General features: G+C 69.1%; 52 protein-coding genes and 1 tRNA gene (2 of these 53 cut by a window edge). 11 read left to right on the plus strand and 42 right to left on the minus strand.

What is annotated here, in order from left to right:
• The 17 genes from Q5923_RS01080 to rpsP form a co-directional block, all read right to left on the minus strand.
• Positions 1 to 686, minus strand: the beginning of a protein-coding gene (locus Q5923_RS01080; protein ID WP_040656768.1) for a YifB family Mg chelatase-like AAA ATPase. The gene continues 811 nt to the left of window position 1, outside the view; the window shows 686 of its 1,497 coding nt (coding positions 1-686); the start codon lies at positions 684 to 686; its stop codon lies off the left edge, out of view.
• On the minus strand, positions 686 to 1,177 hold the full coding sequence (locus Q5923_RS01085; protein WP_303131562.1) for a YraN family protein: 492 nt from the start codon (positions 1,175 to 1,177) through the stop codon (positions 686 to 688). The genes Q5923_RS01080 and Q5923_RS01085 overlap by 1 nt, the downstream gene beginning before the upstream one ends.
• 181 nt (positions 1,178 to 1,358) lie before the next feature.
• Positions 1,359 to 2,147: a ribonuclease HII gene (locus Q5923_RS01090; protein ID WP_009279188.1), complete on the minus strand. Its 789-nt coding sequence runs from the start codon at positions 2,145 to 2,147 to the stop codon at positions 1,359 to 1,361.
• A gap of 86 nt (positions 2,148 to 2,233) precedes the next feature.
• Positions 2,234 to 2,575 (minus strand): 50S ribosomal protein L19, encoded by a 342-nt coding sequence (gene rplS, locus Q5923_RS01095; RefSeq protein ID WP_009279187.1) that lies wholly within the window; start codon positions 2,573 to 2,575, stop codon positions 2,234 to 2,236.
• A 152-nt stretch (positions 2,576 to 2,727) separates the two neighbouring features.
• Positions 2,728 to 4,467 (minus strand): ABC transporter ATP-binding protein, encoded by a 1,740-nt coding sequence (locus Q5923_RS01100; protein WP_009279186.1) that lies wholly within the window; start codon positions 4,465 to 4,467, stop codon positions 2,728 to 2,730.
• 4 nt (positions 4,468 to 4,471) lie between these two features.
• Positions 4,472 to 6,283, minus strand: coding sequence for an ABC transporter ATP-binding protein (locus Q5923_RS01105; protein WP_303131566.1), 1,812 nt, complete (start codon positions 6,281 to 6,283; stop codon positions 4,472 to 4,474).
• A gap of 107 nt (positions 6,284 to 6,390) precedes the next feature.
• Positions 6,391 to 7,026, minus strand: coding sequence for a TetR/AcrR family transcriptional regulator (locus Q5923_RS01110; protein ID WP_009279184.1), 636 nt, complete (start codon positions 7,024 to 7,026; stop codon positions 6,391 to 6,393).
• 54 nt (positions 7,027 to 7,080) lie between these two features.
• Positions 7,081 to 8,148 carry a deoxyguanosinetriphosphate triphosphohydrolase gene (locus Q5923_RS01115; protein WP_009279183.1) on the minus strand — a complete coding sequence of 356 codons (1,068 nt, stop codon included), beginning with the start codon at positions 8,146 to 8,148 and terminating at the stop codon, positions 7,081 to 7,083.
• A gap of 95 nt (positions 8,149 to 8,243) precedes the next feature.
• Positions 8,244 to 11,006, minus strand: coding sequence for a pyruvate, phosphate dikinase (gene ppdK / locus Q5923_RS01120; RefSeq protein WP_009279182.1), 2,763 nt, complete (start codon positions 11,004 to 11,006; stop codon positions 8,244 to 8,246).
• A 217-nt stretch (positions 11,007 to 11,223) separates the two neighbouring features.
• Positions 11,224 to 11,628 (minus strand): kinase/pyrophosphorylase, encoded by a 405-nt coding sequence (locus tag Q5923_RS01125; protein ID WP_009279181.1) that lies wholly within the window; start codon positions 11,626 to 11,628, stop codon positions 11,224 to 11,226.
• 68 nt (positions 11,629 to 11,696) lie between these two features.
• Positions 11,697 to 13,793, minus strand: a complete 2,097-nt coding sequence (gene glyS / locus Q5923_RS01130; RefSeq protein ID WP_303131570.1) for a glycine--tRNA ligase subunit beta — start codon at positions 13,791 to 13,793, stop codon at positions 11,697 to 11,699.
• Complete coding sequence (locus Q5923_RS01135; RefSeq protein WP_009279179.1) at positions 13,794 to 14,702, minus strand: glycine--tRNA ligase subunit alpha; 909 nt, start codon at positions 14,700 to 14,702, stop codon at positions 13,794 to 13,796. It abuts the gene before it with no gap.
• Between the two features lie 39 nt (positions 14,703 to 14,741).
• A complete protein-coding gene (gene lepB, locus Q5923_RS01140; protein WP_009279178.1) occupies positions 14,742 to 15,302 on the minus strand; it encodes a signal peptidase I in 561 nt (186 codons plus the stop codon).
• Positions 15,299 to 16,048 (minus strand): tRNA (guanosine(37)-N1)-methyltransferase TrmD, encoded by a 750-nt coding sequence (gene trmD, locus Q5923_RS01145; protein ID WP_009279177.1) that lies wholly within the window; start codon positions 16,046 to 16,048, stop codon positions 15,299 to 15,301. The genes lepB and trmD overlap by 4 nt, the downstream gene beginning before the upstream one ends.
• Positions 16,045 to 16,539 (minus strand): ribosome maturation factor RimM, encoded by a 495-nt coding sequence (locus Q5923_RS01150; protein ID WP_303131758.1) that lies wholly within the window; start codon positions 16,537 to 16,539, stop codon positions 16,045 to 16,047. The genes trmD and Q5923_RS01150 overlap by 4 nt, the downstream gene beginning before the upstream one ends.
• A gap of 33 nt (positions 16,540 to 16,572) precedes the next feature.
• Positions 16,573 to 16,869, minus strand: coding sequence for a KH domain-containing protein (locus tag Q5923_RS01155; RefSeq protein WP_009279175.1), 297 nt, complete (start codon positions 16,867 to 16,869; stop codon positions 16,573 to 16,575).
• A 5-nt stretch (positions 16,870 to 16,874) separates the two neighbouring features.
• Complete coding sequence (gene rpsP / locus Q5923_RS01160; protein WP_009279174.1) at positions 16,875 to 17,195, minus strand: 30S ribosomal protein S16; 321 nt, start codon at positions 17,193 to 17,195, stop codon at positions 16,875 to 16,877.
• Positions 17,196 to 17,452: 257 nt separating this feature from the next.
• Between rpsP and Q5923_RS01165 the strand changes: the two genes are divergently transcribed.
• From Q5923_RS01165 to dinB, 3 genes are read left to right on the plus strand one after another with little or no spacing between them, the layout of a single operon-like run.
• The gene (locus tag Q5923_RS01165; protein ID WP_009279173.1) at positions 17,453 to 18,139 is read left to right on the plus strand and encodes a response regulator transcription factor; all 687 of its coding nucleotides are present in this window, start codon (positions 17,453 to 17,455) and stop codon (positions 18,137 to 18,139) included.
• A gap of 9 nt (positions 18,140 to 18,148) precedes the next feature.
• Positions 18,149 to 19,378, plus strand: a complete 1,230-nt coding sequence (locus Q5923_RS01170) for a cell wall metabolism sensor histidine kinase WalK (RefSeq protein ID WP_009279172.1) — start codon at positions 18,149 to 18,151, stop codon at positions 19,376 to 19,378.
• A gap of 13 nt (positions 19,379 to 19,391) precedes the next feature.
• Positions 19,392 to 20,663: a DNA polymerase IV gene (gene dinB, locus Q5923_RS01175; RefSeq protein WP_009279171.1), complete on the plus strand. Its 1,272-nt coding sequence runs from the start codon at positions 19,392 to 19,394 to the stop codon at positions 20,661 to 20,663.
• A gap of 8 nt (positions 20,664 to 20,671) precedes the next feature.
• Here dinB and rsfS read toward each other — a convergent pair whose 3' ends face one another.
• The 25 genes from rsfS to Q5923_RS01300 all read right to left on the minus strand — a co-directional run bounded on the left by rsfS (position 20,672) and on the right by Q5923_RS01300 (position 48,133).
• The gene (gene rsfS, locus Q5923_RS01180) at positions 20,672 to 21,076 is read right to left on the minus strand and encodes a ribosome silencing factor (RefSeq protein ID WP_009279170.1); all 405 of its coding nucleotides are present in this window, start codon (positions 21,074 to 21,076) and stop codon (positions 20,672 to 20,674) included.
• Between the two features lie 21 nt (positions 21,077 to 21,097).
• Positions 21,098 to 21,745 (minus strand): bis(5'-nucleosyl)-tetraphosphatase (symmetrical) YqeK, encoded by a 648-nt coding sequence (gene yqeK / locus Q5923_RS01185; protein WP_009279169.1) that lies wholly within the window; start codon positions 21,743 to 21,745, stop codon positions 21,098 to 21,100.
• Positions 21,735 to 22,520, minus strand: coding sequence for a nicotinate-nucleotide adenylyltransferase (gene nadD / locus Q5923_RS01190; RefSeq protein ID WP_009279168.1), 786 nt, complete (start codon positions 22,518 to 22,520; stop codon positions 21,735 to 21,737). The genes yqeK and nadD overlap by 11 nt, the downstream gene beginning before the upstream one ends.
• 9 nt (positions 22,521 to 22,529) lie before the next feature.
• On the minus strand, positions 22,530 to 23,642 hold the full coding sequence (gene proB / locus Q5923_RS01195; protein WP_303131578.1) for a glutamate 5-kinase: 1,113 nt from the start codon (positions 23,640 to 23,642) through the stop codon (positions 22,530 to 22,532).
• Between the two features lie 2 nt (positions 23,643 to 23,644).
• Entirely contained in the window at positions 23,645 to 25,033 is a 1,389-nt protein-coding gene (obgE, locus tag Q5923_RS01200; RefSeq protein WP_303131580.1) for a GTPase ObgE, read from the minus strand.
• 53 nt (positions 25,034 to 25,086) lie between these two features.
• Positions 25,087 to 25,833 carry an energy-coupling factor transporter transmembrane protein EcfT gene (locus tag Q5923_RS01205; protein WP_303131582.1) on the minus strand — a complete coding sequence of 249 codons (747 nt, stop codon included), beginning with the start codon at positions 25,831 to 25,833 and terminating at the stop codon, positions 25,087 to 25,089.
• Positions 25,834 to 27,615 carry an ABC transporter ATP-binding protein gene (locus Q5923_RS01210; RefSeq protein ID WP_303131583.1) on the minus strand — a complete coding sequence of 594 codons (1,782 nt, stop codon included), beginning with the start codon at positions 27,613 to 27,615 and terminating at the stop codon, positions 25,834 to 25,836.
• Positions 27,616 to 27,695: 80 nt separating this feature from the next.
• On the minus strand, positions 27,696 to 28,259 hold the full coding sequence (locus Q5923_RS01215; protein ID WP_062531213.1) for a hypothetical protein: 564 nt from the start codon (positions 28,257 to 28,259) through the stop codon (positions 27,696 to 27,698).
• A 46-nt stretch (positions 28,260 to 28,305) separates the two neighbouring features.
• Positions 28,306 to 28,857, minus strand: coding sequence for a hypothetical protein (locus Q5923_RS01220; RefSeq protein WP_303131584.1), 552 nt, complete (start codon positions 28,855 to 28,857; stop codon positions 28,306 to 28,308).
• A 313-nt stretch (positions 28,858 to 29,170) separates the two neighbouring features.
• Positions 29,171 to 29,419: a 50S ribosomal protein L27 gene (rpmA, locus tag Q5923_RS01225; RefSeq protein WP_009279161.1), complete on the minus strand. Its 249-nt coding sequence runs from the start codon at positions 29,417 to 29,419 to the stop codon at positions 29,171 to 29,173.
• A 50-nt stretch (positions 29,420 to 29,469) separates the two neighbouring features.
• Positions 29,470 to 29,817, minus strand: coding sequence for a 50S ribosomal protein L21 (gene rplU / locus Q5923_RS01230; RefSeq protein ID WP_072499561.1), 348 nt, complete (start codon positions 29,815 to 29,817; stop codon positions 29,470 to 29,472).
• A gap of 371 nt (positions 29,818 to 30,188) precedes the next feature.
• Positions 30,189 to 30,887: a TIGR03936 family radical SAM-associated protein gene (locus Q5923_RS01235; protein WP_303131586.1), complete on the minus strand. Its 699-nt coding sequence runs from the start codon at positions 30,885 to 30,887 to the stop codon at positions 30,189 to 30,191.
• Positions 30,877 to 32,760 (minus strand): TIGR03960 family B12-binding radical SAM protein, encoded by a 1,884-nt coding sequence (locus tag Q5923_RS01240; protein ID WP_303131588.1) that lies wholly within the window; start codon positions 32,758 to 32,760, stop codon positions 30,877 to 30,879. The genes Q5923_RS01235 and Q5923_RS01240 overlap by 11 nt, the downstream gene beginning before the upstream one ends.
• Entirely contained in the window at positions 32,757 to 33,725 is a 969-nt protein-coding gene (locus tag Q5923_RS01245) for a hypothetical protein (RefSeq protein ID WP_303131590.1), read from the minus strand. Before Q5923_RS01245 ends, Q5923_RS01240 begins: the two co-directional genes overlap by 4 nt.
• Before the next feature lie 68 nt (positions 33,726 to 33,793).
• Positions 33,794 to 34,993, minus strand: a complete 1,200-nt coding sequence (locus tag Q5923_RS01250; RefSeq protein WP_009279156.1) for an FtsW/RodA/SpoVE family cell cycle protein — start codon at positions 34,991 to 34,993, stop codon at positions 33,794 to 33,796.
• A gap of 12 nt (positions 34,994 to 35,005) precedes the next feature.
• Positions 35,006 to 37,039 (minus strand): penicillin-binding protein 2, encoded by a 2,034-nt coding sequence (gene mrdA, locus Q5923_RS01255; RefSeq protein WP_303131592.1) that lies wholly within the window; start codon positions 37,037 to 37,039, stop codon positions 35,006 to 35,008.
• An 8-nt stretch (positions 37,040 to 37,047) separates the two neighbouring features.
• Entirely contained in the window at positions 37,048 to 37,626 is a 579-nt protein-coding gene (gene mreD, locus Q5923_RS01260) for a rod shape-determining protein MreD (RefSeq protein WP_303131594.1), read from the minus strand.
• A 10-nt stretch (positions 37,627 to 37,636) separates the two neighbouring features.
• Positions 37,637 to 38,650, minus strand: a complete 1,014-nt coding sequence (gene mreC / locus Q5923_RS01265) for a rod shape-determining protein MreC (protein ID WP_082719560.1) — start codon at positions 38,648 to 38,650, stop codon at positions 37,637 to 37,639.
• Positions 38,651 to 38,656: 6 nt separating this feature from the next.
• Complete coding sequence (locus Q5923_RS01270) at positions 38,657 to 39,703, minus strand: rod shape-determining protein (protein WP_009279152.1); 1,047 nt, start codon at positions 39,701 to 39,703, stop codon at positions 38,657 to 38,659.
• Between the two features lie 49 nt (positions 39,704 to 39,752).
• Positions 39,753 to 41,153 (minus strand): tetratricopeptide repeat protein, encoded by a 1,401-nt coding sequence (locus tag Q5923_RS01275; RefSeq protein WP_062531226.1) that lies wholly within the window; start codon positions 41,151 to 41,153, stop codon positions 39,753 to 39,755.
• A 31-nt stretch (positions 41,154 to 41,184) separates the two neighbouring features.
• Positions 41,185 to 41,733, minus strand: coding sequence for a peptidylprolyl isomerase (locus Q5923_RS01280; RefSeq protein ID WP_009279150.1), 549 nt, complete (start codon positions 41,731 to 41,733; stop codon positions 41,185 to 41,187).
• Positions 41,734 to 41,853: 120 nt separating this feature from the next.
• Positions 41,854 to 42,858, minus strand: coding sequence for a zinc ribbon domain-containing protein (locus Q5923_RS01285; protein ID WP_062531229.1), 1,005 nt, complete (start codon positions 42,856 to 42,858; stop codon positions 41,854 to 41,856).
• Positions 42,859 to 42,892: 34 nt separating this feature from the next.
• Positions 42,893 to 45,577, minus strand: a complete 2,685-nt coding sequence (gene acnA / locus Q5923_RS01290) for an aconitate hydratase AcnA (protein WP_303131600.1) — start codon at positions 45,575 to 45,577, stop codon at positions 42,893 to 42,895.
• Entirely contained in the window at positions 45,558 to 47,975 is a 2,418-nt protein-coding gene (locus Q5923_RS01295) for an HAD-IC family P-type ATPase (RefSeq protein ID WP_303131602.1), read from the minus strand. Before Q5923_RS01295 ends, acnA begins: the two co-directional genes overlap by 20 nt.
• A gap of 81 nt (positions 47,976 to 48,056) precedes the next feature.
• Positions 48,057 to 48,133, minus strand: a tRNA-Arg gene (locus Q5923_RS01300).
• Between the two features lie 169 nt (positions 48,134 to 48,302).
• On the opposite strand from Q5923_RS01300, the gene aroF reads away from it, so the two are divergent.
• From aroF to Q5923_RS01340, 8 genes are all read left to right on the plus strand, one after another.
• On the plus strand, positions 48,303 to 49,334 hold the full coding sequence (gene aroF / locus Q5923_RS01305; RefSeq protein ID WP_303131604.1) for a 3-deoxy-7-phosphoheptulonate synthase: 1,032 nt from the start codon (positions 48,303 to 48,305) through the stop codon (positions 49,332 to 49,334).
• Positions 49,331 to 50,203, plus strand: a complete 873-nt coding sequence (locus Q5923_RS01310; protein ID WP_303131606.1) for a prephenate dehydrogenase — start codon at positions 49,331 to 49,333, stop codon at positions 50,201 to 50,203. The genes aroF and Q5923_RS01310 overlap by 4 nt, the downstream gene beginning before the upstream one ends.
• On the plus strand, positions 50,200 to 51,288 hold the full coding sequence (gene aroB / locus Q5923_RS01315) for a 3-dehydroquinate synthase (protein ID WP_303131608.1): 1,089 nt from the start codon (positions 50,200 to 50,202) through the stop codon (positions 51,286 to 51,288). The genes Q5923_RS01310 and aroB overlap by 4 nt, the downstream gene beginning before the upstream one ends.
• Positions 51,289 to 51,299: 11 nt before the next feature.
• On the plus strand, positions 51,300 to 52,613 hold the full coding sequence (gene aroA / locus Q5923_RS01320) for a 3-phosphoshikimate 1-carboxyvinyltransferase (protein WP_303131610.1): 1,314 nt from the start codon (positions 51,300 to 51,302) through the stop codon (positions 52,611 to 52,613).
• A gap of 3 nt (positions 52,614 to 52,616) precedes the next feature.
• Positions 52,617 to 53,765, plus strand: coding sequence for a chorismate synthase (gene aroC, locus Q5923_RS01325; RefSeq protein ID WP_062531237.1), 1,149 nt, complete (start codon positions 52,617 to 52,619; stop codon positions 53,763 to 53,765).
• 3 nt (positions 53,766 to 53,768) lie between these two features.
• Positions 53,769 to 54,914, plus strand: coding sequence for a bifunctional chorismate mutase/prephenate dehydratase (locus Q5923_RS01330; RefSeq protein ID WP_303131612.1), 1,146 nt, complete (start codon positions 53,769 to 53,771; stop codon positions 54,912 to 54,914).
• Positions 54,915 to 56,207, plus strand: a complete 1,293-nt coding sequence (locus Q5923_RS01335; RefSeq protein WP_303131614.1) for a shikimate kinase — start codon at positions 54,915 to 54,917, stop codon at positions 56,205 to 56,207.
• A gap of 118 nt (positions 56,208 to 56,325) precedes the next feature.
• Positions 56,326 to 56,962: the 5' portion of a type II 3-dehydroquinate dehydratase gene (locus tag Q5923_RS01340; RefSeq protein ID WP_303131616.1), read on the plus strand. 356 nt of this gene lie beyond the right edge of the window; the window shows 637 of its 993 coding nt (coding positions 1-637); the start codon lies at positions 56,326 to 56,328; the stop codon falls past the right edge of the window.

The raw sequence follows: 56,962 nt of genomic DNA on the forward strand, positions 1-56,962 counted from the left end.
GCGAGCATGGACTTTCCCGCGCCGGGAGGGCCCACCATGAGCATGCCGTGGCCGCCTGCGGCAGAGACGACGATCGCACGCTTGGCCTCCTCCTGGTCGTACACGTCCGCGAAGTCCGGCCCGGGCGCGCCCGGCGCCTCGGGCGCCACCACGGGAGGCGGTGTCGGCGCGGGCGAGAGCCGCGCCACGCCCGACCTCAGCTCGCCCAGGGTCCTAATTCCCCTCATCCCCGCCCTGAGGTCGGCGGGCTCGGGCCCCAAGGAGGAGAAGACGAGCTCCAGCCCGAGCCCCTGGGCGAGCCCCTGGTAGGCCGCGAGCCCCCTCACCGGGCGGACGCAGCCGTCCAGGCCGAGCTCTCCCACGAAGAGGCAGCCCTCGAGCCCGGCACTGGGTATCTGGCGGGTAGCCGCGAGGATCGCCACCGCTATGGGCAGGTCGAGGCCCGTGCCCGTCTTCCTCATCTCCCCCGGGGCGAGGTTCACGGTGATGTGGAGCCGGGGCATGCTGTAGTCGCAGGCCCTGAGCGCACAGCGCACCCTCGAGCGCGAGTCGAGCACCGCCGAGTCGGGCATGCCGACCATCGTGAAGCCCGGGATGCCACCCGAGAGCGACACCTCCACCGTGACGGGCTGCGCCTCGATGCCGCGGATGCAGGCGCTCCTCACCTTGAGCGAGTCCCCGGCCATCATTCGTCCCATGCGTACGCGGCCACGAGGTGTCGCAGGTGGGCGCAGCGCGTGCCCGTCACGTTTATGGCGATCACGTCGAAGCGGATGTAGCGAACGTCGCCATTCTGGAGCATGTAGCTCAGCGCGATGTTGCGGTAGCGCTGGCGCTTCTGGAAGTCCACCGCGAGCTCGGGAATGCCCTCCTCCATGCCGGCGGGGACCTGCCTCGTCTTGACCTCGACGAGCACGGTCTCGTCGTCGATCTGGGCGATGAGGTCCGCCTCGCCGAAGCGGCAGCGGTAGTTCGCCTCGAGGAGCTCGAAGCCCCGCCTCTGCAGGTAGGCCGCCGCCAGGCGCTCGCCCAGCACTCCCAGGTCATGCGGGTCGATTGCCTCGTCCAGGCAGCCGTCGGAATCCGAAAGGTCCGGGCACAGCTCGTCGTCCAGGGGGAACTCGCCGTCCGGCACCCCCGCCCCGAAGACCTGCCTGAAGCCCCTCTGGTCGTCCATGTGCGTCTCCCTCCGCTCGTCCAATGGGAGGGCAAGCATCCCCGAGGAGGCTCGCGGGAAGCTCGTCGGCAGCTTGCGGTCAGCTGCGTGACAGATAGGAAAGTCAACGAGCACGGGCTGGGTGCGCTGATGGCGGCAGGAAGGCCTGCATGGCAGGTGGGCGCCAGAACGACAGGCGGTGTCAGAAGAGAGGGGGCGTCTCCAGGAAGTTTCCACAGAACGAGACGCGGTGTATGGGAGAGAGGCCCTTCTCCCTTATGGCCGCGATGTGCTCCGCAGAGCCGTAGCCCTTGCACCGGGCAAGGTGGTATCCGGGATACACGCGGTCGTAGGCGACCATGATGCCGTCACGCGTGACCTTGGCGACGATGGACGCCGCGGCGATGCAGGCGACGCGCGCGTCCCCCTTGACGAGGGTCTTCTCGCGGGGATGCACGTGGACCGGGTTGCCGTCTATGAGCACGCAGTCGGGCTCGACCCCAGCATCCCCTATGGCCTGCGCCATGGCCATGCGCAGCGCGGCAGACATCCCCACGGCATCGATCGACGCAGGCTCCACGTGGGCGATCCCGATGGCCAGGGCGACCTCCGCGATGCGCGCGGCAAGCACCTCCCGGCGCGCGGGAGAGAGCTGCTTCGAGTCGTTGATGCCCCAGACCATGGGGAACACGGGAAGCGCCACCGCGGCGACGGTGAGGGGGCCGGCGATGGAGCCCCTGCCCACCTCGTCCACGCCCAGGACCATGCCGTCACCCCCCAGCTCGCGCTGGAGGCGGTACATCTCCTCCACGCGCTCGCGCTCCCTGAGGGCCGCGTCCCTGCGCCTGAGGGCCGAGGCGACCGCGTGCCGCACCTGCTTGCGCGGGTCCTCGCCATAGCGCGCGACAAGGGCCTCGAGCTCCGAGGCGTCGGCATCGTTCAGGAGCGCCGTCACCTCCCGGGCGCTGGCTGCATGGCTTGAGGCTGGCATGGTCGTCTCCCCCGGTCGAGGCCTGGTCTAAGAAAAAGGGCCGCCCCGAGGAAACGGAACGGCCCGAAGAGGCAAATCCAGACGGACTAGCGCTTCTCGCGGATGCGCGCTGCCTTGCCCACGCGGTCGCGGAGGTAGTAGAGCTTCGCGCGGTGGACGTCGCCGTGACGGACGACCTCGAGCTTGGCGATCTTGGGGCTGTGGAGGGGGAAGGTGCGCTCGACGCCGATGCCGAAGCTGATCTTGCGAACGGTGAAGGTCTCGCGTGCGCCAGAGCCGCTCAGGCGGATGACGTCACCCTGGAAGACCTGCTCGCGCTCGCGGTCGCCCTCCTTGATGCGGTAGTGCACCTTGACGTTGTCGCCGACCAGCACCTGAGGGATGTCCTCGCGGATCTGCTGGCGCTCGATTGCGCGGATGTAGTCCATGTTCTTCCTCGTCTCTAGAGGTGCCGTGGCCTTAGCGGCGGCACATAGCTTTACACACGATGTGCGATTATATGTCATGCCTCGCAGGGGGGCAAGGACGTCTCGGGGCCCTCGCCCCCCGGGGCATAAACTCACCACAACGCCCGGCATGTCTAGCCCCGTGCTATCTTCCATCCGATGGCACGCTCGCGCATGCCGACGAAGTCGCGGTATATGCCCTCCTCCCGCATGAGGCTCTCGTGCGTGCCCCGCTGCACCACGCGTCCGGCATCCAGGACCACGATCTGGTCGGCGTCGCGCACGGTCTTGAGCCGGTGCGCGATCATGATGACGGTCTTCCCCCTCTTCAGCTCGGCAATGGCGCGCTGGAGCTCGAGCTCGTTCTCGGGATCGACGTTCGCCGTGGCCTCGTCCAGAACCACGATGGGGGCGTCCTTCAGGATGGCCCGGGCGATGGACAGTCGCTGGCGCTCGCCGCCCGACAGGGTCGCGCCGCCCTCCCCTATGCGGGTCCCGTAGCCCTCCGCGAGCCTCCCGACGAAGTCGTCGCAGCAGGCGCGCCGCGCGGCCTCCACGACCTCCTCGTGCGTGGCCTCGGGACGACCGAACTTGATGTTGTTCTCGATGGTGTCGTCGAAGAGGTAGACACCCTGGAAGACCATGGAGAAGTTGGAGAGCAGCGCGTCGACCTCCCAGTCTCGCACGTCGCGCCCGCCCACGAGGACCCTGCCCGACCCGACGTCCCAGAAGCGGGCCATGAGCTGCGAGAGGGTCGTCTTGCCGCTGCCGCTGGGACCCACGATGGCGCAGGACGTCCCCTCCGGTATGGAGAGCGACACGTGGTCGACGACGGTACGCTCCCCGTATGAGAACGAGACGTCGTCGAGCTCGATGCCAAAGCCATCGCCTGAGCTCAGGCCCGCCCCCTCGTCCATCGGCGGAGTGGCGAGCAGGTCCGTGACCTTGTCCATGCTCACGTCGATCTGGCGCAGGAGGCTGGCATAGGAGCCCGCCAGCTCGAGCTTGGCGAACACGATGAACGACGCGACGATCATGGTGAGACAGGCCCCCGTCTCCATGGCGCCAGAGACCCAGAGGCTCACGGAGAGGAGGCACATCAGGATGCTCGCCGCCTTGCACGCAACGGCCTCGAGCACCATGAAGGCGATGAAGCTCAGCTCCAGGGCGAGGTTCGCACGCTCGCAGTCCGCTATCGCGCCGTCAATCCTGCTCTCGGCCCCGTCCAGGAGCGAGAAGGCGCGCACGACCGAGATGCCCTGGACGTACTCGAGGACCGCGCCCACGATGGCGCGCTGGCTCCTCACGCGCCTGTCCGACACGGCTCGCGACGCGCGCTGCATGATGGCGTTGACGGCCAGGACCACGAGGATGGTGGCGATGGCGACCAGCCCGCAGAGGGGGTTCATGACCGCGAGCATGAGGGCCATGACGACGGAGAGGGTCACGCCGGCGATGACGTTGGTGTAGACGAGGCCGCCCACGTTCTGCACGTCGTCGAGGGTGTTCGTCATCGTGCTGGCGATCTCGCCCAGGCTGTTGGCGTTGAAGTAGCCCATGGGCAGGTAGCGCATGTGGTCGCCTATCTCCGCGCGCTTCTCGGCACACATCGAGAAGTTGCCGTCGCAGAAGTTCTCGCTCTTGAAATGGGCGCAGACGGCGCTGCCCGCGATGGAGACGAGCATGACGACGAAGGCCGAGACGGCGACAGACGGTCCGAGGGACTGCGTCGCCGCAGCCGACAGCACCAGGGCGAGGGCCAGTATCTGCAGCGATTCGAAGACGGAGTTGGCGAGAGACCACGCCATGCCCCGCCACAGGCGCCCGGCATGGCTTCCCCCGAAGCGAAAGTACTTGAGAATGGTCGAGATCATGGGACTACTCCCCCCTCGAGCTGGTGACGGCGATGTCACGGGCTCCGATGTGAGCCTGATACATTGAGCGGTAGAGCCCGCAGGACCCCATGAGCCCCTGGTGGGTGCCCGTCGCCTCGATGCGCCCGTCGCTCACGACCACGATCTGGTCGGCGTCGGTGATGGTGGACAGGCGATGCGCGACGACGACGAGCGTGCGCCCCGCGACGAGCCTGGAGACCGCCTCCTCGACCTGGGCCTCGCTCTCGGGATCGGTGTAGGCAGTGGCCTCGTCCAGGATGACCACCGGGCTGTCGTGCAGCATGGCGCGCGCGATGGAGATGCGCTGGCGCTCGCCACCCGACAGGTGGCCTCCCCCGCCGCCCACCATGGTCTGGTAGCCCTGGTCGAGACCCATGATGAAGTCGTGGCAGCCGCAGCTGCGCGCAGCCTCGACGACCTCGTCGTCAGTGGCGTCAGGCCGTCCCATGCGGATGTTGTCCATGACGCTTGCGTCGAAGAGGTAGTTGTCCTGGGACACGTAGGCGACCTCATGGGCAAGCTGGTCTGCGGAGAGCTCGGCGAGCGGCACGCCCCCGAGGCTGACCTGTCCCTCGTCGGCATCCCAGAAGCCTGCCATGAGGCGGGCGATGGTGGACTTGCCCGAGCCGCTGGGTCCCACGAGCGCGCAGACCTGGCCCGCAGGGACCGTGAGGTCGACGCCGTGGAGCACCTCGCTGCGGCCGTACGAGAAGCGCACGCCCCTCAGCTCGATTCCGACGGCCCCCCTCGCGTCGAGCCGTGCGCAGGGGGCCGCGGCCCTCTGTTGGTCGCGCTGGTCGAGGACCTCGGCTATCTGCGAGACCGTGGTGCCCACCTGCGCCAGCGCGTCCATGAAGCTCATGGCAGCATAGAGCGGGGGGAAGATGCCCACGGAGAGGATGGCGGACAGCACGAACGTGGAAGTGCTGACCTGGCCCGACGCAACGAGGAGGCAGCCTGCGGGCAGCACGCCGACGAGGGTCGCGGGCATGATGGCCAGACCCATGTCCGACCAGATCTGGCAGTGCGCCATCCAGTCTATGAAGGAGTGGGCATAGGCCCACACGGCCTTCGAGAACTTCTCGTAGGAGCTCGCGGAACGCCCGAAGGCCTTGATGACCTCGATGCCGTTGACGTACTCCACCGCGGCGGACGACATCTCGTTGCCCGTGGCCACCGTGTTGCCGTACCACTGCTCGTAGTCCCTCATCATCTGGCCGTACACGAAAGCACCAACGGGGATGGTCACAAGGGAGACGAGGGCGAGGCGCCAGTCGAGCGTGAAGAGGTAGACCACTACCACCACGGGGATGAGCAGGTCGCTCGTCATCTCGGGCACGACGTGGGCAAGGGTGGTCTCTATTCCATCGGCCTTCTCGACCATGACGTTCTTGAGCTTCCCAGAGGGGGTGTCCAGGACGTAGCCCATGGGGACGTGCGCGAGCTTCGACGCGAGGCGCCTGCGGATGGACGAGATGGTCTTGAAGGTCGCCACGTGGGATATGGAGGTGGAGGCGTAGTGAAAGACCACGTACGCCGCGTAGCTTGCCGCGGCGAGAGAGCACCAGCCCAGGTAGAAAGACAGGTCGCGCTCCCCCTCCAGAACGCCCACGACCATCTGGCCTGCCGCGAAGTACGGCAGCACGCTGCCCGCCACCCCCACGACGGCGAGCACGACGGAGAGCGCGTAGAGCGCCCTGCCGCCGGGACCCGCCCAATCGAGGAGACGAGCCAGGGGGTTCGCCGACGCGATCGCCGTGGCGGTGTCGGTGTCCCGAGCATCCCTTTCTTCCATGCTTCCTCCCAACTTAAGTTAACCAAGACTATCTCTAGGTTATAACAACGTTATTTCATTGGGAGGCAAGGGGGGAAGCAGGCGAAAAAAGTCCGATTGGGACTAGGTCAGGCCGTCTGGCCAGGTTCCATGAGAGCCTGGAAGCCGTGATGGAAGAAGAGTCCGAACCTCCTTGCGAAGGCCTGTGCGTCCTCGCGGCAGAGCCCACGCAGGAGGGGCTCGAAGAGGCCTTGGACGAGGTAGCGCGCAAGCACCTCGAGCAGCATCCCGTCGATCCCCTCCAGCTGGCCGCCCGCTGTCGCCTCGTACTCCACGGTGCTGGACTTCTCCGCCTCTACGAAGCGATCGAGGTAACCCTCCCAGCGCGTGCCCGCGGATCCCCTGGCGATGATGAGGAAGTCCTCGGGATGGTCGTAGATGAAGTCGACGATGCGGGTACGCGCCTCGAGCTCAAAGTCGAGCATGGCGTCGAAGGAGCGCATCTCGGGAGGAAACGCGAGAAACTCGTCGATGAGAGCCTGGTAGAGGGAGAAGAGGCCGTCGCCGGATGGCGCCACCACGTGGTCGAAGAGGTCTTCCTTGCTGGAGAAGTGGCCATAGATCGCACCGGTCGTGACCTGTGCCAGCGCCGCGATGGAACGCAGGGAGACGCCCAGGAACCCATTGCGCAGGAAGGCGTCCCGCGCGACCGAAAGGAGCCTCGCGCGGGTGGTCTCGAATGTATCCACGCTCGCCTGGACCATGCCCGCCTCCCCCGCAGATTCCGCGTCCAAGGCATCGTACCATGCGCCCGCCGTTTACAGGTCCCTATGGAGCTCAGGCGCCCTCCAGGCATGAGGAACCTTGAGCTCCTCGTATATGCGCACGGCATAGCGGTCGGTCATGCCTGCCACGAAGTCGGCGACCTCGACGTCCGGTCGGTCGGGCTCGAGCCCCCTGTACTCGGCGGGCACCTCGTCCAGGTGAGCGATGAAGTAGTCGAACAGCTCTCCGATCATGCGGTTCGCCTTGGGCTCCTCGTACTTAGCGTCGCCGCGCGTGTAGAGGTTCTCAAAGAGGAACTCGCGAAGACCCATCATGGCCTGCCACACGGGCTCGGACATGAGTATGTCGTCTGCACCGGCACTGGTCGTCACGGCGTCGCGCACCATGGTCTCGATCCTCTCGGAGGAGCAGTGTCCCAGGCAGTCGCGGTACCGCACGGGGAGCATGTCCTCCGAGAGCAGTCCCGCGCGCTCGGCGTCGTCTATGTCATGGCACACGTAGGCGATGCGGTCTGCACGGGCGACCACCCGCCCCTCGAGCGTCGCGGCGCGAAGGCCGCCCTTGTGGCAGCGGATGCCGTCAAGGACCTCCCTCGAGAGATTGAGTCCCCTGCCTCCCTTCTCGAGCCTCTCCAATATTCGAACGCTCTGCGCGTTGTGCTCGAAGAGCGCCCTTCCCTCCGCGCTCTCGGGATCGATGCCGCGATGGAGTGCCATGGCACGAGAGAGGGCGCGTTCGCCCGTGTGTCCGAAGGGGGTGTGGCCGAGGTCGTGTCCCAGGGCGATGGCCTCGGTGAGGTCCTCGTTCAGTCCGAGTGGCCGGGCTATGTCGCGCGCTATCTGGGCGACCTCGAGAGTGTGCGTGAGGCGCGTGCGGTAGTGGTCGCCCTCGGGCGCCAGGAACGCCTGCGTCTTGTTGGCCAGGCGCCTGAAGCTCTTGCTGTGCAGGACCCTGTCGCGGTCGCATTGGTAGCAGGTCCTGAGGGGGTCCGCCTCTTCGGGACGCGCCCTGCCGAGGCTCTCGTCGCTGAAGCTCGCATGGGGACTCAGCAACTCGTGCTCGCGGGCCTCCAGGTCCCTGCGACGTATGACAGCTCCCATGGGAAAGCCTCCTTGCTCTGCCCGCCCGCAAACGACGAGGGAGGGGGCACGTCGGCCCCCTCCCTCACGTCAGGACTGTGATGCCACGCTTGCTCCTAGGCAAGCTTGGCGGGACCGCCGTTCGACTTGATCTTGGCCTGGGCACCGGCAAGGCGTGCGATGGGCACGCGGTAGGGCGAGCAGGACACGTAGTCGAGGCCGAGGTCGTAGTACATCTGGATGGACTCGGGGTCGCCACCGGTCTCGCCGCAGACGCCGCAGATGATGGTCTCGTTGGCCTTGTGGCCGCCCTTGACGCCCATCTCGACCAGCTTCGCGACGCCCGTGTCGAGGGTCTCGAAGGGGTTGGAGCGCAGGATCTTCTTGTTGAGGTACTGGGGGATGAAGGCGCTCTCGACGTCGTCGCGCGAGAAGCCGAAGGTGGTCTGCGTGAGGTCGTTGGTGCCGAAGCTGAAGAAGTCGGCGTACTGGCCGATCTCGTCGGCGGTGACGGCGGCGCGCGGGAGCTCGATCATGCAGCCGATGGGGATGCTGAGCTCGACGCCCTCGGCCTCGGAGACCGCCTTGACGACGGACTCGATCTGGCCGCGGACGAGCTTGAGCTCCTCGACGCTGGAGATCAGGGGAACCATGATCTCGGGCTTGGGGTTCAGGCCCTGCTTCTTGAGCTTGGCGGCGGCGCCGGCGATGGCACGGACCTGCATGTCGTTGAGCTCGGGGTACACGATGCCGAGGCGGCAGCCGCGCAGTCCGAGCATGGGGTTGGCCTCCTGGAAGGAGTCCAGGCGGGAGAGGCGGGCGCGCATGGCCTTGAGCTGGACCTCGTTCTCGCCGCGGCCCTCGGAGTGCGCGATCTCGACGGCGAGCTCGCGGGGGTCGTCGAGGAACTCGTGCAGGGGCGGGTCGAGCAGGCGGACGATGACGGCCTTGCCGTCCATGGCCTTGAACATGCCCTCGAAGTCGCCGGTCTGGGCCTTGAGGAGCTGGCCGAGGGCCTGCTGCTTCTGGCCGTCCGTGTCAGCGAGGATGAAGGACTGGATGATCTGCTTGCGATCGCCCAGGAACATGTGCTCGGTGCGGTCGAGGCCGATGCCCTCGGCGCCGAAGTCGACGGAGAGCTGGGCGTCCTCGGGGTTGTCGGCGTTGGTGCGCACGCCGAAGATGCGGCCGCGAGACGCGTCGCGACGGACCTCGTCGGCCCACTCGAGGATGGTCTCGAGGTCGCCGGTGAGCTCGGGACGGGTCAGGGGCACGGCGCCGACGATGATGTCGCCCGTGGTGCCGTTGATGGAGATGATGTCGCCCTCGTGCAGCACGATGTCGGTGCCGGAGATCGCGACCTCCTTGGCCTTGGCGTCGATCTTCAGCGCCTCGGCGCCGCAGACGCAGGGAGCGCCCATGCCACGGGCGATGACGGCCGCGTGGGAGGTCTTTCCGCCATGCGAGGTGAGGATGCCCTCGGCGGCGACCATGCCCTTGAGGTCGTCGGGAGTGGTCTCCCAGCGCACCAGGATGCAGGGCTTCTCAATGTTGGCATAGTGGACGGCGGCGTCAGAGGAGAAGACGACTGCACCCACAGCGGCACCGGGGCTGGCGTTCATGCCCTTGGCGACGACGTCGACCTTCGCCTTGGGGTCGAACTGGGGGTGCAGGAGCTGGTCGAGCTGGTCGGGCGCGACGCGCAGGAGCGCCTGCTCCTTGGTGATGCGGCCCTCGTCGACCATCTGCATGGCGACCTTGAGGGCAGAGAGCGCAGTGCGCTTGCCGACGCGGGTCTGGAGCATCCAGAGCTTGCCCTGCTCGATGGTGAACTCGATGTCCATCATGTCCGCGTAGTGGTCCTCGAGGATCTCGAACACGTGGAAAAGCTGCTCGCCGGCCTCCTTGAGCGCGGGAATCTTGACCAGGTCGGCGATGGGCTCGGTGTTGCGGATGCCCGCCACGACGTCCTCGCCCTGGGCGTTGACCAGGAAGTCGCCGTAGCGCTCGTTGGTGCCGTCGGCGGGGTTGCGGGTGAAGGCCACGCCGGTGGCAGAGGTCTCGCCCTTGTTGCCGAAGACCATGACCTGGACGTTGACCGCGGTGCCCAGGCTGTCGTCGATCTTGTTCTGCTTGCGGTAGAGGATGGCGCGCTCGGTGTTCCAGGAGCCGAAGACGGCCTGCTCCGCAAGGCGCAGCTGCAGATAGGGGTCCTGGGGGAAGGAGGCGACGCCGTCAGGGGCGACCTCGGGGTGGGCCTGCGAGTCGACGTTCTTGGCGAAGATCGCCTTGAAGGTCTCGGTGAGGTCCTTGAGGTCGGCCGCGTCGAGGTCGGTGTCGAGCTTGACGCCCTTCTCGGCCTTCTTGGCGCTGATGGCGTCCTCGAAGAGCTGGCCGTCGACGCCCATGACGACGTTGGAGAACATCTGGACGAAGCGGCGGTAGGAATCCCACGCGAAGCGCTCGTTCTGGGTCTGCTTGATGAGGCCCTCGACGGAGTCGTCGTTGAGGCCCAGGTTCAGGACGGTGTCCATCATGCCGGGCATGGAGAAGGGCGCGCCGGAGCGGACGGAGACCAGCAGCGGGTCCTCCTTGTCGCCCAGCTTCTTGCCCATGCGCTTCTCGAGGTCGCGACGATACTCGTCGATTTCGTCCAGGACGCCCTCGGGCCAGACGTTGTTCTCAGAGTAGGCGACGCAGGTCTGGCAGGTGATCGAGAATCCCGGAGGGACGGGCAGGCCGATGTTGGCCATCTCGGCGAGGTTGGCGCCCTTGCCGCCCGTGATCCACTTCGCCTCTTCGACGGTGTTGCCGGCGACTTCGGTGACGTTGTTGCCGTTCTCGTCCGTGCCGAAGCGATACACATGCTTCTCAGCCATAGCACTCCTTCAAGGTCTTCCTTGGGCGCGAGAGGTCCCGGCCCCTTCCAAAAGAACACCTGCGCGTGCAAACGGCAGGTGCCCTCACTAACTCTGACTTATTTTATCGACCAAAACAGGCAAGGTACACCTCGTCCAATCATCGGGGCAAATCAGCCTTCCGTAGATTGGACAATTAGACGAGCATGCTTTGCCCTATACTAGGGACCAGTTTTTGCTACGCCTCGTGAACCTCGGTCCTGGAACGACGGCCCGCCTGATAGTGCGGCTCCTCCCCCGTCAGGGTGGAGATGACGGTGATCGCGGGACCCAGGAGGTCGATGGAGGGGATGCCCCTCTTGTCGAGCTCGCGACGGATGTCGCGGCGGAGGTTGCGGTCCACGATCGTGTGGAACACTGCGATGGGCACGTCCTCGTCGAGGTTCCTGTTGAGGTAGTCGCTCACCATCTCTGCGGAGTTCACGTTGCCGAGCGTCTTGATGATGACGGCGTCGTCACCAAACTGGTCTGCCGCCGCCTCGACCACGCCCGCGGCGGTCTTGCCACGCGCGTCCGATATGACGAACACGATGGGCGTGACGTCCTCGAACACCAGCGGGTCGTCGAATCTGTCTTCGGCCATGGGCCTGCCTCCCTGTCTATGGGGCCCTCTAGCACCCCGTCTCGACCTCCGCCGGGGCGGGGCCTTGCCTACTTCCTGCGAGAGAGTGCGCCGACGTTGGCCACGTCGGAGAAGACGCCGGCGAAGCGGTTGAGAAGGCGCAGCCTATTCTCTCTTACCAGAGTGTCCTCGTCCATGACGAGCACGTCATCAAAGAATCGGTCGATTGGCTCCCTTAGCTCGGCGAGAGCCTTGCAGGCGCCCTCGAAGTCCTTCCGCGAGAGGCACTCCTCCACATTTCGCCCACCATCCTCGCAGGCAGAGAGGAGGCGCAGCTCCGCCTCCCCGAGGAGGGAGCGGTCCACCTCGCTCCCGAGGCTGGCGTCGCCGAGGTGGGCGGCGCGGGCGTAGGCGGTGGCGAGGTCGTCGAAGAGCTCGGGCTGCTTGGCGCGGGCGTCCTCGAGGGCATGCGCGCGGGCGAGGAACTCGGCGGGGTCGATGACGCCCACGGACGAGATGGCCTCGATGACGTCGACCGAGACGCCGTCGTCGCGGGCGATGGTGGCAAGGCGACCTGCGAAGAAGTCCGCCACCTTGCCGGCGACCGACGAGGCGTCGAAGTCGAGCCCCTGCGCCAGGTATGCGTCAAGGGAGAGACCGATGAGGCGGCGCAGCGACACCTCGGGGAGCGTGCGGAGGAGCGCGATGACGCCGATGGCGGCGCGCCGCACCGCGAAGGGGTCGGAGGAGCCGGTGGGTGGCTCGTCTATGGCGAAGATGCCGCAGATGGTGTCGAGCTTGTCCGCCACGGCGACGGCCTTGCCGACCTCGCCCGAGGGGAGCTCGTCCCCGGCGAAGCGTGGACGGTAGTGCTCGCGGACGGCGTCCGCCACCTCAGCGTCCTCCCCCGCCGCCTGGGCGTAGTAGCCGCCCATGACACCCTGCTGGCTCGTGAACTCGACCACTGCCTGCGTGACGAGGTCGGCCTTGGCCAGGCGCGCCGCGCGCCCGGCGAGCGCGGCGCGCCTGTCGTCCAGACCGGCCTCGCGGGCGACCTCGGGGGCCAGCGCCTCCATGCGGCCGGCCTTCTGGAGCACGGTTCCCAGCCTCTCCTGGAAGACGACGCTGGAGAGTCGTTCCACGTAGTCCTCGAGCGGGCGCTTCAGGTCCTCCTCGTAGAAGAACTTCGCGTCGTCCAGCCTGGCGCGGACCACGCGCTCGTTGCCGTCCACGACGCGCCCGGAGTTCTCGGGCGCCGTGTTGGAGACGACGACGAACTCGCGGGTGAGCTCGCCCGCGACGTCGTAGATCGGGAAGTAGCGCTGGTTCGTGAGCATGGACTCGCAGATGATCTCGTGGGGGACGCGGAGGAACTCCTCGTCGAAGGTGCCCACGAGCACGGTGGGCCACTCGCAGAGGTTGACGACCTCGTCGAGGACCTTCCTGGGCGTGTCGACGTGGGCCCCGTCGCGCTCCTCCTCGACCCGGCGCACGCCCTCCATGATGACCGCGCGCCTGCGCTCCTCGAGGAGGACGCCGGCGGACTCGAGGACGGACTCGTACTGGGCGGGGTTTGGCACGACGTGCTCGCCGGGACCCAGGACCCTGTGCCCGCGCGTGGTGTTCGAGCTCGTCACGTCGGCGTAGCTCACGGGGACGACGTCCTCTCCAAAGAGGCAGCAGATCCAACGGATGGGCCTTACGAAGCTCGCGTGCTCGCTGCCCCAGCGCTGGCTACGGTAGTTGGGCCACTCGAGGGAGCCGATGACGCGCTCGGAGAGCTCCGAGAGGATGGGCGACGCGGGGCGGGAGGGGATGCTCTTCTCGGCAAAGACGTACTCGCGGCCGTCCGCGTCCACGCGCCGCGCGAGCTGCTCGGCGGCAAGCCCCAGCTTGCGCGCGAAGCCCTGCGCCGCCTTCGTGGGAGCGCCGTCGGAGTCGAAGGCGATGTTGACCGCCGGACCGCGCTTGACCTCGTGGACCTCCTCGGTCTGGGCGACGACGTCGCGGACGATCACACTGAGCCTGCGCGGGGTGGAGCAGGGACGGACCTCGCCATGGGCGAGCCCCGCCTCGTCGAGCCCCTTGCTCACGAGCGCCCCGAGCTGGCGGGTCGCGTTGATGAGGGGCGCGGAGGGCATCTCCTCGCAGCCGATCTCGAGCAGGAAGTCACGCGTCTGTGCCATCTAGGCCACCTCCCCCTTCTGTGCGTTTGCGTCCTTTCCGGCGACCTCTTCGAGGTAGGCCTCGCAGCAGGCCTTGGCGACGGTGCGGACGCGCAGGATGTAGTTTGCGCGCTCGACGGCCGAGAGGGCTCCGCGGCTGTCGAGGAGGTTGAAGGCATGGCTGCACTTCATCACGCAGTCGTATGCGGGAAGCGGGAGCCTCGCCTCGAGGCAGGAGTGGCACTCGGCCTCGTAGTCGTCGAACTTCTGGCGCATCATCTCGACGTTGGCGACCTCGAAGTTGTACGCGCTGAACTCGCGCTCGTTCTCAAGGAAGACGTCGCCGTAGGTCATGGGGGTTCCGTCGGGGAGGTAGCTCCACACCAGGTCGTACACCGAGTTGACGCCCTGGGCGTACATGGCGATGCGCTCGAGGCCATAGGTTATCTCGACCGGGACGGGATCAACCTCGATGCCTCCAACCTGCTGGAAGTAGGTGAACTGGGTCACCTCCATGCCATTGAGCCAGACCTCCCATCCCAAGCCCCAGGCACCTAGGGTCGGGCTCTCCCAGTCGTCCTCGACGAAGCGGACGTCATGCCTGCTGGGGTCGAGGCCAATCGCACTCAGCGATCCCAGGTAGAGCTCCTGGGAATCTGCGGGAGAGGGCTTCATGAGCACCTGGAACTGGTAGTAGTGCTGCAGGCGGTTGGGGTTCTCACCGTAGCGCCCGTCGGCGGGACGGCGGCAGGGCTGGGGGTAGCAGGTCCTCCAGGAGCCGGGGCCCAGCGAGCGCAGCGTGGTCGCGGTGTGGAAGGTGCCCGCGCCAACCTCGCTGTCGTACGGCTGCATGACCGTGCAGCCCTTCTCCGCCCAGTAGTGCTCAAGAGCCAGGATCATGTCCTGGAAGGTCAACGCCTTCTCGCTCATGCCTTTTGCCTCTCCCATCGATGTCGTGCGCTGCCGACCCTAGAGCCAGCGCGCGTCCGTGAGGGGCCAGTAGATGAAGAGGCCCCTCGAGGTGACGCTTTCCACGCTCACCGCGCCGAAGTAGCGCGAGTCGAGCGAGTTGGTGCGGTTGTCCCCCATGACCCATATGCTGCCCTCGGGGACGACGTAGGGGTAGCTGACGTCCGCGTCAAGCAGCCGCGAGTGCTGCTGGAGGGGATAGCTCGGCTTGCCCATCACGTAGGGCTCGTCGAGGGCGCGGCCGTCCACGTAGACGACCCCGTCGCGAAGCTCGACCGTCTGCCCTCCCACGGCCACCACGCGCTTGATGAGGGTCGTGCCCGCATCGTCGGGGTCGTCGAAGGTGACGACGTCGCCCGCCTTGGGCGCGCTCGCGCGCAGGCTCAGCTTCTCTCCCAGGAGGCGGTCCCCCTCGTGGATGGTCTCGAGCATGGAGCCCGAGGGCACCAGGTAGAACTCCGCCACGTAGCTGCGGACGAGGAACGCGATGCCCAGGCCCACGACGACGCAGAGCACTAGCTCGAGGGCGAAGGGCATGCGATGCGGCGTGTCGTCGCTCATTTGGCTCCTCCTTCCCCAGAGGACTCGATGACGGCGCGGGCGAGGGCGCGCTCCTCTTCGGTGAGCTCGGCCCCGTCAAGCAGGTCGGGCCTCCAGAGGGCCGTGCGCTCGACCGCGTTCCTGCGCCTCCATGCAGCGACGGCAGCGTGGTCTCCCGAGAGGAGGACCTCGGGCACCCCCCTGCCCTCATACTCCGACGGGCGGGTGTACTGGGCGTACTCGAGCAGTCCGTCAGAGAAGGACTCGTCCCGGGCGCTCATCTCGTCGCCCAGTGCACCGGGAAGGAGCCTCACGACCGAGTCGATCACGACGAGCGCCGCGAGCTCGCCGCCGGTGAGGACGTAGTCGCCCAGAGAGATGCGCTCGTCCGCGAGCTCGTAGGCCCGCTCGTCCATCCCCTCGTAGCGCCCGCAGACCAGAAGCACCCTCTCCTCGTGCGAGAGGCGCTCGGCGACCGACTCGTCGTAGCGCCTGCCGCAGGGGGTGAAGAAGACCACGTGAGGGCGGGCCGGGTGCCTCTTGCTGATGTCGCGGACCGCCTCGAAGATCGGGGCAGGCTTCATGAGCATGCCCTGGCCGCCACCGAACGGCGCGTCGTCTACCGTGCGATGGCGGTCGTGCGTCCAATCGCGCAGGTCATACGACTCGAACTCGAAGATGCCCCTCGCCTGGGCGCGCCCCATGATGGAGGTCTCGAGGTAGGGGGCGAACAGGTCCGGGAAGACCGAGAGCGTCTCGAACCTCAATTCCCCACCTCCCCCAGCAGGCCTTCGGGCGCGTCGACCAATATCTCCCCCTCGGGCGGGAGCTCGCTGACGACGGAATCCACCACCGGGAGCAGGACCTCCCCATGCGGCCCGCCGTCGATGACCCACACGTCGTTGGCCGGCCCCCTCATGAGCTCGACGACAAAGCCCAGGCGACCCCATCTGACGTCGCGGACGGGCCGCCCGACGAGCACGTCCGCGTCGTGGAGGGCATAGCCCTCGGGGAGGTCCCCCACGCGGGCGAGGAGGAGCTTGCCCACGAGCCTGGAGGCGGAGTCGATGTCCCCCACCCCCTCGAGGGAGACGAGCTGGCCGCTTCGGCCCTCGTCCGCAGAGAGGACGCGCCGCATGCGCGGGCCCTTGAGCGCCGGAGGCACGACGAAGGTCTCGAGCCCCTCGCGCAGCAGAGGAGGAAGGCCGTGAACGGAAACCGTCACGACCTCCCCCCTCTTGCCGTGCGTCTTCTCCACACGGGCTATGGACCTGTAGCGTGGGTGCAAGGCCTATCCCAGGACCTCTACCTCGACGGAGGTGCCCACCCTGGAACCCAGCGCGCGCGCAAGCGTGCGGATGGCCTTGATGGTGCGGCCCCTCCTGCCTATGATGCGGCCGGCGTCCTCCTCGGCACAGCTGACCTCGATGAGGGCCGAGCCCTCGCTGTCGGTCACGTCGAGGGACACCGCGTCCTCGTTGGTCACGAGCCCGCAGACGATGTACTCGACGAGGTCGGCGACCCTGTCGGAAGCGACCTGCCCCGGGACGTCCTCGGACTCGACGACTTCGCTGACTTCCTCGGACACGATGCCTACTCGGCCTCGGTGGCTGCGGCGGCAGCCTTGGCGGCGGCCTTCTTGGAGAGCTTCTGCTTCTTCTCGGGCGCAGGCTCGCCGGAGCGGGCGACGTCGATGAGGTGGGAGACGGCGTTGGTGGGCTGGGCACCCTTGGCAACCCACTCGTCGATCTTCTCGAGGTCGAGGTCGATGGTCTTGGGGGAGGTCAGAGGGTTGTAGCGACCAACGAGCTCGATGTAACGGCCGTCGCGGGGCATGCGGCCGTCGGCGACGACGACGCGATAGAACGGGTGCTTCTTGGCACCGTGACGAGCGAGACGAATCTTGACTGCCAAAGTAGAACTCCTTCAGACGAGCGGCGCCGTGGTAGTTGAATGAATGCACCGCATAGCCACACAAAAGCAGGCAATATGATACGACAGCGCCCAAGGGGCGCAAGGTGCAGTTTTTGTGAACTGCACCCCGCTCCCAGGCGATTGTGTTTCGTTCTGGGCCTGCGTTAAGTGGCCCTTAAGGTCCTTAACGTACCATCGGATGGTATTTGTCCCCCAAAACGAACAATAGCCTCTGTGCCCGAAAGATGGAGAATCCCATGAACATTCTGGTTGTGGAAGACGAGCGCAACCTAGCCGACGCCATCGTCCAGATCCTGAAGGGCGGCGGCTTCAACGCCGAGGCCGCGTACGACGGGAACGTCGGCCTCTCGTCCGCGCTCAGCGGCATGTACGACGCGGTCGTCATGGACGTCATGCTCCCCGGCAAGGATGGGGTCCAGGTCGTCCACGAGCTGCGCCACGAGGGGAACTCCGTGCCCGTCCTCATGCTCACCGCCCGCGCCTCGACCTCCGACAAGGTCGAGGCCCTGGACGCCGGTGCGGACGACTACATGACCAAGCCCTTCGAGGACGCCGAGCTCCTCGCCCGCCTGCGCGCGCTCACCCGTCGCCAGGGCGACGTCGTGATCGACGAGGTCAGCTTCGCGGACCTCACGCTGGACCTCGCGACCCATGACCTCAGCTGCAACGACAGCTCCGTCCACCTCTCGGGCAAGGAGTTCGAGGTCCTGAAGATGCTGATGGGCTCCACCGCCCGCGTCGTCTCGAAGCAGGACCTGCTGGTGCGCGTCTGGGGCACCGACGGAGAGGCGTCGGAGAACTCCGTCGAGGCCTACATCTCGTTCCTGCGCAAGAAGCTGGGCCACATCCACTCGAAGGTCCAGATCACCACCCTGCGCATGCTGGGATATCGACTCGAGGAGTTTGACCTGCCCAGGGAGTAGGTGGCAGCCGTGCTCGAGAGGCTCAAGCGCAAGTTCATGGTGATCGTGATGACGCTCGTGGGGACCGTCCTCGCGAGCGTCCTTGGTCTCATGTACTACTCCTCCTTCACGACCCAGGCCAACCTCGTGAAGGAGTCCCTCAACCGTGGGCTCGAGGGGAGCCTCAGCCCCCTGCCCGTCATAGGCTCGGAGGGTGCGCGCGTGGGCGGCATGCTCACCGTGGTGGTGGAAGTCTCCGAGAAGGGCGTCGTCCTCCAGACGAGCGAGTCGCCGGCATACATCAGCGGCCCCGTCCTCGCCCGCGTCATCGACGACGCCCTGACCCAGGGTGTGACGAGCGAGCGCATCGGGGACCTCCACGTCGTGTGGAAGAGCGCCGTCACCGACCAGGGGAACATCCGCATCGCCATCGTGGACACCACCATCGCCGACCGCGCCCTCACGAGCCTCCTGCTCAACGCCATCGTGGTCATGGCGGCAAGCCTCTCTATCCTCTTCGCCGTGGCGTCCTTCCTCTCGAACTGGGCCATTTCGCCCATAGCGAGGGCATGGGAGCAACAGAGGCGCTTCGTGGCCGACGCGTCGCACGAGCTCAAGACGCCGCTCTCCGTCATTCTGGCCAACTCGCAGATCCTTGCCCGGGACGACCGCATCCCCGAGGACGACGCGCGGTGGGTCGAGAGCACCGTCGACGAGGCGCAGCACATGAAGAACCTCGTGAACGACCTGCTCGAGCTCGCCAAGGCGGAGGAGGGCACGGACGGGCTGGGCTCGGCGCTCTCCTCGGAGGAGGTGGACTTCTCGAACCTCGTGGAGTCCGCGGCGCTCGAGTTCGACCCCGTCGCCTTCGAGCGCGGCTGCTCCATCGAGACCTCGATAGAGCCGGGCCTCAAGGTCAAGGGCGACCCCGAGTGGCTCGAGCGCCTGGCCAAGATCCTGATAGACAACGCCTGCAAGTACGCCCGTACCCAGAGCGTCGTGCGCGTGCGACTGCGACGCAGCTCAAGGCATGTGCAGCTCAGCGTGAACAACCAGGGAGCCCCCATAGCCAGGGAGGACCTCCCCCACATCTTCGACCGCTTCTACCGCAGCGAGCGGGCGCGGAGCAGGACCAACGGGGACGAGGGCGGCTTCGGGCTGGGCCTCGCCATCGCGAAGGGGGTCGCCGAGGCATGCGGCGGCGGCATAGCCGCCGAGAGCGACGAGGCGTCCGGAACCACCTTCACGGTCACCTTCTAGGGGAGGCCGGCGCATGGCGGAGGGAAGCGGGAGGGAGCAGGACCGATCCTTGGGCCTCCCCTGGCAGGGGCCTGCCGTGGGGCTGCTGGACCTCGACGCGTTCTTCGCCTCCGTGGAGCAGCTCGACCATCCCGACTGGAGGGGGCTCCCCGTCATCGTCGGGGGCTCCCCCGAGCGCAGGGGCGTCGTCTCGACGGCATCCTACGAGGCCCGTCGCTTCGGCGTCCACTCGGCCATGCCGTCCTGGCAGGCGCGCCGGCTCTGCCCCGGCGCGATCTGGACCCCGGGCCGCTTCGACCGCTATCGCGAGCTCTCGCGGGCGGTCATGGGAATCGTCCAGGACGAGACCCCCCTCGTGGAGCAGGTGTCGATCGACGAGGCGTTCTTCGACGTGACCCCAGGGCGATGGTCGCGCGAGAGCCCCCTCGACATCTGCCGCCGCATCCAGCTGCGCGTGCGAAAGCTGGGCATCACCTGTTCGATCGGCCTGGGAACGAGCAAGACCGTGGCGAAGATCGCCTCCGAGCGCCAGAAGCCGCGCGGGCTCACCGTCGTGCCGCCCGGCGCGGAGGCCGCCTTCCTCGCACCGCTTCCCGTGAGGGCCATGAGCGGGATAGGCCCCGCGACCGAGCGCAGGCTCCAGGAGCTCGACGTGAGGACGCTCGGCGACCTCGCCCTGCGCGACGAGGCAGAGATGCGGCGCGCCCTGGGAAGCGTAGGCCCCCAGCTCGTGAGAAGGGCGAGGGGGATGGAGGGAAGCCCCGTCAGAGAGACGGCGCGGCCCGAGGAGGCCAAGTCCGTCTCGAACGAGCGGACCTTCTCGCACGACCTTCTCACGAGGGAGGAGGTGGATGCCGCCATAGGCCAGGTCTCTGCCCTCGTGGGAGAGCGGCTGCGCAAGCGGGGGCTCCGCGCCTCGACGGTCACCCTCAAGCTGAAGTTCGACTACCTCCACGCACGAACGGCGCAGAGGGCGCTGCCAAGGCCCACGGACGACGAGAGGAGGCTTGCCGCCTGCGCGCGCGGGCTCCTCTCCGGGCTCTGGTCCCCGGGACTCGGGATAAGGCTCGTCGGCGTCGGCGCGAGCGACTTCGGCGAGGGGGCCGCGGAGCAGCTCTCGCTCTTCACGGACGAGAAGGGCGACGAGCGCGACCTGAGGGGCCTCTCGCTTGCCACCGACGAGGTGCGGAGGCGCTTCGGCAGGGACGCCATCTCCTACGGCAGGGACCTCAGGCTCCGGGACGGAGGCTCGGACACGCTTCCCATGAACGGCGGGGGCCGGTAGCGGCTCCCCTACTCGCCCGTCGCCCCGAGGCCGGCCGAATCCCCTCCGGCCGCCTCGCCCTCGAGCCCCAGCGTGAGGCGGGGGGCGTCTCCCCAGAGGCGCTCCAGGCGGTAGAAGTCGCGGGTCTCGGGCTTGAAGACGTGCACCACGAGGGGACCGAAGTCGAGGAGCACCCAGCTCCCCGCCGCCTTTCCCTCGACCGAGAGCGGCTTTGCGTGGCAGTTCGCCTGGAGCTTCTCCTCGATGTGGTCGACCACGGCATCCACCTGGGGCTTGCTCGAGGCGCTGCAGACGAGGAAGTAGTCGCAGACGTCGGACACGGACGAGAGGTCCAAGAGGACGATGTCGCTGGCCTTCCTCTCGTCCGCGGCGGTGGCGGCGATGCGGGCGAGCTCGAGCGGGGTTGCGGGCATGTGCAGCCTTCCCTTCTTTGTTTATCGGCCCTTGCGAGCGTGCGCGAGGGCAAGCGCGTTGTATACCTCGATGGTACCCGGATACAGGTACCTCCGGGTCCTGACGACGTACTCCACCCCGCCGGCGAAGGCGTTCCAGTAGACCTCGTCGAGCGGGGCGCGGGCGGCGACCATGTCACGCGTGGCCTGGATGCCGGGGGTGGCGGGTCGCAGCGGCTCGATCCCGTCCGCGACGAAGACGATCATGTCGAGGGCCGTCATGTCCGCCGAGCCCAGGGTGTGCAGGCCGATTGCCCGGAACACCTCGGGCGGGAGCTCGGGATAGAGCCCGGGCAGCTCGCGGGCCGCCGTGAGCCCGTGCAGGAGCGGGAGGACGAGGTGCAGGTCGACCCCAAGGTCGATGCCCAGGTCCCTCGCCGCGGAAAGGAGCTCCTCGTCGGTGAGGACCTTGTCCCAGTCGTGCAGGGTCCCCGCGGCGCGCGCCAGGAAGGGGTCCACCCCGTAGGAGAGCGCCAGCGACTCGGCGCAGCGAGCCACCGAGAGCGAGTGCTCCAGGCGGCGGGGCCTTGCCACGGCCATGCGGGCGCGGAGGTCGCCCTCGAGGCGCTCGAGGCAGGACGCCTGTCCCTCGTCGTAGTCCACGCCGGTCCCGGAGGGCTCAGTAGCCAAGGTCGTCCCCTCCCGCCACGGAGCCGTAGCGCGTGGGCCTGACCCCATAGAGCTTGTGCTTGTGGATGTAGCCCGTCACCGGGTCGGGGGTGAGGTAGCGCAGGCTCTGCCCGCCGCGCACCCGCTCGCGCAGGTAGCTGGACGAGATGGCGAGTGCGGGCACCTCCAGGTAGGTCACGTCGAAGTCGAAGTCGGACTCGGCGATCGCCCGCTGGGCGCGGCTGAGGTCGTAGCCGGGGCGGGTGGCGCCCACGAGCTTGGCGAGATGAGCGATCCTCCCCGCGTCGCGCCAGGTCACGATCTCTGCGATGGCGTCCGCACCGGTGATGAAGTGGAGCTCCACGTTGTCCGGGTAGATGGCACGCATGCGCTCGAGTGTGTCGGCCGTGTAGGTGACGCCCTCTCGGTCGACCTCGAAGCGGCTCGCGACGAAGTGGGGGTTGTCGGAGGTGGCGAGGAGGGTCATGGCGTAGCGGTCCTCGCCCGAGGTCACGGCGCGGTCCTGCTTGAAGGCGGGGCGACCGGCGGGCATGAAGACGACCACGTCCAGACCCAGGTCGTCGAAGGCCTGCTCGGCTGCCACGAGGTGGCCGTTGTGGATGGGGTCGAAGGTGCCTCCCATGATGCCGATGCGGTAGGTCCGCGCCGGGTCCTGCCCCAGGATGGGCAGGTCCCCCTTGCGGATGACGTCCTCGGCGATGTGCTCCACCTCCCCAGGCTGCAGGTAGTCGAAGGAGAGGGGCTCGGAGCTGCGGGGAACGGGTGGCTTCGTCATGCTTCCCTCCTAGAGCACGAGGAGCTCGTCGCGGTGGATGGCGGGCTGGCCGTCCTTCTCGGGCATGAAGCGGGCGATCACGTCGAGGCGCAGGCCGTGCACGCGTGCCATCTCGTCCGACGAGTAGCGGGTCACTCCCCTTCCGACGAGCGCCCCGTCCGCGCCGACGACGTTGACCACGTCGCCCGCCTCGAACTCGCCCTCGGCCCTCAGCACGCCGACCGGGAGCACGGACGCCCCCGACTCGACGACCGCCCTGCGTGCGCCGTCGTCGAGGACCAGGGTCCCGCGCACGACCTCCGCAAGTCCAATCCAGAGCTTGCGCGCCCCCTCGTGGCTTCCCTCGCCGGGCTCGAAGCGCGTGCCCACCCCCTCCTCGCAGGCGGCGCGCAGGAGCACCCCCTCCTCGCGGCCCCGGCAGATCACGAGGGGGATGCCGGCCGCCACGGAGGCGCGCGCGGCCCGGAGCTTGGCGGCCATCCCGCCCGTGCCCACGGAGCTCGTGGAGCCGCCCGCCATGGCGGCTATCTCCGGCGTGAGCTCGCGCACCAGGGGGACCAGCCGCGCGTCGGGGTCCTCCTGGGGATTCGCGGTGTAGAGCCCGTCCACGTCAGAGAGGATCACGTAGAGGTCCGCCGAGACGAGCGTGGCCACGATGGCGCCAAGGGTGTCGTTGTCCCCGAAGGCGAACTCGGCCACGGACACTGTGTCGTTCTCGTTCACCACGGGCACCGCCCCCAGCTCGAGCAGGCGCTGGAGGGTGTTGCGCGCGTTGAGGTAGCCGTCGCGGTCGGTCACGTCGCGGCGGGTCAGGAGGACCTGGCCACAGGCGACCCCATGGCGCGCGAGCTCGACGGCGTAGGCCTCCGTGAGTGCCGCCTGGCCGGCCGAGGCGCAGGCCTGGAGCCCGGGGATGTCACGGGGCCGCTCCTTGACGGCGAGTCGCCCCATGCCCGCGGCGACGGCGCCGGATGACACGATGACCACCCCTACGCCGCGCGCGACGAGTTCGGCCACCTGGTCGCAGACGGAGGCGATGAGCCCCAGGTCGGGGCTGCCGTCACCGGCGACCAGGGTAGACGAGCCCAGCTTGAAGACGACGCGCGTGGGAAGGTCCGCCACCCCTACTCGCCCTCCTCGTCCGAGGCCGCGAGCTCCTCTTCGAGCTCGTCGTACGCGTCCTGCGCGCCCTCTCCCTCGTAGTCGAAGGCGAAGCCCAGTATGCGCACCTCGTCCCCGGCCTGGCAGCCCGCCGCCGCGAGCTTGGCGTCGAGGCCCATGCGGTCGAAGCGGTGCTGGAGGTATGCGATGGCCTCGTCGTTGTCCCAGTCGGTTTGGACCACCATGCGCTCGACCAGCCCGCCCGAGACGCGCCAGATGCCGCGGGACTCCATGCGAATCTGGACCGCCCGGTCGCGGCGCTGGCGCTCGCGTTCCACGGCCTCGTTGAAGTCGGGGAGGATGGCCGTGGGCTCGATCCTGCTCCTGAGCTCCGCGACCTGCGCGGCGCAGGCGACGACGAAGTCCTCGAGCCCCTCGCCCGTCACGGCGGAGACGGCGAAGAAGGGATGGCCGTCGGCCTGGGCCGCCTCCCTCAGGCGCCCGAGCGCGTCCTCCGTGCCCGGCATGTCGCACTTGTTGGCGAGAACGATCTGGGGCCTGGAGGCGAGCTCCTGCGCATAGGCGGCGAGCTCGGAGTTGATGGTGCGGTAGTCCTCGAGGGGGTCGCGTCCCTCGTAGCCGCCCGTGAGGTCCACGACGTGCAGGATGAGCGCTGTGCGCTCGATGTGGCGCAGGAACTCGTGGCCGAGGCCACGGCCCTCGGAGGCCCCCTCGATGAGCCCCGGCACGTCGGCGACGACGAAGGAGGCACCGGTCTTCGCCCTCACGACCCCCAGGTTGGGAACCAGCGTGGTGAAGGGGTAGTCGGCGATCTTGGGGCGGGCGGCGGAGAGGCGGGCTATGAGGGAGCTCTTGCCCACCGACGGCATGCCCACGAGGGCGGCGTCCGCCATGAGCTTCATCTCGAGCTCGATCCAGTGGTCGAGCGCGGGCTCGCCCTTCTCGGCGAAGGCGGGCGCCCTGCGCACCGAGGTCACGAAGTGTATGTTGCCCCTGCCGCCCGCGCCGCCGGGAGCGACGACCACGCGCTGGCTGGGCTGGGTGAGGTCGGCGATCTCGTAGGCGGGCTCCATGGTCTGGGGGTCGAGCTCGCGCACGACGGTGCCCAGGGGGACGCGCAGGACGAGGTCCTCGCCCGCGCGGCCGTGGCGCCGGGCGCCCTGGCCGTGCGTGCCCCTCTCGGCCTTGAAGTGGTGCTTGTAGCGATAGTCGATGAGCGAGGAGAGCTGCGGGTCGGTGACGAGGACGACGCTCCCGCCGTCGCCGCCGTCGCCGCCGTCGGGCCCTCCCTTGGGGACGAAGGCCTCGCGGCGGAACGACATGCAGCCGGCACCGCCGTCGCCGCCCTTGACGTTGATGCGGCAGAGGTCCGTGAAGGTGTTGGTGGGCATGGTTCTCTCTTTCGTAAGGTCATGCCATGGTAGAGCATCGGGACGTGGGGACGCTAGAAGAGCGCACCCAACGCCACGAGCGCCACGCCGGGAAGCAGGCAGGCGAGGTCCACGGCCGAGAAGGGATAGCGCTTGTAGGAGGACTCCCTGCCCCTGAGGTAGAAGCCCCTCTCCTCCGCGGCGAGCGCCGTGTCGTCCGCGCGGGCGACCGAGGAGATGAGCAGGGGGGCCGCGAGCGGGAGCATGAGGCGGAGCCTGCGGAGGGGGTTGGGCGTGTCGAAGTCCACGCCGCGCGCGGTCTGGACCTCCACGATCTTGGCCATCTGCTGGGAGAAGATCGGCACGAAGCGCAGGGCCGTGGTGATGGTGAAGGCATAGCGGTAGGGCACGTGCAGAACCTCGACGGTGGCATTGGCGAGGTCGGTAAGCCTCGTGAGCGAGAGCATCATGACCAGCGGGAGGGCGAAGGCGACCAGGCGCAGGGCCACGCGCGCACCGCGGTCGAGGCCCTGGTCGGTGACCCAGAGGAAGAGCGGGGTGCCGGAGCGCACCACCACGGTCTGCACGAGGAGCATGAGCGCGCCGAGCGAGAGGAAGCCGGCGAGGAGCGCGAGGGTGCGCCTCAGGATGCCCGCGTAGGCCCCCAGGGCGACCAGGAAGAGCAGCACCCCGAGGAGCATGCCGTAGCCTTGCGCCAGGAAGGTCGCCACGCAGACGCAGACGGCGAGGACAACCTTGGTCACGGGGTTCGCGCGATGCAGCAGGGTCGTGCCCTCGGAGTAGTCCAGCACGGACGCCATCTAGCCCACCAGCCCTTCCGTCACGGCGACGATGTCATGGACCTCGGTGACGCCCTCGTACCCGCGAGAGACGTCGGCCGAGAGCCTGCGGGCGAGCTGGGTCACCTGCGGGGCCGCGACGCACGCGCGCGCGAGCAGGCCCTCGTCGGCGAAGACCTCGCCCGGGAGGCCGTCGGCGAGCACCCGCCCGTCCGCCATGACCACGACCCGGGTCGCGAAGTCGGAGACGACCTCCATGTCATGGCAGACCATGGCCACCGCGCAGCCCCTCGAGCGGGCCACCTCGACCGCCTCCATGACGGTCATGCACTCGCGGTAGTCGAGCCCGCTCGTGGGTTCGTCCAGGATGAGCACCTCGGGGTTGGTGACCACGACGGAGGCCAGGGCGACGATCTGCCTCTGCCCACGTCCCAGCGAGAACGGGGCGGCCTCGGCGGGAAGCCCGAAGTGCACGACGCAGTCGCGCGCGCGGGAGAGCGCCTCGGCGTCGGACGTCCCGAGGAGCTGGAGGCTGAAGGCGACCTCCTCGACCACCGTCTCCTTGCAGATCTGGCGGTCGGGGTCCTGGAAGAGGGTCGAGACGTGCTGCGCGATCTGGCTGGTGCGGGCACGGGAGGTGTCGAGCCCGGCGATGGTGACGCGTCCGGAGGAGGGCTTGAGGAGGCCGTTCATGAGCTTGGTCACGGTCGTCTTGCCGGCGCCGTTCTGCCCCACCACGGCCACGAGCTCCCCCGGGCGCAGCTCGAGCGAGACGTCCTCGACGGACGCCGTCCCACCCGGGTAGCTGAAGCCGACGTGGTCGAACGTGAGCATGGGGTCGCTCGCGAGCTCGAGGGCCGTGGGCTCGCCGTGCCTGCGACCCCCCTCAAGGCGCAGGGGAGGCCGAGTGGCCGCCCACGCCAGGGAGCCCCTCTCCCCCACCACGCGCGAGACGAGCGCCGCCGCCTCGCCCACCGTGAGGCTCACGTCCCCCTCGCGGGCGAGTCCGCGGCTCCTCAGGAGGTTGGACACGCGCGTGACGCGCGGGCTGTCGACCCCCATGCTCCTGAGCTCCTCGGAGTGGGAGAAGACCTCGCGCGGCGTGCCGAGGAGGGCGAGCCTCCCCTCCCTGAGGACGGCGACGTGACGACAGAACTCGCAGAGCAGGGCCACCTTCTGCTCGACGACCACGACGGTGATGCCCTCGCGCCGGTTGAGCTCGCGCAGAGTCTGGAACACCATGAGGGAGGAGGCGGGGTCAAGGGCCGCGGTGGGCTCGTCGAGCACCATCACCGAGGGACGTATGGCCAGGATGGCTGCGATGGCGAGCTTCTGCTTCTGGCCGCCCGAGAGCGTGGCGACCTCTCGGTGGAGGAGCCCGGAGATGCCGCAGGTGGCGAGCGCTTCGCCTATGCGGCCGGGAATCTGATCGTGGGGCACGCCGAAGTTCTCGAGGCCATAGAGCATCTCGTCCTCGACGCTCGAGGCGACCATCTGGGCGTCGATGTCCTGCAGGACGGAGCCCACCTTGCGCGAGACGTCGGTGAGCCCCACTTCGCAGCTGTCCATCCCGCAGACCGTCGCCACCCCCCTGAACTCGCCGGCGAAGTGATGCGGAACGGCACCGGAGAGGACCGAGCAGAGGGTGGTCTTGCCCGCGCCGGAGGGCCCGATGACGCCCAGGAAGTCGCCCGGGGCGATGTCCAGGCAGAGGTCGTCCACCGCCGGGGAGCCTCCCCCCTCGTAGGTGAACGAGACCCTGTCCAGGCTGACGAGGGGATTTGTGGGACCTTGCTGAGACACGCTACCTCCAGAGCCGGCTTCGCCTGCATGACTGCGCCCGGGCGCTGGCGGGCGCTCGGGCGATGGTGACGGTCGGGCGACTAGCGCTTGGCCGCCTTCTTGAGCGGGAGATACAGTACCTGCACGATGACGCAGTTCGCAAGCGCGGTGCCGAACACGACGGGAAGCATGGCGACGACGGACGAGGGCGCCGCACCCAGCACGACGACGGTTGCGACCGTGGCGAAGATGAGGCCGGAGACCGTGGTGGTCACGAAGGCACCCACGAGGGGAAGGACGCCCGCGGACCCACGTCGCGCCACGGCCTGCGCGAACAGGAACATGATGGCACCGCCAGGGATGTCGCAGAGGTACTCGAGGCCGGGGACGGACGTCGTGAGCTGGATGACGGTGGCCGCCAGGACGCCGATGAGCACCGACTGGGGAAGGCTGGGCCTCAGGATGAGGATGGCGAGGCAGTAGGCGGAGATGACGAACTCCGGCTGGATGCCCGTGATCGCGAGCGCCTTGCCCACGGTGATGTTGAGCACGAAGCCCGCCGCCATGAGGACGGCGAGGAGGACGAGGGACGCCACGTCGAGCTTGCCGGCCTTGTCCTGCGCGCTGCTGACGAAGGTGCGGGGTGCGTTGTTGTTCTCTGGCATGGTCTCGTGAGCCTTTCTCTTGTTGGGATGGCCTGGTTCCGCGCGGCTACCGGCGGTGCGACGCGCGCGTGACGACGGGAGCGAGGAGCTGGACGACGATGGCGTTGAAGGCGGCGGTGCCCACGACGATGGGGAGCTTGACGAGGGTGGTCGCCATGCTCGCCCCCATGACCACGTTGCCCAGCGTAGCAAACAGCAGTCCCGAGACGAGCGTGGCGACGAAGGCTGCGATGAGGGGCATCGCTCTGCCCTTGGAAAGCGCGCTGCCCGCGAGCAAGGACATGGCGAGCGCGCCCATCGACTCCGTCACGAAGTTGAGGCCGGAGATGGAGGTCGTGACCTGGCACACGACGGCCGAGAGCAGCCCGAGCACGACCGCCTGGGGGTGGCTGGGCCTGGTAGCGACGATGGCGAGGCAGTAGGCGGCGATGATGAACTGGGGCTTGATGCCGACGATTGCAAGGGCGTTGCCCAGGGTCATGTTGAGGATGAACGCGGCGGCGAGGAGCGTGGCGAGGAGCATGAGGGAGGAGATGTCGAGACCAGTCCCACTGGCAATGGGGCGTACGGTCCTGACCTCGGGGTTCTGAGTGGACATGGTGTTCTCTCCTTCTGACTTTGCTTCTTTGCTGGAACGGAAAAAGGGACCCCCGGTCAACCCGGGGGTCCCTGCTCGGTTGCTATGCGGCAGTGACGCGACTCAGAGTCGACCGGACGAGACGAGGGCCTGCCACCACCAGTTCCTGCGAACGACGCTCTGCTTGCTGCTGGACATGGCTTCCTCCCATCGCTTGGTCTGGACTGCTGGATGCAACCCTATCGCAGCCCTTGCGCGCGGGGACACACGGCTGCGATGCCGTTTCAATGCCGAAACAAAGAAGGGACCCCGAAGGGTCCCGAGGGATGCGGTGCTAGGCGGTGCGGACGTGCACGTAGTGCTTCGCGCCCTTGGTGAACTCGACGGTGCCGTCGGCGAGCGCGAACAGGGTGTCGTCCTTGCCGCGACCGACGTTCTCGCCGGGGGTGATGTGGGTGCCGCGCTGGCGAACGATGATCTGGCCAGTCTTGATGGCCTGGCCGCCATAGATCTTGGTGCCGAGTCGCTGCGCGTGGGAGTCGCGACCGTTCCTGGAAGAGCCCAGACCCTTCTTGTGAGCCATTGTGATACCTGCCTATCTAGTCAAGGGAGAGAAACTGTGTGCCGGGGTGGCTACTCCTCAGTGGAGGCCGACTTGGCAGCCTCGCCGGCCTCGCCGGGGATGGCGACGACCTGGAGCTTGGTGAGGTTCTGGCGGTGACCCTTGGTGCGGTGGTAGCGCTTGCGCTTGTGGAGCTTGAAGACGATGACCTTCTTGTCCTTGAACTGGTCGACGACCTCGGCGGTGACCTTCTGGCCCTCGAGGGTGACAGCGTCAACGATGGTCTTGGTGCCGTCATTGATCATGAGGACATCCAGCTCGACCTTGTCGCCAGGCTGCGCGTCAAGCTTCTCGACATCGATGATGTCGCCCTTGGCAACCTTATACTGCTTGCCACCAGTGGTAACGATTGCGTACATGTGTTAGCCCTTCATACTGGTCCTAGTGCAACAGTCGTACATCTTACTAGCGAATACCTGCTCGGTCAACAGAAAGTATGGGTTCACACGCCGACCACGACAGCGGCCCCCGCCTGCGCGAAGCTTACTCCCCGGGACCCGGCGCGTCCAGCCTCGAGGCGCCGCCACCCCATCGCGCACGCCGTTTCGCACGCCTTCTCCGGCAGGCACGCTCCAACGCACGGTCGTGCTTGCGTTTGCCCAGTTGGGCAGCGGCCCGCCTGTGCGCAAGAGCGTGCGGGACTCGCGGCGCGTGCGTTGGCGCGTGGGCGCCGGAGAACGCGTTGGCGCGTGGATGGCGGAGCGGGGCGAGAGGGCCACGCCTGCAATGCCTACTCCCAGGGGCCCAGCGCGTCCAGCTTCGAGCCGTCGTCGCCCACGTGCCACTGGGCCTCCCGGGAGACCCTGAGCGAGGGAGGGCGGAGCCCCATGAGGCGGAAGGCGGCGTCGAGCAGGACGGCAGGCCTGAGCGACGCCTCGTTGGTCGCATGCGTGACGATGGCGAGCTCGCGGCCGCACGCGTCAACATCCCAGTCCCTGAGGGCGCTGCCAAGGTCGACGACCTTGCGCCTCTCCCCCCTGAGGTACTCGAGGCTCCCCCTGCACCGCAGCTCGCCAATCGCGTCGCCGAGCTGAGCCGGCACCGCCTCCCCCAGGAGCTCCACCCTCCAGAGCGAGTCGGACAGCCATGCCTCGAGCGCGGGAAGCCGGTGCGGCACGTAGCAGAGCGCCTGCGGGGCGAGGCCGGCGGGGGTCGCGTCGCGCAGCGCCGTGAGCGCCTCCCCCTCCCCCACGCGATCCGTGAGCAAGAGGTCGAAGTACTCGCCCCTTGACGACGCCCCCACCGGCAGCGCCTGCGAGAACTGCAGCCGGATGCGACGCGCGAAGCCGTTGCCCACGGCAAAGGGCAGGCCGGAGCGCCTGACGGAGCGGTTGATCGTCGCCAGGACCTCCAGGTGGCCCAGGTAGGCGAGGCGGCCGTCCTTGCCGTAGCGGACGCGCAGCCTGTGCTGCTCTGCCCTACTTGCCATCGCGGACCCCCTCGATGCGGTTCGAGACCGCCAACGTGGGACAGACCCCGCAACCCGTGCAGCTCTCCATGGTGCAGTCGGCCGTGGTGACGCCCACGGCAGCGCGCCTCCACTCCCTCTTGAGGAAGCCCTTCGAGACGGCAGGAGAGGTGTGGTCCCATGGCAGGCGCTGGTCGAGCGACATCGGGGCCGAGGCGACGCCCTCGAGCGAGACGCCGACCTCCCGACCCGCGTCGAGCCAGCGCTGGAAGTCGAACTGGTCGGTCCACGCGTCGAAGCGGCAGCCATGCCTCCAGGCGGCCATGACCAGGTCGAAGCCGGCGCGCCCCATCTTCGAGAGAACCGCCTCCACGAGGGAGACGTCGGCGTCGTGGTACGAGACCTTGATGTCCCTGTCGTGCGTGGAGGCGAGGAGGAGCCGCTGGCGGCGGATCACCTCGTCACGGCCGAGCTGCGCGGACCATTGGAAAGGCGTGTGCGCCTTGGGGACGAAGACCGCGACCGAGATGGAGACCGAGACTCCGCTCTTGTAGCCCCTGCCCACCACCTCGCGACCGATGTCGAGGACGCGCTGGGCGACGGAGGCTATGCCCACGACGTCCTCGTCGGTCTCGGTGGGAAGCCCCATCATGAAGTAGAGCTTCATCCGCCTCCAGCCGGCCTCGAAGGCGTTGCGGGCGGCGAGCTCGATGTCCTCCTCGCTCACATTCTTGTTGATGACGTCGCGCAGGTGCTGGCTGCCTGCCTCGGGGGCGAAGGTGAGCCCTCCCCTCCGGGCGCCACCCACCTCCGCCGCCATCTCGACGCCGAAGGAGTCGAGTCGCTGCGAGGGAATCGAGACGCGCACGCCGCTGCCGGCGAGGTCTGCGTTCAGCTGGTGAAGGATCGCCGCGCAGCCGGAGTGGTCGGTGGTGGAGAGGGAGGTCAGGGAGACCTCGTCATAGCCCGTGATCGCAAGCCCCCTCTCGGCGGCCTCGACGACCTGCGCCCGGGGCCGCTCGCGCACGGGGCGGTAGGTCATGCCCGCCTGGCAGAAGCGGCAGCCCCGTGCGCAGCCCCTGAGCACCTCGACGGCAAGGCGGTCCTGGACGATGCCCATGTAGGGGACGATGGTCTGCGGAAGGGGGTCGGTCGCCGCGAAGTCGGCGACGCAGCGCTTGGTGACCACCTGGGGCGCACCGCTCCCGGGCTTGGGGACGGCGTAGCCCCAGCGCGTCGAGCGCTCGTCCACGACGACGTCATAGAGCGACGGCACGTACACGCCGGGGATGCGGGAGAGCTCGAGCAGCAGTTCCCTCCTGGCGAGGCCTCGCGCCCGGCAGTCTCGCACGCAGGCGCAGACCTCGACGATGGCGTCCTCGCCGTCGCCCAGGATGATCGCGTCGAACATGGGCGAGACGGGCTCGCAGTTCCAGACCGAGGGCCCGCCGGCGATGACGACGGGGTCGTCCTCGTCCCGCTCCGCTGCCCTGACCGCCACGCCCGCGAGGTCGAGCGCCTCGACGATGTTGGTGCAGGCCATCTCGTGGGCGAGCGTGAAGCCCACCACGTCAAAGGAGACGACGGGCGCGGAGGACTCCAGGGAGAGCAGGGGAACTCCCGACTCGCGCATGAGGGCGGACATGTCGACCCAGGGGAGGTAGGACCTCTCGCACGACATGCCCTCCTGGGCGTTGAGGCGACGATAGAGGATCGCGAGCCCCAGGTTGGGCTGCCCCACCTCGTACACGTCCGGATAGATCAGACAGGCGTGGAAGGGGCCCTCCTGGTCCTCGCAGGCGCCCCACTCGTGATCGAGGTAGCGGGTCGGCTTCTCCACGCGTGCGAGCAGGGGCTCGATGCGGTGGTAGAGGTCCTGTCTGGGAAGTCTCATGCGCGCCCCTGTCGGAGGGTCAGGTAACGGTCTTCGGCATCGCCGTCGACGACGCCGGCCCGCGCGGGACGTGAGAGGCGCTCGCGCGCGATGTCGCGGAGCCCCTCCAACGCCTGGCCGACGCGAGCGCGGGCGGAGGAGGGAGGGAGCTCCCGGGCGCCCAGGCGAAGCTCCATCGCCCGTGCCGTGGCGACGGTGCCCGCGTACCCCACGCCGGCCTTGAGGGCCCAGCCCATGCCGGGGACGAGCCCCACGAGGGCTCGCGCGATGGCGCGGTAGAGGAAGCCCGCCCCCAGGACGCCCGCGAGGTCGGCCACACGCTCGAGGCGCAGGGGACGGCCGCAGGCGGCGGCGATGTCCAGGGCGAGCTTGGCCTGGCTCGCCGTCATCACCGGGAGGTCGGCGCCGGGGAGGATCCCCACCGCCCCGACGGCGGCGTTGCCCAGGGCGCAGGCGCGCACGAGCTCCCTCACCTTGGCGGCGCGGCAGAAGGGGAAGTTGGCGGCGAGGGCGATGCCCTTCTCCCCGCAGGCCCCGACGGCCCACGCGGCGATGGCGTCGCCCAGGGCGTCGTCGTTGGCGCCCGCTACGTAGCTCACGAGGTCCGTCAGCTCCATGGCCTCCTCGGCCCGGTCGAGCACCGACTCCACGGCGATCGCGACGGGCACGCCGCGCCCCGCGATGCGCCTGGCGGCGGCGAGCGCCGCAGGGGCGTCCGCGCCGGCGAGCACGAGGGCGCAGTCGGTCCCGGGGGCAGGCTCCTCCCTCAGGGGAAGGACCTCCACGTGGCCGCCGGGAAGCTCCGGGACGAAGCGGCTGCGCACGCAGGAGACCACGGACGGCGGGGCGTCGCGGGCGACCACGACGCCGACGCGCACGCCCTCCGAGCGCTTGCGCTCGCTCTGCCTGCCCGCCCCCAGGATGTCGGCGACGTCGCCGACGCTGACCCGCTTCTTGCCCGCCATGCCCACGCTCCCGTGCTCGGAATTTGACGTACTGCCAAGTGCCCCGACGAGTCGACCCCTCCGGAAGGCTAGCTCACCTTGGTCCGATGGTGCCACACGGACTGCACCATGCCCACCGAGACGAGCTGGGAGACCATGGAGGACGAGCCAAAGCTGATGAAGGGCAGGGGGATGCCCGTGATGGGCATGATGCCGATGCACATGCCCACGTTCTGCAGCAGCTGGAACGACCACATGGTGGCCACGCCCGCCAGGATGAGCTTGCCGAAGGGGTTCTCGACCTTCTGGGCGAGGAGGATGGTGGAGAGAATCGTGACGCCGAAGAGGGCCAGGAGGGCGACCGACCCCACGAAGCCGAACTCCTCGGCGAGGAGGGCGAAGACGAAGTCCGTGTGGGCCTCGGGGAGGAAGCCCCCAGCGGCCTGGCTGGCGTTGCCGACGCCCTTGCCCAGGAGGCCCCCCGACCCGACGGCGATCTTCGCCTGTTGGAGGTTGTAGCCGTTGCCGGAGGGGTCGACCGACGAGTCCACGAACACTATGAGTCTGTTGAGCTGGTAGTCCTTCAGGACGTGCGGGAGTCCTGGCGTCATCGAGGTGGCGACCACGAGCGACGCCATGGCCACGATGCCCGCGATGGTGGCGATGACCCAAGTGCGGCGGGCACCGGAGCAGATGATCACCGACGCGCCCGTGACCAGGATGATGAGGCCCGTCCCGAGATCGGGCTGGGTGAGGATGAGCACGAAGGGGATGGTCAGTATCCCGCAGAGCTTGAGGTAGTCTCGCAGGGACTCGATCTTGCCGTTGTACTCCGCGCCAAGGGAGGCCATGAGGAAGATGGTGACCAGCTTCGCCGGCTCGGAGGGCTGAAAACGCAGGGGGATGAGGGGGACCTTGACCCATCCCGTCATGCCCAGGGCGGACACGCCGAGGCCGGGGACGCTGGGCATGAGCATGAGGATGACGTCGGCGACGAGCAGGGCCTTCGACATGTTTGCGAGGGCGCGGTAGTCATAGCGGTACATGCCGTAGGCCCCCAAGAGGCCGATGGCGATGCCGACGAGGTGCCGCGCGAACGACGCGTTGGCGATGGTGAGGGACGCCGACCAGATCACCACCGCACCGAAGGCCACCAGGGCGAGGGCCGAGAGGAGCTGCGGCAGGTAGAACCGACCTCCCCTCACCGGCTGGCGCATGCCACGGGGTATGAGGGCCTGGAGCTGGGCCAAGAGGCCCTGGGGCTGCTGTGCGGAAAGCGGCTGGGGCATCCTTCCTCCTCCCTAGCGCACGCCGGACGAGTCGACGGCGGTCGAGGAGTCGGGCTCCCCGTAGATCTGGCCCAGGATGTCGCGGACCACGTACATGGCGCCCTCCGAGCCGTAGCCTCCGTACTCGATGAGCGAGGCGACGACGTACTTGGGGTCGTCGGCCGGCGCGTAGGCGACGAACCAGCCGGTGGGGTTGGAGCGCGAGGTCTCGGCCGTCCCCGTCTTGCCGGCCACCTTGTGCGAGAGGTTGGTGAAGTGCGAGGCCTGGGCCTCGGACTCCTCGTAGATGACCCCCACGAGGCCGGCATGCACGAGGTCCATGTAGGAGGGGTCCTCCTGCACCTCGCGCAGCACGCTGGGCTTGTAGTCGACCACCGAGCCAGTGCCCACCGAGGACTTGACCGCCTTGAGAACGTGCGGCTGCCAGACCTTGCCGCGTGTGGAAACGCCGGCATAGGCGCAGAGCATCTGCAGCGGGGTCACCAGGAGGTCGCCCTGGCCGATGACGAGGTTGGTGTTGTCTCCGCCCTGCCAGGAGCGCGCATCGTCGTCGGCGTAGCTATAGTACTCCCACTTCCAGTCGGCGTCGGGAACGCGCCCCGCCGTCTCACCAGGCAGGTCTATGCCCTCGTTCGAGCCTAGGCCCCACTTCCTGAACGTGTCTTGGAGCCCGTTCTTGTCGTTGGAGTAGAAGAAGCCCTTGCCGATCTCGTAGAACACGACGTCACAGGAATAGGTGATGCCCGTCTGGAGCGTCATGTCGCCGTGGCCGTCGTGGTTCCAGCAGTACTGGCCGTAGTCTTTGCCGAACCCCGTCCAGTAGCCCTCGCAGTTGAAGTGCGAGCCCATGGTGGCGATGCCGTAGTCGAGCGCGGCGAAGGTCGAGAGGGGCTTGATGGTCGAGGCGGAGGGGTACTGCCCCGCGATGGCGCGGTTGACGAGCGGGTTGTAGGAGGTCTCGGACGAGAGCTTGTCCCAGTCGTCGGTCGAGATGCCGCCCACGAAGACGTTGGGCGAGAAGGTCGGCTCGCTGGCCAGGGCGATGATCTCTCCGTTGGTGACGTCCATGGCGATGGCGCAGCCGCCGTAGCACTCGGAGCACCCCGCGTCACGCCGCGCCTTGATGTTGCGCGCGAGGGACTCCTCGGCGACCTGCTGGACGCCCGCGTCCAGGGTGAGGATGACGTCCGAGCCACTCCGCGCCTCGACGGCGCTCGAGTACGAGAGGACTTTGCCGTCCGCGTCGACGTAGACCTTCTGCTCGCCCTTGACGCCCTGGAGCACCGACTCATACTGATACTCCACGCCCGCCTGCCCCACCGTGTCGCCAAGCTCGTAGTCTATCGAGCCCTCGGTGGCGTTGGAGTCGAGCTGCTCCGCCTGCTCGGCGGTGATGGAGCCCGTGTAGCCCAGGACGTGGGCGGCGAGGCTCCCCTTGGGATAGAGGCGCTGGGTGCGCTGCTCGACGCTCACGCCCCCGAAGAGGTAGGGATGCTCGTCGATGTAGGCGACCACGCGGCGCGAGACGTCCACCGCGACCGTCCTGAGGTTCTGGGCGCCGGCGGAGCTGTTCTGGATCTTGCGCCTCACCGCCATGGCGGGCATGCCGATGAGGTTGGCGAGCAGCCGGACCTCAATGTCGTCGTCCGCCACGTCGCCCTTCGCGACCACGGTGAGGCTCGCCCGGTTGGTGACGAGCTCCTCGCCGTTGCGGTCGAGGATGCGCCCGCGCGAGGCGGCGACCGAGATGGTGCGCGTGCGGTTCGACTCCGCCTGGGAGGCGTAGTCGTCGCTCGATATGAGCTGCATCGACCAGAGCCGGGCGAGGAGGACCGCGATGATGGACCCCGAGAAGACGCTGAGCCCGAAGAAGCGGGTCTTGAAGCCCGTCTCGGAGGAGGTGTCCGAGCCGCCCGAGGCCTTGGGCGAGGCTCCGCCGATGTCGAAGGTGAAGCGCGCCTCTCCCCTGCCCACGAGGAAGAAGCTGACGAGGAGGGCCACCAGGACCAGAGACAGGATGACTATGACGACGAGGATGGGACTCAAGGTGGCGCCTACAGGCTTCCGAGGTCGAAGCGGCCGCCGCCCTTGCCCTTGCGGCCGTGGAGGCCGCGCGAGCCGCCACCGAGCGAGAGGGGCGAGCCGCCGGAGCGCGAGCCCACGTAGGCGAAGGGCAGGAAGGCGATGGCGCTCAGGAGGAGCGTGGGAAGGGTCCTCAGGAACAGCACGTCGAAGAGCGAGCTCGCCTGCCCGACGAGGAACATGGCCAGGTGGTAGGCGAGGGTGGTGGCCGCGGCGGCGAGCAGGAAGAGGACGACCGAACCCGAGGGGTCCTCCGCGAGGCGGTTCCGCTCCTCCATGCCCATGGCGAAGGAGGCCACGGTGAGCAGGAGGGACATGAGCCCCACGGGTCCGGTGGTGCAGAGGTCGAAGGCGAGGCCCGCGAGGAAGCCGCAGGCGACGCCGGTGCGCCCCCCGATCGTCAGTGCCATGTAGGCCGCGAACACGAGGGCGAAGTTGATGCGCCCGTTGCCGAGGGCGAGGTTGGGTGCCAGCGCGAGCTGGAGGACGAGGCACCCCAGCGCGAGCAGGGCGATGCTCCTGCGGTTCCTGTTGCTGTCGTTTACCTGCATGCTCGCCCCCTCACTCCCCGTCGCTCGACGCCGCGTCCGAGCCATCGGCCGAGGTGCCGGCGTCACCGTCCTTGGCCGAGCCGGCCTTCTCGGCCGCCACAGCCGTGGCCGAGCTGTCCTGCTCGTCCGCGGCCTTGATGTCCTCCGCCGTCGCCTCCTGGTCCTCGGTGAGCGAGGTGACGACGAGGACCTCCTCGAAGCCCTCCGCGGCACCGGTCCCCTCCACCGCGATCTCGTAGTAGAGGGCTCCCTCCGTCTTGTTGACGCTTATGACCTTCCCCAGGGGGAGCCCCTTGGGAAACACGCCGCCGAGGCCGCTCGTGACGACGGTGTCCCCCACGGCGACGGTCTGGTCGGTAGCGATGAGGGTGAGGCGGAGGGACCCGTCGGGAGAGCCCCTGAGTATGCCCTGGGCCCTGCTCGACTGAACCATGGCCGAGACGGACGAGTTCTCGTCGCTGACGAGGCGGACCGTCGAGGAGGTCGCCCCGCACTCGATGATCTGCCCTATGGCGCCGGAGGAGTTGGTCACGGGCATGCCCACGGCGAGCCCGGACGCGCTGCCCTTGTCGATGGTCACCGTGCGGCTCCAGGAGTCCGTGGACCCCGCGATGATGCGGGCCGCCGTCGACTGCAGCTTGTAGCTGCTCTTGAGGGCGAGGAGGTCCTGGAGGCGCGTCGCGGTCTTCTCCGCCTCCTCGAGCTCGGCGTTGCGGGTGGTGAGCTGCTCGTTCTGCTCGCGGAGCTCCTGGAGGGTCGCCTGGTCCGCGGTGAGGTTGGCGAACACGTTGCCCAGGCCCTGGAAGGGCACGGTGACGGCGGAGCCGAGGTAGCGGATGGGCATGGCGATGGTCGAGAAGCCGCCGCGCAGGGTGGTGAAGAAGCCGCCGCCCGACTCGCGCGCGCTCACCGTGAACATGACCAGCGAGAGGGCGACGAGCGCCACCATGAGACGCATGCCGGACTCGGGCTCGTTTCGCCGTATGCCGGGCGCGCCCTTCAGGCCGCCCCCCTTGAGCTGCATGGTCGCCTACAGCCCCGCGCTCTGGACGAAGCCGCCCGAGAGCGCATTGGCCTCGAGGACCTTCGCGCAACCGTTGACGACGTTCTCGAGCGCAGTCGGGCTCACGTTGACGGGCACGCCCGTCTCGTCGCGCAGGCGCTGGTCGAGCCCACGGAGCAGGCCGCCGCCGCCCGTGAGGAGGACGCCGTAGTACATGAGGTCGCTGGCGAGGTCGGGCGGGGTGACGTCGAGGGCGTCCTTGACGGCCTTGGTCACCTCGTCGAGGGGCTTGTCCAGGGCGCGGCGGATCTCCTCGGACTCGATGCGCACGGTCTTGGGCAGGCCGCTCATGACGTCCCGTCCGTTGACCTCGACGTCAAGCTCCTCCGCCAGGGGCGCGGCGGAGCCGACCTTGATCTTGATGTCCTCCGCAGTGCGCTCGCCGATCGAGAGGTTGTAGGCGTCGCGGACGTGCTCGAGGATCGTCTGGTCGAACTCGTCACCGGCGGTGCGGATGGACTGCGAGACGACGATGCCGCCCATGGCGATCACGGCGACCTCCGTGGTGCCGCCGCCGATGTCCACGACCATGGAGCCCGTCGGGTCCTCGATGGGGAGGTCCGCGCCGATCGCGGCAGCCATGGGCTCCTCGATGAGGTAGGCCTGGCGCGCGCCGGCAGAGATCGTGGCCTCGAAGACGGCGCGCTTCTCCACGGACGTGACGCCGGAGGGGACGCAGACGACCACGCGGGGCCTGGGCGACCAGGGATAGCGACGCGTGCCGCGCGCCTTCTCGATGAAGTAGCGCAGCATGACCTCGGTGACGTCGAAGTCGGCGATGACGCCGTCCTTGAGGGGGCGCTCGGCGATGATGGAGCCGGGGGTGCGGCCGATCATGCGCTTCGCGTCGGCGCCCACGGCCAGGACGCGGTCGGCGCTCTGGTCGATGGCGACGACGGAGGGCTCGTTCAGGACGATGCCCTGCCCGCGTGCCGCCACCAGGGTGTTGGCCGTGCCGAGGTCGATGGCGAGGTCGCCGTCATATTCGCCGAAGAGTGAGTCGAGAATCGGCATTGTCTTCCTGTTCCTATCGAATGGTTACCGTGACGGTCCCAAGGTGACGCTAGTCGGTCGCGATGCTGCCGGTGGAGGTCCCCGCAGCGTCACCGCTCGTCGCAGGCTCGCCCGCAGAACCTGCAGCCGTGGCCGCGGCGTCGCTCGAGGCGCTGGTGGTGGCAGCCGTCCCCCGCTGGGAGGCGTAGGACGCGCTCACGCCGCTCACCTTCCAGCCGATGCCGTCGCGCACGAGCTCGACGGTGTAGCTCTGCTGGCCGCCCGCGGGGAGCGTGGCGGTGGCGAGGACCTTGGAGGCGGCCATGGACTGGTCCACCCCGTCTATGCTGAGCGAGCTCACGGAACCCGGCAGCACGGCCTTGATCTGGGCACGTGCCTCGTCCGAGACCGAGCCGGAGAGGTACGACGCCACGTCGCCGCCCGTCACGCCCGTGGAGAAGAGCTCCTTCACCACGGACTCCTGGGTGGGCCAGCCGTAGCCGCGCCAGTACGCGTAGCCACCGCCGGCGCAGAGGATGAGGGCGACGACGAGGAGGGCGAGCAGGAAGCGGAGGAAGGGGTGCCTGCGCTTGCGGCGCACCTTGCGCTCCTGCTGCACCAGGTCCTCTTCGCTGACCGAGAAGAAGCCGGTGTCCTCGGGCGAGGGCATGAACTCGCCGCTGGAGCCCGTCGGGTCGAGGGGGTCGTAGCCGGCGCTGCCATAGCCCGCGGCCGCGAGGAAGGCGTCCGTCTCGGAGGGGCCGCTGCCGGCGATGGCCGCGACGGCGCGCTTCGCGGCCTCGAAGGCGGCGTTGGCCTCGGGGCTCAGGGTGTGGGAGCCGTCTGCCGTGGCATGCCCGAAGGCGTCGACCGCCTCCGCCATGCGGTTGGCCGCCACGTAGGCAAGACCCAGGTCGCCGTAGATGGCGCTCTGGCTCGCGAGCGGGGTCGAGAAGTCAAGCGCGGTGCGATAGGCCTCGACCGCGTCGACCGCACGGCCCATCTGCATGAAGCAGCCGCCCAGCTCGCGCAGGCTCGAGGAGGGGTCGGGGTTGGCCTCGTCAATGGCGGCGCTGCGGTACGCGACGCCGGCCTCGCGGACGTTGCCCAGGCGCTTGTAGGCGTTGCCCAGGGCCACGTAGGCCTTGTAGGGGGTCGAGTACTGCTCGTCCTGGGTTGCCAGGGTGAGGGAGGCCACGGCCTCCTGGGGGCGGTTCGCGGCGAGGAGGGCGCGGCCCCTGTTGCAGGCGAGTGCGCCGGCATGGCCGTACGAGGCGTCGCCCAGGGCGTCCGCGTAGGCCTGGGCCGCCTCCGCATAGCGCCCGAGGCGCATGAGGCAGTTGCCCCTGAGGTGGTCGATGGTCCCGGAGACCTCGCCTGGTCCCTTGGCCGAAGAGAGTTGGGCGAGGGCCTCCACGAGGTTGCCCTGCTTGTAGGCGCTCTTCCCTGCCTCGAAAGCCTGCTGGTTCACGTTTCGCTCCTTATCGCCGCGCGCAAGGCGCCTAGTTGTCCTCGACCTCGATGCGCACCGACTCGATCACGTCACCCGCTCGGAGGGCCGAGATGACGTCCATGCCCTCCAGAGTCGTGCCGAACACAGTGTATCCCGAGTCGAGCATGTGCTGCGCGCCCAGGCAGAAGTAGAACTGCGAGCCTGCGGAGTCGGGGTCCTGGGAACGCGCCATGGCGAGGGCGCCGTCGACGTGGCTGTTGCGGGGGTTGGTGCTGTACTCCTGGCGGATGCGGTAGCCGGGTCCGCCGGTCCCGGGCATGCCGGAGGGGCCGGGCATGCCCGAGGCGACCTGCTCGGGGGTCATGTCGCGGGTGTTGGGGCAGCCGCCCTGAATCACGAAGCCCGGCACGTAGCGATGGAACTTGAGGCCATCGTAGAAGCCCGAGCTGGCGAGCTCGCAGAAGTTGGCGACGTGGACGGGCGCCCCCTCGCCGTCGAGGGCGACGCGAATCGTGCCCTTGCTGGTGGTGAGGACGGCGACCTCGCCCCCCTCGAGCTCGTAGCTGGGCGTATAGAGCGGGTCAGAGAAGAATCCCATGGCTTCAACCTCCTGGGACGCAGATGATTCGGGCTTTGGTCGGGCTCGACGGAGCGTGCGGACCATCTGCTGATTCTACCAGCAGGGGGTCCCTTTCACACATTCGGCAGAGAAGCGCGGTCAGGGGCGCGACGGGCGTTCCTTGGGCTCCCACTGGGCATAGCCCTGGTCGAAGAGTGCCTTGAAGGACTCGGCCGGCGAGCCCCCGTCGGCGCTCACGGTCGAGAGGATCTCGTCCGCGTGCTGGGAGGGGTCCTGGAACGAGACGGCCTTCGCCCAGCCGGACGACACTGCGTCCATGCGGTTGCGAAGCCAGTTGCCCAAGGTGGTGAGGTTCTGCTTGTCCTCGGCGTAGGTCCCCGAGGTCACGTCTATCTCGGACAGGGACGATATGAGGTTGCTGATGTCGATGGAGAGCTGGTCGGCGCGGGCCTTTCCGGCCAGGAGCTCGTCCGATGACGAGCTCGCGTAGCCCGAGACGAGCTCGTCCTGGCTCTGGTCGAGCCTCTCCGAGAGCTCCCCGAGCTGCCCCCAGGCGTCACCAAGCAGCCTCAGGGTGCGCTCGTCCCCGCTCTCTATGGAGCCGCTAGCCGAGCCACTCCCCGCGTCCTGCCCCTGGAGCTGCTTGACCAGGCCGGGGAAGCCGGCCATGGAGGTGTCTGCGTCCTCCTTGGCGCGGATGTCGTTGGCAGCGGGGTCCCAGGGATGCGTTATCAGCACCACTCCCCCGCCCACCACGACTAGGGCGCATGCCACGGCGAGCACGAGCACGCGCAGCCTGGGGAGTCGGTCCATCTGGGCGGAGGGCAGGGCGAGCTCCTCCTCCGAGGGGATGGCGCTCTCTATGCGGGGTATGGAGTGGGTCTCGCCCAGAGGGGACTCCTCGCCGCGGGCCTCACGGGGGGCGAGCCCGTCCACCGCCCTCGCGCCGTCGCCACACGCCGGCTCCTGCGGCATCCCGCAGGAGGGGCAGACCTCGTCCCCCTCGCCCACGAGCGCCCCGCAGTTGGGACACCAGCGGCCCTCCTGGCGCGGCATCGAGACCGTCATGCCGAGGTCGGCCCTGCAGGCGGGACAGACCGCCGAGCCGTCAGGCACGTTGGACCCGCAGTTGGGACAGATCATGGCGGAACTCCTTGGCTCTTCCGGGCGAGGCGGCCTACGAGAGGCTGTCGAGGACGTAGGGCAGTATGCCACCGGCAGTCATGAAGCGCGCCTCGAGCGGGGTGTCGACCCTCGCGACGCAGGAGAAGCGCAGCTCGCTGCCGTCCGCCCGACGCGCCACCACCTCGCAGTCGCGCTCGTTGGGGAGCCCCCGGGAGAAGTCGATCGCCTCGACGTCGAACGACTCGCTGCCGTCCAGGCCGAGCTCCGCGACGCCCTCCCCCTCATGGAACTGGAGGGGCAGCACGCCCATCTGCACCAGGTTGGAGCGGTGGATGCGCTCGAAGCTCTGCGCCAGCACCGCACGCACGCCCAGGAGGGCCGGACCCTTGCCCGCCCAGTCGCGGCTGGAGCCGGAGCCATAGAGCTTGCCTGCGAGGACGACCAGGGGCACGCCCTGGGCCCTGTAGTGGCAGGAGGCGTCGTATATGCTCTTGACCTCGCCGTCGAGCAGGTCGCGAGTCCAGCCTCCGCTCCTCCCGCCCGCGAGGGCGTTCCTCAGCCTGACGTTGGCGAAGGTCCCGCGCATCATGACCTCATGGTTGCCCCGACGGCTCCCGTAGCTGTTGAAGTCCTCGGGGGCCACGCCCCTCTCGCCCAGATAGCGGGCGGCGGGAGAATCCGGCGCGATGGAGCCGGCGGGAGAGATGTGGTCGGTGGTCACGAAGTCGCCGAGCAGGGCGAGGCAGCGCGCGCCCCTGATGGCGGGCGTGCCGCCGCGCTGGTCCGCGTCGAAGTAGGGGGCCCTCCGGACGTAGGTGGAGTCCGGGTCCCAGGGGAAGGTGTCGGACGAGCCGGAGTCGATGCGCGCCCAGGAGGCGTCGCCCTCGAAGAGGCGGCGGCCCCCCTCCGCGAAGAGGCTCCCGTCGAGGGCGGAGGCCAGGGCGTTGTCTATCTCGGCCTGGGTGGGAAGGAGCTCGGAGAGCATGACCGGCCCGTCGGGGCCGACGGCCACGGGCTCGCGCGAGAGGTCGACGTCCACGCTGCCCACGAGCGCGTAGGCGACGACGAGGGCGGGCTGGCAGAGGTAGTTCTGGGCGACGTCGGGAGAGATGCGCCCCTCGAAGTTACGGTTGCCCGAGAGCACGCTCGCGAGCTCCAGCTCGTCCGCGACGGCATGCAGCCCGGGCAGGATGTCGCCCGAGTTGCCGATGCAGCTCATGCAGCCGTACCCGCAGGTGGCGAAGCCGAGCTCGGCAAGAGGGGTGAGGAGCTGCGCGCGCTCGAGCAAAAGCGTCGTGGCGTGGCTGCCCGGCGCCAGGATCCGCTTGACCCAGGGCTTGGCGGAGAGCCCCCTCCCCCTCGCCTTGCGCGCAAGTATGCCCGCGGCGACCATCATCGCCGGGTCGGTCGCGGTGGTGCAGCTGGTGATGGCGGCGATCGCCATGGTCCCGTGCCCGAGCTCGAACTCGCGGTCGCCCACGGTCACCTTCCTGGCCAGGCCCGGTTCGCGGCCGTGCTCCGCCAGCGAGGCACGGAAGCGCGTGCGCAGCTCGGAGGGCACCAGACGGTCGTGCGGGCGGGAGGGACCGGCAAGGCTCAGCTCGACCTCAGTCAGGTCGAGCTCGACGCTGCGGGAGTAGCGCCTGCCCTCGGAGCCGCCGAAGACGCCCTCCCGCTCCAGGAAGGCCCGTGCGAAGGCGAGCTCGCCCTCGTCGCGGCCGGTGAGGACGAGGTAGTCCATGGCCGCCTCGTCCACGGGGAAGAGGGTCGTCGTGGCGCCGTACTCGGGGGTCATGTTGGCCACGCAGGCACGCTGCGTGGCGCTGAGGGTCGCCGCGCCCTCCCCCGTCACCTCCACGAGGCAGCCCACGACGCCCTCGGCGCGCAGGCGCTGCGCCACGGTGAGGGCGAGGTCCATGCCGCTCACCCCGTCCGGGAGGTGGCCCCGCAGCCTGAGCTCGACCACGGGAGGGACCAGCATCGAGATGGGCTGGCCGAGCGCGGCGGCCTCCGCCTCGATGCCACCCACCCCCCAACCGAGAACGCCGAGCCCGTTCGCGGTCGTGGTGTGCGAGTCCGTGCCGACGAGCGTGTCGAAGCAGGCCATCTGCGACCCCGCCGGCGCCTGGGCGTCGCGCGAGACGACCTCGCAGAAGCGTTCGATGTTGAGCTGGTGGCAGATGCCGCGTCCGGGCGGGACGATGCGGACGTTGTCGAAGGAGCCGGCGGCCCACTTGAGGAAGGAGAAGCGCTCGTGGTTGCGCCGTGCCTCGAGTTCCTGGTTCTGGGCGACGCACCCCTCCGCGCCCGTGTGGTCGGCGATGACGGAGTGGTCCACGACCAGGGTGCAGGGAATCTGCGGGCTCACGGCGGCGGGGTCTCCCCCGCGCTCGGCCATGGCGTCGCGCATGGCGGCGAAGTCGACGAAGACCGGCACGCCGGTGAAGTCCTGGAAGAGCACGCGGGAGGGCATGAAGTCGATCTCCTCGCCCTGGGTGCCGGCAAGGCCCGCCTCGACCACGCGACGCGCGAGCCTCACGGCGTCCTCGTCGCTCGCGGCCCTCCTCACGCAGTTCTCGAGGAGGACGACCAGGGCGCGGGGAATCTGGCGCGCGCCGGGGATCCCCGAGACGTCGATGTAGCTGCGCTCCACGCCACCAGCCGCCAGCGCCTTCGGCACGCGAGCCTCCGCCACCGCCGCCTCGAACGCGGCTGCGTCAATCTTCTGCAAACCCATGAGAGCTGCCTCCAGTCATCCTGTCCATCAGGCGCACGACCGCCCCCGCCACGCGGCCGTCCGAGCACGAGCGCTCGAAGAGCCGGCCGAAGAGCCTCCATGACGCCAGCGAAATCGCGCCCAACACTATAAGCATGGCAGGACTTGGCGGAGAAAGCCTGTAAAAGTCCGGAAACGCGAGGCTTCCGCCCGCGACCACGACGACGACCAACGCGAGGAGCGCGACCCTCAGCCCGTTGAGCGGATGGCAGATGCGCCAGACCAGCGCGAAGCCCACCACGCTGACGATGGCCATGCACATGGCCGAGGACTCGGAGAAGCTCATCTGGTCTATGCCGCGCGAGAGGAGCGCGACGAGGAGGCCCAGCGAGATGACCGCCGCGGCGGGCAGCGACCTCCTGAGCACGTTGTCGAGGAAGCGGCCCGAGACGCGGTCGTGGTTGGACTCGAGGGCGAGCACGAAGGAGGGGATGCCGATGACCGCCGTGGAGACGAGCGACATCTGCACGGGTATGAAGGGGTACGGCGGGAGCACCACGCAGAGCGCCGCCACGACGGTGGAGAAGACCGTCTTCACGAGGAAGAGCGACGCGGAGCGCTGGAGGTTGTTGATGGAGCGCCTGCCCTCGGCCACCACCTCGGGCATGTGAGAGAAGTCGTCATCCGCGAGGACGAGGTCAGAGACGTTTCGGGCGGCGTCGGAGGCGCAGGCGAAGGAAACGGAGCAGTCCGCCGCGCGCAGGGCGAGGATGTCGTTGACGCCGTCGCCCGTCATCGCGACGGTCCCGCCCTCCGCCTGGAGGGCGCGCACCAGCGTGCGCTTCTGCTCCGGCGTGACGCGGCCGAAGACCCGCCCCGACCGCACGCTGCGCGCGAGCGCCTCGTCATCAAGGCCAGAGGCGTCCACGGCGGCCCCCGCCCGGGGCACCCCCGCCCTCGCAGCGATGGCGGAGGCGGTCGCCGCATCGTCTCCCGAGATGACGATCAGCTCGACCCCCTGCGCGGCGAAGTAGGACATGGTGTCGGCCGCGGAGGGCCTGAGCTCGTCGCGCAGGACGACCTGACCCAGGAGGCGCGGCTCGCCGACGGGAAGCCCCCGCACGTCGAAGCCGTCGCAAGAGCACACGACGAGCACGCGCTCCATGGGGTCGGCCCGCACGTCATCGAGCGCGGCAGCGCGCTCCCGGCCGAGCACGAAGGGGGCCGCGCCCAACACGAAGGCCTCGCCGCCCTCGAGGACGCAGCCCGAGAGCTTGCGGGACGAGTCGAAGGGGACCGAGCGCGCGACTTGCTCCTCCGCGACCCTCTCGGCGTCCGTCCAGGCGCAGACGGCAGCGCTGGTCGCGTTCTGGTCGCCAGAGTTCGAGCGGGCGACCGCAGCGGCGGCGCGCCTTGCGAGCCCCTCCGGGACGCCTGGCGCGCCGGCGACGCGCGCCAGCTCCATCGAGCCGGTGGTGAGCGTCCCCGTCTTGTCGAGGCAGAGGGTGTCCACGCGCGCGAGGGTCTCAACACAGCGGGAGCGCTGGACGAGCACCTCGCGCCGGGCGAGCCGCGTCGCCGCGATGGCCATGACGCTCGAGACGAGCAGGACGAGCCCTTGGGGGATCATGCCGTTGACCGCCGCGATGGTGGAGAGGATGGCCTCGTCGAGGCTCGATTCGCCGAGGAGGTACATCCGCGCGAAGAGCAGGATTCCCATGGGCACGAGCACGGTCGTCGCGCAGCGCACGATGAGGTCGATCGAGTCTACTATCTCGGAGCGGGCGGGGCCCGCGTGGCATGCCTCGCGGGCGAGCCGCGCGGCGAAGCCCTCCGCCCCCACGACGCGCACGCGCGCCCCGAGGGAGCCCGAGACGACGAAGCTGCCGCCGACGAGCTCGTCGCCCGCCGCCTTGGGAACGAGGCGGCTCTCGCCCGTGAGCAGCGACTCGTCGACGCTCGCCGCGCCCCAGAGCACGGTCGAGTCCGCGGGGACCTGGTCCCCGTGCGAGACGAGGATGACGTCGCCGAGCACGATTCCCTCCCTGGGAACCCTGGCCTCCTCGCCGTCACGCAGGATCCTTGCGGGCTGGTCGGTGAGGATCGAGAGGCGGTCGACCATGCGCTTCGCCCTGAGCTCCTGCAGGATGCCGATGGCGAGGTTGGACAGCACGACGCCCATGAAGAGCAGGTTGCGCCATTCACCCGTGACGGCGACGAGCAGGGCCATGATTAGGTTGATGCAGTTGAAGGTGGTGAGGAGGTGCTCCGTCACGATCTGCCGCACGGACCTCGTGCGGACGGTGGTGCCGGCGTTGGACTTGCCTTGCGCCTCGAGCCGACGGGCCTCCTCCCAGCTCAGCCCCCGCTCCGCACCGGCGCCCGCGCGGGGCACCCCGTTGCTCTGGTTCGTCGTCACTCGACCTCCCGGACGGCTTGTCCCAAGGCTCTGGGCATGAAAAAGGCCGCCGGCTTGCGCCATCGGCCCTTCGAGCTTACTTGGTGACCCCGGTGGGGCTCGAACCCACGGCCTTTCGCTCCGGAGGCGAACGCTCTGATCCACTGAGCTACGGGGCCATGGCACGGAAGTATAGACCAAGCAGGCGGATGCGCGCGCAAGACCAAAAGCTCCACAGGCCCGCCTCCCCCGCCGGTGTAACGCTTTGGATAAGGCGCCGGGGCCATCGGCCCGCTGTAGTAGCATCGATGAAAAACTCGCTGGGCCCTGGCCCGGAAAGGCCCGCACATGATTGTAATCGTCAAGGAAAGCGCCACCCCCGAGCAGCTCGACCACTTCGTGAGCTGGATAGAGGACCGCGGCTTCAGGACCAACGTCTCGCACGGAGAGAACAAGACGATCGTGGGGATCATCGGCGACACGACGCGGATCGACCCCTTCCTCCTCGAGTCGATGGACATCATCGATCAGGTCAGGCGCGTGTCCGAGCCCTTCAAGAAGGCGAACCGCAAGTTCCACCCCGCCGACACGGTCGTCGACTGCGGCCACGGGGTGCTCCTGGGCGGGGGCAACTTCCAGGTCATCGCCGGCCCCTGCTCAGTCGAGGGCGCGAACCTCATGGACATCGCCCGCGCCGTCAAGTCGGCCGGCGCGGGGCTCCTGCGCGGCGGCGCCTACAAGCCCCGCACCAGCCCCTACTCGTACCAGGGCATGGGCGAGAGGGGCCTCAACCTCCTCATGGAGGCAGGAGGCGAGCTCGACCTCCCCGTCGTGACCGAGGTGATGGACCCCCGCGACGTCCAGCTCTTCCTGGACAAGGGCATCGACGTCATGCAGATCGGCGCCCGCAACTCCCAGAACTTCCCCCTCCTGCGCGAGGTGGGCAAGACCCAGGTGCCCATCCTCCTCAAGCGCGGCATCTCCGGCACCATCGACGAGCTCCTCATGGCCGCGGAGTACGTCATGAGCGAGGGCAACCCCAACGTGATCCTCTGCGAGCGCGGCATCCGCAGCTTCGAGACCCGGACCCGCAACACCTTCGACGTGAACGCCATCCCCGTGCTGCACCGGCTCTCGCACCTCCCGGTGGTGGGAGACCCCAGCCACGCCACGGGCCACACTCGCTACGTGAGGCCCATCGCCTACGCCGCCTGCGCAGCAGGGGCCGACGGCCTCGAGATAGAGGTCCATGACCAGCCCTCGAAGGCCTGGTCGGACGGGGCCCAGGCGCTCACGCCCACGCAGTTCCGCGACGCCATGAGGAGGATCGCCCTCATCCGCGATGCAGTCTGCGCCGACCTCGGCGAGGGGGACGAGTGACGGGCGCGGGCGGGGCGCGCTTCGTCCCCGGGCGCGTGGGGGTCGTGGGGCTCGGCCTCATGGGCGGCTCCTTCGCCAAGGCCATGCACGCCGCGGGGCGCGAGGTGCTCGGCTGGAACCGGACGAGCTCCACCACCGAGCTCGCCCTCATCGAGACCATCGACGCCGTCCTGGACGACGACTCCATCGGAAGCTGCGAGCTCATCGTGCTCGCCGGCTACCCCCAGGCCGCCATCGACTGGCTGCAGGAGAAGGCCGCGCTCGTCTCGCCCGGGGCCATCGTCATAGACACGGTGGGCGTCAAGCGCGTCATCTGCGAGCGCTGCTTCGCCATCGCGGAAGGCCGCCCCTTCACCTTCGTGGGCTGCCACCCCATGGCAGGCACCCAGCACTCGGGCTTCGCCCACAGCAGGGCCAACATGTTCCGCGGCGCCCCCATGGTCGTGGTGCCGCCGCCGATGGACGACTTCGCCCGCCTCGACGTGCTCGAGCGCCTCCAGGACCTCCTCGAGCCCTGCGGCTTCGGCTCCTACACGCTCTCGACGGCCGACCACCACGACGAGGTGATCGCCTTCACCTCCCAGCTGGCGCACGTGGTGTCCAACGCCTACGTGAAGAGCCCCACGGCACAGGACCACAAGGGCTTCTCGGCCGGGTCCTACAAGGACCTGACGCGCGTGGCCCGCCTCAACGCCCCCATGTGGCGGGAGCTCTTCCTCGACGACGCCGACCACCTCTCGGAGGAGATAGGCCGCATCGTCCAGAGCCTGCAGCAGTACAAGGACGCCCTGGACGCCAGGGACGGCGAGCGGCTCGAGGCCCTCCTCGCCGAGGGCGACCGGCTCAAGAGGGAGGCTGAGAGGCGATGAGCGACGCCGTCTCCATAGCGGTGGACACGCCCTCCCGCTCCTACCAGGTCACCGTGGGAAGCGGGGTGCTCGGACGGCTCGGACGGCTCGCCCGCGCCGCCTGCGGCGGCCAGAGGGCCTGCGTCGTCTCGGACTCGAACGTCGCCCCCCTCTATGCCGAGGCGGCGCTCGGGAGCCTGCGCGCTGCTGGCTACGAGGCCGGCCTCCTCACCTTCCCCGCAGGCGAGGCGTCGAAGAACGTCCGCACTCTCTCGGCGCTCCTCGAGGGCATCGCCGGGCTGGGGCTCACCCGCGACGACGTGGTAGTGGCGCTGGGAGGCGGCGTCACGGGCGACATGGCGGGACTCGCAGCCGCCCTCTACCTGCGCGGCTGCCAGGTCGTGCAGGTGCCCACCTCGCTCCTCGCCATGGTCGACTCCTCCGTGGGCGGCAAGACCGCCATCGACCTCGAGGCGGGCAAGAACCTCGCCGGCGCCTTCCTCCAGCCCTCGCTGGTCCTCGCCGACGTGGACTGCCTCAAGAGCCTCTCCGCCGGGCTGCTGCGCGACTCCTGTGGGGAGGTCGTGAAGCATGCCGTCCTGAACGGCCCCCAGATGCTCCGGGACCTGACCGAGCACCCCGCCAACGAGTCGCTGGAGCCCGGGAGGATGACGGCCCTGGTGGCACGCAACGTGAGAATCAAGCGCGACGTGGTCGCCGACGACGAGCGCGAGCGCGGCCTCAGGCAGACGCTCAACCTGGGACACACCATCGGGCACGCCATCGAGGCGGCGAGCGGCTTCGCCCTGGGACATGGCAGCTCCGTCGCCGCAGGCCTCTGCTGCATGGCCCGCGCCTGCGAGCGCAAGGGCTGGAGCGAGCAGGGGCTTGCCGCGCTCGTCGAGGGGGCGGTGCGGGCGCACGGGCTGCCCACGGGCACCGACGTGCCGACGGACGACCTCATGCGCTTCGCGGCGCACGACAAGAAGAGGCACGCCGACTCCGTGAACGTAGTCGTCCCCCTCGCCCCAGGCAAGGTCGAGGTCAGGGCCGTGGGCCTCGACGGGCTGCGCGAGCTCATCGAGCTCGGCTGCGGAAGGGACTAGGTGAGAAGAGCTTGGACGTCACCATAAACCCACGTCCCCTCGAGGGGCGCGTCGACGCCGTGGCGTCGAAGTCCATGGCGCATCGGATGCTCGTCCTCGCCTCGCTCGCCGAGGGTCGAAGCGACATAGACTGCGCCACGAGCTCGCGCGACATCGACGCCACCGTGGCCTGCGCGAGGGCGCTTGGGGCGAGGGTCGCCCGCACCCGATTGGGGTTTCGCGTCTCCCCCCTGGCGAGGGACGCCGTGCGGGCCGCCACAGGGACGGGCTCCCCCACCACCCTCGACTGCGGCGAGTCAGGCTCGACCCTGCGCTTCCTCCTGCCCGTGGCCTGCGCCCTGGGCGGCAGCTACCGGATGGTGGGGGCAGGACGACTGGCCGAGAGGCCCCTCTCCCCCCTCTGGGAGCAACTGGTGGCCCACGGTGCCCGGCTCGAGGGAGGGGGGCGCCTCCCCGCACTCGTGAGCAGCGGCCTGGCGGGCGGAGAGTTCAGGCTCCCGGGCGACGTCTCGTCCCAGTACGTGAGCGGGCTCCTCATGGCGGCCCCCCTCCTCGACGAGGGCGTCTGCGTGCTGGTGGAGGACCCCTTCGAGTCCAGGTCCTACGTGGACATGACCATCCAGGCCCTCTCCGCCTTCGGCGTGCGCGTGCTCTCGCAGCGCGTCGAGGAGGGGGGGCATGCGCTCACGAGCCTCCGCGTCCCCGCCGGCTCGCGCCTGCGCTCCCCCGGGACGCTCGCGGTCGAGGGCGACTGGTCCAACGCCGCCTTCTGGCTCGCCGCCGGGGCGCTTGGGGGCGGCACCTGCGTGAGGGGCCTCGACCTGGGAAGCTGCCAGGGCGACCGCGCGGTGCTCGCGGCGCTGGCGGCCATGGGGGCGAGGATCCGCCGCGCGGGCTCCGAGGCCTGCTGCAGCCACGACGCTCTCCTGGGCAGGACGGTCGGCGTGGCGGACATACCCGACCTCGTCCCGCCGCTCGCCGCCGTCGCGGCCTACGCGACGGGAGAGACGCGCTTCGCGGGCGCGGGCAGGCTCAGGCTCAAGGAGTCCGACCGCCTGGAGAGCGTGGGTGACGCGCTCCGGTCGATGGGCGCACGGGTTCGGACGGAGGGTGACGACCTGGTCGTCGAGGGAGCCCCCGCCCTGCGCGGCGGGGTCGTGGAGAGCCACAACGACCACCGCATCGCCATGATGGCCGCCGTCGCCGCGAGCGCCGCGGAGGGGCCCACCACCATCCGCGGGGCGGAGTGCGTGTCAAAGTCGTACCCGGGCTTCTGGGAGGACTTCGCCGCCCTGGGCGGCGTTGCGGAGAAGAGGGAGGGCTGAGGGATGCCTTCGAGCTTTGGCAGCGCGCTCAGGGTGAGCGTCTTCGGCCAGTCGCATTCCGAGGCCATCGGCTGCGTGGTCGAGGGGCTCCCCTCGGGGCTCTTGGTCGACATGGACGCACTGGGCCGCCTCATGGCCCGCCGCGCGCCTGGCCAGGGGCCCTGGGCGACGCCGCGCAAGGAGGCCGACCTCCCCCGCATCGTGTCCGGCCTCAACGCCGACGGCGCGACCTGCGGGGCGCCCCTCGCCCTCGTCATAGAGAACACCAACACGCGCTCGGGGGACTACGACGAGCTGCGCCGCGTCCCCCGTCCGGGGCATGCCGACCTGCCGGCCCAGCTAAAGTGGCACGGCAACCAGGACGTCCCGGGAGGCGGCCACTTCTCCGGACGCCTCACGGCCCCCCTCTGCGCCGCGGGCGGCATCGCCCTGCAGGCCCTCGCCACGCGCGGGGTGCGCGTACGCGCCCACCTTGCCGAGGTCGCGGGCATCAGGGACGAGCCCTTCGAGGCGCTCGACAACTCCCCCGACGCCCGCGCGAGGCTGCAGCGGCAGATGGACCGCCTCGAGGGCAGGCGCGGGCTGCCCGTGATAGACGACTCGGCCGAGGGGGCCATGCTCGCCGCCATCGATGCAGCGCGGCGCGGCCTCGACTCCGTGGGAGGCGTGGTGGAGTGCGTGGCCACGGGGCTCCCCGCGGGGATGGGCTCGCCCATGTTCGACGGGCTCGAGAACTCCATCGCGCGCGCGGCCTTCGGCATCCCCGCCGTCAAAGGCATAGAGTTCGGCCGGGGCTTCGGCGCCGCCCGCCTGCGCGGGAGCGAGGACAACGACCCGTATCGCCTCGAGGGGGGACGGCCCGTTCCCTCCACCAACAACGCCGGTGGGGCGCTCGGGGGCCTCTCCACCGGGGCGGCCGTGCTCTTCCGCCTCGCCGTCAAGCCCACCTCGAGCATCGGCCGCCCCCAGGACTCCGTCGACCTCGTCTCGGGCGAGCCCGCGCGCCTCGGCGTGAGGGGACGCCACGACCCGTGCATCGCCCCGCGCGCGGTGCCCGTCGCCGAGGCCGTCTGCGCCTTGGCGCTGCTCGACTCATGGCTCGCCTTCCCCCCCGAGGGCGCGCAGTTCTCGCTTGGCGAGGGAAGGGACTAGACCATGGAGGACCTCGCCCGCCTGCGCGAGCGCATCGACGCCATAGACCACCAGATGCTCGCGCTCTTCCAAGAGCGCATGGACTGCGCCGAGGGCGTGGCCGCCTACAAGAGGGAGAGGGGCCTTCCCATCCTCGACCGCTCGCGCGAGCGCAGGGTGGTCGCCTCCGCCGCGGCCGAGGTGCCACCCGAGCTGAAGTCATACGCCGAGGTGCTCATGCAGCTCCTCATGGAGGCGTCGCGCATGCGGCAGGGGGAGCGCAACTACGACACCGGCCCCATCCTGGACCGCTTCGACGCCGCGCTCGCCGAGGCCCCGGGCTACTTCCCCCAGGACGCCTACGTGGCCTGCCAGGGCGTGGAGGGGGCCTTCTCGCAGATAGCCTGCGACCGCCTCTTCAAGCATGCCGACATCAGCTTCTTCGATAGCTTCGACGGCGTCTTCCGCGCCGTCGAGGAGGGCTACTGCGAGTTCGGCGTCCTTCCCGTGGAGAACAGCACCGCGGGGTCGGTCAACCAGATCTACGACCTCATGATGCGCCACGACTTCAAGGTCGTGCGGAGCTGTCGCCTCAAGATCGACCACAACCTCCTGGCCAAGCCCGGCACCGGACTCGAGGACATAGGCGACGTCTACAGCCACGAGCAGGCGCTCAGTCAGTGCAAGGGCTTCCTCTCCTCGCTCCATGGGGTTCGGACGCACGTCGTCGAGAACACCGCCATCGCCTCCCAGATGGTCGCCCAGAGCGAGCGCTCCGACGTCGCCGCCCTGGCATCGAGGTCCTGCGCCGAGCTCTACGGCCTCGACACGCTCGCGCGCAGCGTCCAGGACCGCGACAACAACTACACGCGCTTCGCCTGCATCTCGCGGGACCTGCGCATCTACCCCGGCGCCGACCGCAGCTCCCTCATGCTGGTCGTGAGCCACGAGCCCGGCTCCCTCTACCGCGTGCTCTCGAAGCTCCATGCGCTTGACATCAACATCCTCAAGCTCGAGAGCCGGCCCATCCCCGACCGCGACTTCGAGTTCATGTTCTACTTCGACGTCGAGTGCCCCGTCGGGGCGCCCGAGCTCCGCCGGCTCCTCCTGACCCTGGGCGACGTCTGCGACGAGGTCCGCTACCTGGGAAGCTACTCGGAGGTGGTGTAGGTGGCGGCCGGGTCGGGCGGTCGCTTCGGCCTCCTGGGTAGGAGGCTCGGCCACAGCTGGTCGCCCACGATCCACGCGGCGCTGGGGCTCCCCTCCTACGAGCTCTTCGAGCGGGAGCCCGAGGAGCTCGACGACTTCCTCCTCCTCGGTGGCTGGCAGGGCCTCAACGTGACCATCCCCTACAAGAGACGGGCCTTCGAGCTCGCCGACAAAGCCACGCCCGAGGCGCGACGGCTGGGCGTGGCAAACACCCTCATGAGGAGGGGCAGGCGCATCCTTGCCCACAACACCGACCTCGCCGGCTTCGCCTGGATGCTCCGACGCTTCTGCCTGGAGCGGCTGGGAGGCGAGCCCGAGGGGATCATCGGCGGCCGCGAGGCGCTGGTGCTCGGGTCCGGGGGTGCGAGCCAGGCCGTGCAGGCCGCCCTCGCCGACGCCGGCGCCAAGGCGGTGGTCGTCTCGCGCACGGGAGAGGAGCGCTACGACGGTCTCGCCGGGAGGCACCCAGACGCCGCGCTCGTGGTGAACGCCACGCCCGTCGGAATGTATCCCGACTGCCCCGCAAGCCCGCTGGACGGGAGGGAGCTCGGGCGGATGCCGGGGCTCAGGGGCGTGCTCGACGTCGTCTACAACCCCCTCAGGACGGGCATCTGCCTTGCCGCCGAGCGCCTGGGGCTGCCCTGTGTCACCGGGCTCCCCATGCTCGTGGGCCAGGCGCTGCGTTCCTCCGAGCTCTTCCAGGGAAGGCCGATCGACGAGGGGCTCGCACGCGCCGTGGAGGGCGAGGTCATGCGCGCGAGCGCCAACGTCTGCCTCATCGGCATGCCGGGTGCGGGGAAGACCACGGCCGGCCGGGCGCTCGCGCGCCTCCTCGAACGGCCCTTCGTCGACCTGGACGACGCCCTCAGGATCGAGCTGGGCATGTCCGCCGCGGAGCTCATCTCGCTCAGGGGCGAGGAGGCGTTCCGGGAGGAGGAGACCAAGGTCGCGCGCAGCTATGGAAGGCGCTCCGGCCTGGTCATCGCCTGCGGGGGCGGCATCGTCACGAGGGAGCAAAACTACGGGCTCCTGCACCAGAACGCGAGCATCGTGCTGCTGGAGCGCCCCCTCGACCAGCTCTCGAGCGCGGGCCGTCCCCTCTCGGGCGCGCGGGGGGTCGAGGCGCTCGCCCGGGAGCGCGACCCCCTCTACCGCCAGTGGGCGGACCTCTCCATCCGCTGCACTGGCAGCGCGGCGGGGGACGCGCGCCTCGTCGCCCGCCTGCTGGGGCTGCTTCCGCCCACCGCCCCCTAGCCCCGCTCGCGCGCAAGGTGCCACGGCGCCCTTCCCTTGTGGGCTAAAGTCTGTATGTCGCACCGTCCGACGGCGAGCGCCCTGCCGCCATCGGACGAAGGATCAGGGAGGTTCGCGCATGACCAGCAGGGAGACGGCGTCTGAGGTCCTCGACCTCGTGGGGGGCACCCCCAACGTGACGGCAAACACGCTGTGCATGACGCGCCTGCGCCTCGTCGTGAGGGACCCGTCCCTCGTCGACAAGAACGCGCTCTGCAAGGTCGAGGGCGTCCTAGGCATCGTGGGACGCGGCAGCGACGGCATCGAGGTGGTCTTCGGGCCCAACTCGGTGGGCCAGGTCTTCGAGTCCTTCGCGGAGCTCACCGGGCTGCCCGCGAGCTACGAGACCCCCTTCGCGGACCTCAGCCATGGCGGGAGCCCCCTGCAGGTGAGCTTCACCCCCAGTAGGCGCTCCTCCCACCCCGACGTGGCCACGCCCGCGGCGGACCCCGTCCCCCGTCAGGTCGAGGCCGCCGTCGGCGAGCGTCACTCCCGCCCCAGCTTCAGCGACCCGGCCTTCCGCAGCCACCAGGCCGAGGGCGCCGATGAGATCGAGGCGCTCCTGAGCGGCATGGACGACGCGACCCAGGCGGATGACTTCGACGGCTACGAGGACGAGGACGGCCCCCGCCTCCTGGTCATCAACGGGCCCAACATCAACATGCTGGGCATCAGGGAACCGGGCATCTATGGCCGGGAGGACTTCGCCGCCCTCC

Origin of the sequence: uncultured Olsenella sp., from assembly GCF_959602185.1 — a bacterium.
Taxonomy (GTDB): domain Bacteria; phylum Actinomycetota; class Coriobacteriia; order Coriobacteriales; family Atopobiaceae; genus Olsenella_I; species Olsenella_I phocaeensis.

Bases quoted from the DNA above. Each gene is read 5' to 3' on its own strand.
- Q5923_RS01085 (WP_303131562.1), bottom strand. From the start codon at position 1,177: ATGGACGACCAGAGGGGCTTCAGGCAGGTCTTCGGGGCGGGGGTGCCG.
- Q5923_RS01090 (WP_009279188.1), bottom strand. From the start codon at position 2,147: ATGCCAGCCTCAAGCCATGCAGCCAGCGCCCGGGAGGTGACGGCGCTC.
- rplS (WP_009279187.1), bottom strand. From the start codon at position 2,575: ATGGACTACATCCGCGCAATCGAGCGCCAGCAGATCCGCGAGGACATC.
- Q5923_RS01100 (WP_009279186.1), bottom strand. From the start codon at position 4,467: ATGATCTCGACCATTCTCAAGTACTTTCGCTTCGGGGGAAGCCATGCC.
- Q5923_RS01105 (WP_303131566.1), bottom strand. From the start codon at position 6,283: ATGGAAGAAAGGGATGCTCGGGACACCGACACCGCCACGGCGATCGCG.
- Q5923_RS01110 (WP_009279184.1), bottom strand. From the start codon at position 7,026: ATGGTCCAGGCGAGCGTGGATACATTCGAGACCACCCGCGCGAGGCTC.
- Q5923_RS01115 (WP_009279183.1), bottom strand. From the start codon at position 8,148: ATGGGAGCTGTCATACGTCGCAGGGACCTGGAGGCCCGCGAGCACGAG.
- ppdK (WP_009279182.1), bottom strand. From the start codon at position 11,006: ATGGCTGAGAAGCATGTGTATCGCTTCGGCACGGACGAGAACGGCAAC.
- Q5923_RS01125 (WP_009279181.1), bottom strand. From the start codon at position 11,628: ATGGCCGAAGACAGATTCGACGACCCGCTGGTGTTCGAGGACGTCACG.
- glyS (WP_303131570.1), bottom strand. From the start codon at position 13,793: ATGGCACAGACGCGTGACTTCCTGCTCGAGATCGGCTGCGAGGAGATG.
- Q5923_RS01135 (WP_009279179.1), bottom strand. From the start codon at position 14,702: ATGAGCGAGAAGGCGTTGACCTTCCAGGACATGATCCTGGCTCTTGAG.
- lepB (WP_009279178.1), bottom strand. From the start codon at position 15,302: ATGAGCGACGACACGCCGCATCGCATGCCCTTCGCCCTCGAGCTAGTG.
- Q5923_RS01165 (WP_009279173.1), top strand. From the start codon at position 17,453: ATGAACATTCTGGTTGTGGAAGACGAGCGCAACCTAGCCGACGCCATC.
- dinB (WP_009279171.1), top strand. From the start codon at position 19,392: ATGGCGGAGGGAAGCGGGAGGGAGCAGGACCGATCCTTGGGCCTCCCC.
- rsfS (WP_009279170.1), bottom strand. From the start codon at position 21,076: ATGCCCGCAACCCCGCTCGAGCTCGCCCGCATCGCCGCCACCGCCGCG.
- nadD (WP_009279168.1), bottom strand. From the start codon at position 22,520: ATGACGAAGCCACCCGTTCCCCGCAGCTCCGAGCCCCTCTCCTTCGAC.
- obgE (WP_303131580.1), bottom strand. From the start codon at position 25,033: ATGCCCACCAACACCTTCACGGACCTCTGCCGCATCAACGTCAAGGGC.
- Q5923_RS01205 (WP_303131582.1), bottom strand. From the start codon at position 25,833: ATGGCGTCCGTGCTGGACTACTCCGAGGGCACGACCCTGCTGCATCGC.
- Q5923_RS01215 (WP_062531213.1), bottom strand. From the start codon at position 28,259: ATGCCAGAGAACAACAACGCACCCCGCACCTTCGTCAGCAGCGCGCAG.
- Q5923_RS01220 (WP_303131584.1), bottom strand. From the start codon at position 28,857: ATGTCCACTCAGAACCCCGAGGTCAGGACCGTACGCCCCATTGCCAGT.
- rpmA (WP_009279161.1), bottom strand. From the start codon at position 29,419: ATGGCTCACAAGAAGGGTCTGGGCTCTTCCAGGAACGGTCGCGACTCC.
- rplU (WP_072499561.1), bottom strand. From the start codon at position 29,817: ATGTACGCAATCGTTACCACTGGTGGCAAGCAGTATAAGGTTGCCAAG.
- Q5923_RS01235 (WP_303131586.1), bottom strand. From the start codon at position 30,887: ATGGCAAGTAGGGCAGAGCAGCACAGGCTGCGCGTCCGCTACGGCAAG.
- Q5923_RS01240 (WP_303131588.1), bottom strand. From the start codon at position 32,760: ATGAGACTTCCCAGACAGGACCTCTACCACCGCATCGAGCCCCTGCTC.
- Q5923_RS01245 (WP_303131590.1), bottom strand. From the start codon at position 33,725: ATGGCGGGCAAGAAGCGGGTCAGCGTCGGCGACGTCGCCGACATCCTG.
- Q5923_RS01250 (WP_009279156.1), bottom strand. From the start codon at position 34,993: ATGCCCCAGCCGCTTTCCGCACAGCAGCCCCAGGGCCTCTTGGCCCAG.
- mreD (WP_303131594.1), bottom strand. From the start codon at position 37,626: ATGCAGGTAAACGACAGCAACAGGAACCGCAGGAGCATCGCCCTGCTC.
- mreC (WP_082719560.1), bottom strand. From the start codon at position 38,650: ATGCAGCTCAAGGGGGGCGGCCTGAAGGGCGCGCCCGGCATACGGCGA.
- Q5923_RS01270 (WP_009279152.1), bottom strand. From the start codon at position 39,703: ATGCCGATTCTCGACTCACTCTTCGGCGAATATGACGGCGACCTCGCC.
- Q5923_RS01280 (WP_009279150.1), bottom strand. From the start codon at position 41,733: ATGGGATTCTTCTCTGACCCGCTCTATACGCCCAGCTACGAGCTCGAG.
- Q5923_RS01285 (WP_062531229.1), bottom strand. From the start codon at position 42,858: ATGATCTGTCCCAACTGCGGGTCCAACGTGCCTGACGGCTCGGCGGTC.
- acnA (WP_303131600.1), bottom strand. From the start codon at position 45,577: ATGGGTTTGCAGAAGATTGACGCAGCCGCGTTCGAGGCGGCGGTGGCG.
- aroF (WP_303131604.1), top strand. From the start codon at position 48,303: ATGATTGTAATCGTCAAGGAAAGCGCCACCCCCGAGCAGCTCGACCAC.
- aroB (WP_303131608.1), top strand. From the start codon at position 50,200: ATGAGCGACGCCGTCTCCATAGCGGTGGACACGCCCTCCCGCTCCTAC.
- aroC (WP_062531237.1), top strand. From the start codon at position 52,617: ATGCCTTCGAGCTTTGGCAGCGCGCTCAGGGTGAGCGTCTTCGGCCAG.
- Q5923_RS01330 (WP_303131612.1), top strand. From the start codon at position 53,769: ATGGAGGACCTCGCCCGCCTGCGCGAGCGCATCGACGCCATAGACCAC.